Genomic DNA, 57,446 nt, shown 5'->3' with positions numbered 1-57,446 from the left:
TCGGGAGAGAAGTGAGTGCCACTATAGGARAAAACCATATAGTGTCCTTCGCGAGAGAAGTGAGTGCCACTATAAGAGGAAAAACCCATAAAGTGTCCTTCAAGCGAGAAGTGAGTGCCACTATAGGAGGAAAAATCCCCATATAGTGTCCTTCGCGAGAGAAGTGAGTGCCACTATAAGAGGAAAAAACCCATAAAGTGTTTTTCAAGCGAGAAGTGAGTGCCACTATAGGAGGAAAAAACCGATATAGTGTCCTTCGCGAGAGAAGTGAGTGCCACTAAAGGAGGAAAAATATCATATAGTGTCCTTCGAGAGAGTCGTGAGTGCCACTTTAGGAGAAAAAAGCCATATAGTGTCCTTCGAGAGAGTCGTGAGTGCCACTATAGGAGGAAAAAAGCCATATAGTGTCCTTCGTGGAAGTTGTGATTTAGCAGCCTTGAATAGATTTATTCATTACTTTTAAAGTGTGAGTTGAACCGATAACTTGCACGATAAAAGACTCTATAATACTTATAAACGTTCTTAAGAAGAGGTGCGAATCAGTATGCTAATTCGCACCACCTTATGCCTATATGTTTTCTCCCGCTCAGCCGAACGGGTTAGTCTTAGAGGAATGGCTGTTTTAGATCTTGCATAAAGTTCAGCCATAGCAGCCAAATGATATAGCTGGCTTACCTCAAATAGATTGCTGCCCTTGAGATGTTTTTAATACATCGTGCACCAGTGGGCAGAACAATTGCCGCAGAACGGCTGCCATAACATCCGTCTGAGGCAGGCGCGCGGCTCTTAAATGGAGATTATTTTTTGTATTGATTGTTCTGGCTGTTCACCTTGCCGCCGTCATGTTCCACTGTCGGGGCCGCATCACCTTTTACACTGGCAGCGCTGACGCCCGCCTTGGATGGGTTTTTCTTTCTTTTTGCCATGATTATCACCTCCACTATTAGAATTACCAGAAGATGAGAAATAATTATTTTTTGAAAATTTATCATTTTTTAAACTTTAAGATATTGCAGTTTGCTGTAAAATCTTATATATTAGAGGTAACAGATCTCATTCGTGATTTTTTTTGGCAAGAAAATGAATGAGTGTTCATTCAAGTAGTAAAAGGGGGAAAAAACATTGGCTCGTAAAATTCAAAAAGCAGCTGTATTAGGATCTGGAGTGATGGGATCGGGTATCGCAGCCCACCTGGCGAATATCGGGATACCTGCCTTGCTGCTGGATATAGTACCGCGTGAGTTAACTGAGGAAGAAAAAGCAAAGGGACTGACTTTGGAAGATAAAGCTGTCCGCAACCGCATGAGCGAAGGGGCACTGAAAAAGCTTCTTAAACAAAAACCGGCACCACTTACATCAAAGAAAAATCTTGCGCTGATTGAAGCAGGGAACTTTGAAGATGATATGGAGAAGTTAAGTGATTGTGACTGGATCATTGAAGTGGTTGTTGAAAACCTGGATATTAAGAAGAAGGTTTTTGAAAACGTTGAAAAACATAGAAAGCAAGGGAGTATCATCAGTTCCAATACTTCCGGAATTTCAATAGAATCGATGTCAGAGGGAAGATCGGAGGATTTCCAGAAAAACTTCCTGGGAACCCACTTCTTTAACCCGCCGCGTTACCTGAAATTGCTTGAAGTCATTCCTACTGAAAAAACAGACCCGGAAGTACTTTCTTTCATTAAAACATTTGGTGAAGATGTACTTGGCAAAGGGGTAGTTCTTGCGAAGGATACACCAAACTTCATCGCCAACCGCATCGGAACATACGGCCTGCTGATCACACTTCAAGAGATGTTGAAAAGCGGTATAAGTGTCGGGGAAGTGGATTCCATCACCGGACCTGCAATCGGCCGCCCGAAAAGTGCAACCTTCCGCACGCTGGATGTTGTAGGACTGGATACCTTCGCTCATGTGGCGAAAAATGTTTATGACCAGGTTGACGGAGAAGAAAAGAAAGTGTTTGAGATTCCAGGCTTCATGCAGAAGATGCTGGATAACGGATGGCTTGGATCCAAGAGCGGCCAGGGCTTCTACTTGAAACAAGGGAAAGAAATCCTTGAACTCGATACCGAAACATTGGAATACGGACCACGGAAAAAGTTAAAAACAACTTCAACTGAATTAAGCAAGCAGGAAAAAGGACTTTCGAATAAAATGAAAGCGCTTGTTTATGCCGATGACAAAGCCGGGAGCTTCCTATGGAACATCCTTTCACCGGTGCTTCTGTATTCAGGAGAACTGCTTGAGACCATTGCCGATGATATCGTTGCAATCGATCAGGCAATGAAATGGGGCTTCGGCTGGCAGCAAGGACCATTTGAAACGTGGGACAGCATCGGTCTTGAAAAATCAGTGAGCAAGATGAAAGAAGAAGGCAGAGAAATTCCGGTATGGATTACAGGAATGCTTGAAGCAGGACATAATTCTTTCTATAAGGAAGATGATGGTGAAAAGTACTTCTACCATAACGGCGAATATAAAAAGATTGAGAGAAATCCCAAAGTAATAGATTTGAAGCTTTTGAAGAAGCAAGGTAAATTGATCAAGAAAAACTCCGGTGCCAGCTTGATTGATATAGGAGATGGGGTCGCATTGCTTGAATTCCATTCACCAAACAACTCAATCGGCCTGGATATCGTTCAAATGATCAACTTCTCTATTGAAGAAGTGGAGAAGAACTTTAAAGGGCTGGTCATTGGGAATCAGGGCAAAAACTTCTGTGTTGGAGCCAACATTGCAATGATTCTAATGGAAGCGCAGGACGACAACATATTTGAAATCGATATGGTTGTCCGTAACTTCCAGCAGGCGATGATGAATATCAAATACAGCAAGAAGCCGGTAGTCGCAGCGCCATTTGGCATGACACTTGGAGGAGGCTCGGAGGTATGCCTTCCAGCTGCACATATCCAGGCATCCATGGAAACCTACATGGGACTTGTGGAAGCAGGTGTCGGACTGATTCCAGGCGGAGGCGGAAACAAAGAACTCTATATCAAGCATCTTGATATGATGCCGGAGGGAATCGATTTCGATTTACAAAAGGTTGCCAATAAAGTGTTTGAAACGATTGCAATGGCAAAAGTCTCTACTTCTGGTGACGAAGCGAGGGATAATAACTTCCTTAACAACTCTGATGGTGTAAGTGCCAATGGTGATCACCTTTTGTATGACGCGAAGCAGGCTGCTCTAGCTTTAAGTGAAAGCGGCTACACTCCTCCAGTCCGCAGAAAGATTCCGGTTGTCGGTGAATCAGGATATGCCGCGTTGATTCTGGGAGCTCAAGCAATGCTTCACTCAGGCTATATCTCTGAACATGATTTGGCAATCGCGAAGAAATTAGCATTTGTACTGGCAGGCGGGAAGCTGCCGTTCGGTACCGAAGTAGATGAGCAATATCTACTGGACTTGGAGAGGGAAGCATTCCTGAGTCTTGTGGCTCAACCGAAATCACAACAGCGTATGCAGCACATGCTGGTAAAAGGAAAACCGCTGCGTAACTAAACATACATTTATTTTACTAGAAATGGGGGAAGAACATGCGAGAAGCGGTATTAGTAGCCGGCGCCCGTACACCTGTGGGGAGAGCCCACAAAGGGACTCTGGCAACAGTCAGACCCGATGATCTTGGTGCGCTGGTTGTAAAAGAAACACTAAAAAGAGCAGGGAATTATGACGGAAATATAGATGATTTGATTATCGGCTGTGCCATGCCGGAAGCAGAACAAGGCTTGAACATGGCAAGAAATATCGGAGGGCTGGCGGGACTTCCACATAACGTCCCGGCCATTACGATCAACCGCTATTGTTCATCAGGGCTGCAGTCCATTGCTTATGCATCTGAGAAAATCATGCTGGGACATTCTGACACTGCGATTGCAGGCGGAGCAGAATCAATGAGCCTGGTGCCGATGATGGGGCATGTAGTACGTCCAAATGCGAAGCTGGCTGAAACCGCACCTCAATACTATATGAGCATGGGCCATACAGCAGAGGAAGTCGCAAAAAAATTCGGTATCTCGAGAGAAGACCAAGATGCTTTCGCAGTAAGAAGCCATGAGAAAGCTGCCAAAGCAATTGCAGAAGGCAGATTCCAGGATGAAATCGTTCCTGTGGACGTGGTCCTGCGTTCAGTCAACAGTCAAAACAAAGTAGTAGAAAAGAATATCACATTTTCAAAAGATGAAGGCGTAAGGCCTGGCACAAACCAGGAAGTCCTTTCTAAGCTGCGCCCTGCCTTTAACGTGAAAGGTTCGGTAACAGCAGGAAACTCTTCCCAGACAAGTGACGGAGCAGCAGCTGTGATGGTAATGGATCGTGAAAAAGCAAATTCACTAGGCCTTGCACCGATGGCTAAGTTCAGATCATTTGCTGTTGCAGGTGTGCCGCCGGAAATCATGGGTGTCGGACCTGTTGAAGCGATTCCGAAAGCATTGAAAATGGCGGGTCTTCAATTAGAAGACATCGGCTTGTTCGAACTTAACGAAGCATTTGCTTCACAATCCATCCAAGTCATCCGCCAGCTTGGCCTAAATGAAGAAATCGTAAACGTAAACGGCGGAGCGATTGCCCTGGGACATCCACTTGGCTGTTCCGGCACGAAATTAACTCTTTCTCTCGTGCATGAAATGAAGAGACGAAATGTACAATTCGGTGTTGTCACTATGTGTATCGGCGGCGGAATGGGTGCAGCCGGAGTGTTTGAACTGATAGGGTAATTATGGATGTTTAAACTTTCACTTAAAGTTGGTTTCTTTAAGGCTGATTACTCTTTAAAGGAATATGGTTGTATCTATGAAAATGATACCCTATCTCTATAACAAGAAGCTTATAACTGACCAGCTAAAGTCGAGCTCCAATATTATTACTAATATGATCAATTCATAAAAAGTGTTGTTAAGACTCTTTATAACCTTACTTTTTATTAAGAGTGATTGAAGCGGAAGGTGTGCGACCTCCTGCGGGACTAGCGGGACAGGTGAGACCCCGCAGGCGAAGCCGAGGAGGCTCACCGCCCGCCCCGCGGAGTCGTACACCTGCAGCGGAAATCAATAATTTGTTAAAGCGAGTCATTTATTAATAACTGTTTTTTAAAACAAGGAGGAAAAACAGATGACAAATCAAACTGATAAGTTGGTAAAAGGCGGAAGCTTCATAATCGAAGATGTCTCTTATGAAAATGTGTTCACACCGGAAGATTTTTCAGATGAACAGCTTATGATCGCCAAAACAACAGAAGATTACGTAGTGAAAGAAGTGGTTCCACAAGTGGAGCACTTGGAAAATCATGAATTTGACCGTTCTGTAAAACTATTGAAAAGTGCGGGAGACCTTGGGCTGCTTGGAGCTGACGTTCCTGAAGAGTACGGCGGACTTGGACTTGATAAAGTAAGCTCTGCACTTATCGCGGAAAAAATGTCCACTGCCGGCGGATTCTCCATTACACACGGAGCACATGTTGGAATCGGATCTCTTCCAATCGTATTGTTCGGTAACGAAGATCAAAAACAAAAATATCTTCCTGCTTTATCCACAGGCGAAAAAATCGCTGCCTATGCCTTGACTGAACCGGGTTCTGGTTCTGATGCCCTTGGTGCCAGAACGACAGCCAAGCTGAACGAAGCAGGCACCCACTATGTATTGAACGGTGAAAAACAGTGGATTACAAATGCAGGTTTTGCTGATGTATTTGTCGTCTATGCAAAAATCGACGGTGAGCAGTTCTCTGCTTTTATCGTTGAGCGTGAGTATCCTGGAGTATCCACTGGGGCTGAAGAAAAGAAAATGGGAATCAAGAGTTCTTCCACTCGTACATTGATTCTTGAAGACGCAGAGATTCCGGTTGAAAACCTTCTTGGTGAAGCAGGAAAAGGACATATCATTGCGTTCAATATCTTGAATATCGGCCGTTACAAGCTTGGAGTAGGTGCTGTAGGCGGAAGCAAGCGTGCGATGGATGTAACAATCAAATATGCAAACCAGCGCCAGCAGTTCAAGACGCCGATCTCTGCTTTTAACTTAACAAAAGAAAAGTTTGCTACAATGGCATCCAAGCTTTATGCAACAGAAAGCTCTGTATATCGTACAGTCGGTTTGTTTGAAGACCGTATGAGCCAATTGACGGACGAAGAAATCAAAAACGGAACAGAAGTTGCTAAATCCATTGCTGAATATGCAATCGAGTGTTCATTGAATAAAGTCTTTGCAACGGAAACCCTTGATTATATCGTTGATGAGGGTGTTCAAATTCATGGTGGTTACGGATTCATGCAGGAGTATGAAATCGAGAGAATGTACCGCGATTCCCGTATCAACCGTATTTTCGAAGGAACGAATGAAATCAACCGCCTGTTAGTGCCAGGCACATATGTCCGTAAAGCGCTTAAAGGTGAACTGCCATTGTTCCAAAAAGCACAAGCACTTCAAGAAGAGTTGATGATGCTTATGCCGGAAGAAGTGGGCGATGCACCGCTTGAACAGGAAAAATATCTTGTTAAGAATGCGAAGAAAATCGGCTTGTTGATCGCCGGTCTGGCTGCACAGAAATACGGAAAAGCTTTGGAAAAAGAGCAGGAGATCCTTGTGAACATTGCAGATATCATTTCCAATGCATACGCTATGGAATCTGCCGTTCTTCGTACTGAAAAAGCCATTAACAAAGATGGCGCTGAAAAAGCCAAGCAAAAGTTATTGTACACACAAATCTTCTGTCAGGAAGCATTCAACGAAATCGAAGCTCATGCAAAAGAAACATTGGTTGCAGCTGAAACAGGCGATTCTTTGAGAATGATGCTGTCAGCACTTCGTAAATTCACGCGCTATACTCCGCTTAACATCATTGCGGTTAAACGTGAAGCATCTGAAAAGCTAATTGAAGCAGAGCGTTATGTTCTGTAAGTAGAGGTTTTGCCGGATTCCCAACTGGGGATCCGGTGTTTCATTTTCTATAAAGATTTCTGCTTCAAAAAGTTACTCCGTTAAATGGTCAATAAAAAGAAGAGCACAACTTAACGCGCGCTCAATCTTGTATTTTCGTTAATTGTAATGTTAAGTCTAAGTTTCAAATCCAGTCTTATCCCCATCGGTGATTTCTCGAATTACTTGACAAGGCACACCAGCGGCCACTACATTTGCTGGAATGCTTTTAGTAATTACACTGCCAGAACCAATAATTGTATTATCTCCTATCGTGACTCCTGGGTTAATATGTACCCCTGCTCCTATCCATACATTGTTACCAATGGTTACAGATTTAGCATAGCAGCCTCCAGCTATTCTTTCTTTGAAGTCAATTGCATGATTAGAAGTGTAAACTCCAACCCTTGGTCCGAATAATACGTTGCTGCCAATTTTAATTTCTGCACCGTCCAGCATAATACAATCAAAATTGGCATAAAAATTATCCCCTACTGTAATATTAAAGCCGAATTCACATCTAAAAGTTGGCTCTAGATGAACACCATTTCCAATACTTTTAAACAGTTTTTGAAGAATCTTTTCTCTTTCCTGCTGAGGCTTGCCAAAACTATTGTTATATTCGTTTGTAAGAAAAACCGAATCTTCTCTTGCTTTAACTAATTCTGGAGTTAAATCGTTATACATTTTACCCGACAAGATATGTTTTTTTGTTCTGCCAAATTCATTTGATTCCTCCTAGTAGTATGTGTCTTTTTATCTGGCTGTTTCGCCGCTTTTTTTCTAAAGAATTGTTGCTTTTGAATGCTGTGTTCCTCCTCTACGTAGAAGGATTGAAAATTCATTACTAATAGTGTCTATTCTTTTACACTCTCTTTACATAGGGTATCATACTAATGCAATTTCATTGAATCCTCAATCAATTCTTGACATTTCTTTAATCCCAGTTTTTTATTGAGTATGCTTTCCTCTTAACCATTCCACCCAGTTGGTAACCAATTCGAACTTAATAAATGAGGAGTTTGAACAGAAAACTACTTGATGAATTTAACAAATACCTTGCAGAACTGTTCTTAATGAATTATTATATGTTTAAACGTTTAAACATATAATAATTGGAGGTCGATAATATGAAAAACAAAACAGCCGTCATTACAGGAGCATCCAGCGGACTTGGAGTGGAGTTTGCAAAACAGCTCGCGACACGGGGGTATAATCTTGTACTTACTGCCAGAAGTGAGCAGAAGTTAAAAGATCTGGCAAAGGATATGGAAGCCAGGTATGGGATAAAAGCCTATGTCCTTGCGCTTGACTTATCACAGCAGGGGGCAGCGAAGCAGTTGTTCAATTATACAGAAACAATTGATGAGCAGGTAGACATCTTAATCAATAATGCAGGGTTCGGATTGTTTGGTGAGTTCGAAGGAACAAACTTGCAGACGGAGCTCGATATGATTCAAGTAAATATTACAGCTTTGACTGAGCTCTCAAAATATTTCGGGAGAGAGATGGTCGTAAGAGGAGAGGGCAAGATACTGAATGTAGCTTCCACTGCAGCGTTTCAGCCCGGGCCTTTGATGGCTGTCTATTATGCGACCAAAGCCTATGTACTGTCCTTATCAGAGGCATTGGCAAACGAGTGGCAGGACAGAGGGGTAGAAGTGGCTGCATTGTGCCCAGGAGCAACTGAAACGGGCTTCAGCACTACAGCTGAACTCGGACAGTCCAAACTGTTTCAAAGCGGTGTCATGAAGGCTGATGTGGTAGTGGAGGAGGCCGTAAAGTCTCTTTTAGAGACTAATAAGACAGTAATCATTCCTGGCCGTAAGAATAAATTACTCGCGGGTTCGATTCGCTTTATGCCAAGAAAGATGGTCACTTCCGTTGTCCGGAAGGTGCAAGAACGTATATAATGTGAGGTAAGATGGTAAAAGAGGGAAGGGAACGCTAAAGTGGGTCAAAAAGCAATGGATACATTCCGTAAATGTATACCCTTATTTCAAGCGTTGAGTGATCCCTATAGGCAGGACATCATCCTCCTGCTGGCGGAGAAAGAGCCTTTGACAGTTAATGAAATAACTGAAAATCTTACTTTGTCCAGGCCGGCGGTTTCTCATCATTTGAAAATCTTAAGAGATCAGCACCTGGTCACAATCGATCAAAAAGGCACTCAAAGATTCTATTCACTTGCGCTTGACCAAGCTGTTGATGAATTAAAAGAATTGATTGATACTGTCGAAAACACGTGCATCTGATTAGGGCTCATCAAAACTTCTTAGTGTCCTGCAGAAAGGCTTGCAGGACATTAAGGGATTTTGTCGAATTAGTTAGTAGTTGAAGTGGTAAACCTCTGGGGAAGGGTGGTGAGAAAATGACAATCCAATTTTATTCATATCCCAAATGCGGCACATGCCGTAAAGCCAAACAATGGCTTGAGGAAAACGGCAAGGAATTTAATGAAATACATATTGTTGAGAATCCTCCCACTAAGGAGGAACTCAAGGAGCTTTACGAAAAAAGCGGGCTGCCTTTAAAAAAGTTCTTTAATACGAGCGGAAAGAAGTACCGCGAACTTGGCTTGAAAGACAAGGTTAATAATTCTTCAGAAGAGGAATTGCTTGAGATTCTTGCTAGTGACGGGATGCTGATAAAGCGCCCGATAGCTGCAGAAGGATCGACTGTTACAGTCGGCTTCAAGGAAGAAGCATACGAGAGTGCGTGGCAATAAAATTTTGGCAAGGTTTTCTTGCTTTTATTGTAGTAAATATGTCAATATTGATGTGAATATAGCAATGGAGGGATAGGACATGAGCACACCAAAAGAACTTCGTTATTCAGAAGAACATGAGTGGGTTAAAGTTGAAGGGGAAAATGCAAGAATTGGAATCACGCATTTCGCGCAATCAGAATTAGGGGATATCGTTTTCGTTGAACTTCCTGAAGTTGGAGACGAAATTACAGCTAACGAGCCATTCGGAAGCGTAGAGTCTGTTAAAACCGTTTCTGAATTATATGCACCTGTAAGCGGAAAGGTTGTTGAGGTTAATGAAGACCTTGATGACAGCCCTGAGTTTGTTAATGAGTCGCCATACGAAAAAGCATGGATGGTCATCATCGAACCTTCAGATGCTTCTCAAGTGGACAACCTTATGACGGCTGAGCAGTATGAAGAAATGATCAAAGAAGACTAATACTATTTACAAAACCCTCCAGCTGTTCCGGAGGGTTTTGTTTTGCTTTTTGGGCAGGCTAATAAACAAACCTTAAAAAGGGGGATTAGTTCATGTTGAAACCCAAAAAGCTCGATGTCACACAGCGTGTTACAGGAAAATTGGTTGAAGGACAGCTGCATTTATTTCTTGATGAACAGCTTGTAGGGAAAATGGATATTTCCAATTCAGCTGAAAATCTACAGTTAGAACCAAACTTTGAAACCTTCGGCAGCAAGATCATCCAGAATTATATGGCGCCGGATGAGTCTGAACCGCGTTATACGGACTGTGATGAAGGCGGATGGTGCTGAAAAAGGGTAGATGCGTCTACTCTTTTTCTTTATATTCTTTTACTAAAAGTGTAAGAAGCGAAGAGTTTTTCTTTGCAATCAATGTTAAAAAGCGGGAAAATAATAGTGAGAATAACATTTGCTTAAACTTACTCATGCCATAAAGGAGTTTTGTATTTCCCTTTAAATAAGCTGTTATAAAAAGGCTCTTTTCTAAGAATTGTTGCCTTAGAATGCGTGTTTATCCTCCTCTCCCTTTACGCTAAAGGATTGGAGCGGAAGGCGTGCGACCTCCTGCGGGACCAGCGGGACAGATGAGACCCCGCAGGCGAAGCCGAGGAGGCTCAACGCCCGCCCCGCAGAGTCGCGCGCCTGGAGCGGAAATCCAATACCTTTAAAACAGCCACTATCTTTGCGAAAGTATCCTTTAAAAAAGAGTTATCCTTTAAGCCATGCTGTTTACAAGATTAATTGAAGTGAGAGACGCCCCTGCTGCGTATTTCATATCTAGAGCAGCAGTGTTTCTTAAAGAAGCTGGTCATAGTTAGTGATGTTGATTTTTGTTATTACAAGAGAAAATAACCAATAGTGACGAAAAGAGATAGGTGATTTCTATGCAGATCTATGATGATAAAGTTATTATCGTTGAGGGGACGTCTGACAGGAAGAAAGTGAAAGAAATCGTAAAAGAGCCTGTCGAGATCATTTGTACGAACGGGACCATCAGCATTACCAAGCTTGATGAACTGGTGGATGAACTTTTTACTCGTGATGTATACATCTTGGTAGACGCTGATGAGAGCGGCGAGAAGCTCCGTAAGCTATTTAAGAGAGAGTTTCCCGAGGCTGAGCACTTATACATTGACCGCATGTATAAAGAGGTTGCAGCTGCTCCGGAATATCATCTTGCTTCCATTTTAATTGGGGCTGACATTGATGTGCATACAGAATACCTGGAGAGAAGGACGTAAGAGGATTTTATGAAGAAAAATATATCTGTAGAACAAATCGAAGAAATTACAAAAGGACAGAAGTTTGCAGCCCTTTACCTATACACTCCGCTATGCGGGACTTGTATGGTGGCCGGAAAAATGGTGGATGTAACAGAAAAGTTGTTTCCGCAAATCTCTTTTATTAAAGCTGATCTAAATTATATACCTGAAGCCGCTGACCAATATTCCGTTGAAAGTGTTCCTTGTATGCTGCTCTTCCGCAGAGGAAGCCTTGTGAATAAGATTTATGCCTTTCAGTCTGTTCCATATTTGCATGAACAATTAAATTATTTAACAAGCGCTGATTCCATTTAAGGAGTCGGTTTTTTTGTTATAGGAAATTTTAAATCAACTTGACACCTAACTATGTTATCGGCGTCCCTCCCCTCGGGTTCAAATAACCCTCAAAGAATAAGGCTCTTTTTCGTAAACTTTGTTGCTATTTAATATGTAATTCGGAAATTTATGCCGTTATTTCCCCGAAATATCCTGGTAAGCAAGAAAGAAAAGAGCTACACCCTCCGTTTTTAGAGGAAACCCTTCGTATCCGGGGGGGAATCCGGCTCTTGGGATTTTTCCGAAAGCAACAATCAATGCTAAAATAGCCAACGCCTTTTTTTCTAATTTGCCTGTCGGGGCTGAACAGGGCGCTTATGCTTTTGGTTTGGACGTAATTTTACATATTTCTCGGGAAATTTTTCAGAAAAACACATATTCAGTGGAAATCGACAGTAATATTCAATACCCCTTCAGAAGTTGTCGAGGGATTACAAGAGGAATCCTGACTAAAAAGTGGAAATAGTATACAAGAAATACATATTAAGGGGATGAGCGATTGGAAAAAGAGGTCTTGAGGATGCTTGAGGAGTGTAAGAGTAGATACCATTTAAAAGCATTGATGCCGGAAAGTCCCTTTATAGTCGCTTTTGATAATGGGAACGAGGTAAAGTTGGCTGCATTTGGCAGGCGAGTGGAGCTTACGATTGTTGCAGCAGAGGATTATGAGCCTGATTTTTTGATTACCGGCAGCCCCGACAGGATCCAAGAGCTGCTAACTGGAAAAGAGAAGCTGTCAGTCCTTTCCCGCAGACAGGAGATAGATGTGAGGGGTACTTATAGAGGGCTTCTGTTTGTAGAGTCTATTCTGACATTATGCAGAGTCCAAGATGCCGAACCGGTGGTCATTTGAACGTTTGGAGCATTTCAAAAACTTACATTTTTTCTTGAAATTTCTTAACAAGCCCCGAACCTTTGCTTGTCAGGGAGGGTTTCACTTTTTAAACAGCGGAGCAGTCTGCCTGAAGAGGAAATCAAGCACTCTTTATAGAGTGACTATAATATAAATGAACTACCTAAAAGATAGAATCCATTATGGGATACAAAAGAATTTCAAATAACTGTTGACAGCTTTCAAAAAGCAATGATAAAATCCATTCATAAGTAAAGAATACTTTTGTCCTCTAAAGGATTAATTGAATAAAGCGATTTTCTTGCTCTTATCGAGAGAGGTGGAGGGATGTGCCCTGCGAAGCCCGGCAACCGTCAACATTGTTGAAATGGTGCCAATTCACACAAAGCTGTTGTGCTTTGGAAGATGAGGGAAAGGTGAATGATGAATTTTCATGCCTTTCTGCTCATTGCGGGAAGGCATTTTGCATTTATTCGATGAAAATGTTTAGGATTATTCCTGAGGTAAATAATATAACAGCATTGTAATTGCAGCGGAGCTAAAACCTACTATACTTATGGGTTTAGTGAGGGAGAGGTGAGGTAAATGATAAGCATTTCAAATGTCAGTAAAATATTCAAAAGCAAAAAAGGAACCATATCAGCTGTAGATAATGTGAATTTGACTATAGATGATGGCGAAATTTTTGGGGTGATAGGCTATAGCGGAGCGGGAAAGAGCACGCTGATCCGCATGCTGAACGGATTGGAAATCCCCAGTGAAGGGACCATCGATGTGAATGGCCATGTCGTTTCCCAGGTGAAGGGTGGAAGATTGAGAAGCGCCCGTCATGAAATTTCAATGATATTCCAGCATTTCAACCTCTTGTGGTCGAGAACTGTAAGAGAAAATATTGCTTTTCCGCTGGAGATTACAAAGGTTCCAAAGGAAGAACGCAACAAGAGAGTAGAGGAGTTAATTGAACTCGTCGGACTGAAAGGAAGGGAAGATTCCTATCCTTCTCAATTGAGCGGTGGACAGAAACAAAGGGTCGGAATTGCACGTGCGCTCGCGAACAACCCCAAGGTTTTGTTGTGTGATGAAGCAACTTCGGCTTTAGACCCGGAGACCACGGACTCTATCCTGGAATTACTGGTGGATATCAATAAACGTTTGGGACTGACCATCGTTTTAATCACTCATGAGATGAAGGTTATACAGAAAATCTGCCATAGAGTAGCGGTTATGGAGGATGGAAAGGTAGTCGAATTAGGCGAGGTTCTTGAGGTCTTCAGAAACCCGCAGCAGAAAATCACTCATCGTTTTGTGAGCGAGATTTCAGAAACAGGAAATACAAAGGGTGCAATTGAGAACCTTGTTTCTCATTATCCTGATGGAAAGATTGTCAAGCTTACTTTCGTCGGTGAACAGACAGAGCAGCCTCTCATTACAAGTTTGATCAAGAATTTTGATATTAACGCCAACATTCTTCAGGGAAGCATTTCCCAAACCCAGGGAGGCTCATATGGAACCCTGTTCATTCAATTGACCGGTACTGAAGAAGAAGAGGCTGTTGAGTATTTGAAGAAGCAAACAGTTGGGATTGAGGTGATGAATCATGGTTGAAACTCTCTTTCCGAACGTTGATTGGGAAAAAATGTGGGAAGCCACGGTTGAAACACTCTATATGACCGGGATGTCTGTGGCTATAACGCTTGTTCTTGGTATCATCCTTGGATTGTTATTATTTTTAACTTCACCAAACAATATCTGGGAAAATCGTGCAGTTTACGCGGTGACCAGCGCGGTGGTCAATATCTTTCGGTCGATCCCGTTCATCATTTTGATTGTGCTGTTGATTCCGGTTACCAAATTACTGTTGGGAACGATCCGTGGAGCAAATGCCGCACTGCCGGCTCTTATAATTGGAGCAGCACCGTTCTATGCAAGAATGGTAGAGATTGCTCTGAGGGAAGTCAACAAAGGGGTCATAGAAGCGGCTAAATCGATGGGAGCTAAGACTTCCACTATTATTTGGAAGGTTTTGCTTCCCGAGTCAATGCCCGCATTAATCTCAGGGATAACAGTAACAGCGATCGCCCTGATTGGTTTTACAGCAATGGCAGGGGTCATTGGGGCTGGCGGTCTTGGGAATCTTGCCTACTTGGATGGATTCCAGCGCGGCAGGGACGATGTGACATTAGCAGCCACGATAGTAATCTTGATCATCGTCTTTATCATTCAGATTATCGGGGATATTTTAACAAAAACAACGGACAAAAGATAAATATTTCATAGAAAAGAGGACTAACAATGAAAAAAACAATTGCAGGTTTATTTACAGCAGCTAGTATCTTCGCATTGGCTGCTTGCGGCACAGCAGATGAAGGAAGCCAAGGAAGCAGCGGGGAAGAATTGAAAGAAATCACTGTGGGAGCTTCTAACATTCCCCATGCAGAAATCCTGGAAAAAGCAAAACCGATTCTTGAAGAAGAAGGTATAGAACTGAACGTTGATACTTACCAGGATTATGTTCTTCCAAATGAAGACCTGGACAGCGGTGATATTGATGCTAACTATTTCCAGCACATTCCTTACCTGGAGTCTCAAATTGCAGATCATGGATTTGATTTTGTTAATGCCGGCGGAATTCATATTGAACCAATCGGAGTATATTCTAAAAAATATGATTCATTAGAAGATCTTCCGGAAGGTGCAACGATCCTCATGAGTAATTCAGTAGCCGACCACGGCCGTATTCTTACTCTATTGGAGGAAAAGGGCCTGATTACTATTAAAGAAGGTGTCGAAAAGACAGCTGCAACACTAGAAGATATTGCGGAAAATCCGAAAAATTTTGAATTCGATTACGAGTATGAAGCTGCGCTGCTTCCACAGTTATATGAAAGTGAAGAAGGGGATGCAGTAGTAATCAACTCGAACTATGCCATTGATTCAGGGTTGAAGCCGCTTGAAGATTCCATTGCGATTGAAGATAAAGAATCACCATATGTTAACGTGATTGCTGTAAACAAGGGTGATGAAGATAATGAAGCAATCCAGGCTCTTGTAGAGGTCCTTCGTTCTGAGGAAATCCAAGATTACATTTTAGAAGAGTGGGACGGGGCAGTCGTTCCAGTCCAAGAATAATAATAAAGAAGCAGTCCTTTCGTTCAGAAGGGATTGCTTTTTTGTTCATAAACCTCCGTCCTTTTGCTCATACTATCTTTGAATTGGATTGGATTCAATAACAGAATGGAGAGTTGAGCAAATGGAAATGGATTTCAGAAATTCTACGGAAGCTGCACTGCATCATTATAAGCAGGGATTAGGTGTATTTACTCAAAAAATGCCGGAGTTGGCTCACCATTATAATGCGTTCACAGAACAATGCTTCAAAGAAGGAGTTCTCTCTAAAAAAGATAAACAGCTGATTGCACTGGGAATAAGCTTGTATTCACAGGATGAGTATTGCATCATCTACCACACCAAAGGCTGCATCGACCAAGGGTGTTCAGAAGAGGAAATTCTTGAAGCTGTCGGGGTAACCGCTGCATTCGGCGGAGGAGCAGCCATGAGCCAGGCAGTCACACTTGTACAGGAATCAATTACAGAACTGAACCAATTAAAACAATAAGACCCACTAGCTTACAGGATTACTTTGTCAGCTAAACATTAACGCGTTAAAGCGCGAAGAGGGACAGTCCCTCTTCGCGCTTTAAAGTATTAAAGTATAAAATTTCAAAATGGAAGTATATCGTGGAAATATTGTGAAAATATAAGGTGGAGGTGTTTCAGGTTTTTTAAAACAGCTGACAACACCGTTAAAAACTGGTAATCGATTCATATGCGTTTTGTTTTTAAATTACGGGGGTAGTAACATTATAAACGTATTTAAAAACTTGAAAGGAATGATTCATTATCAATGACTCTCTGAATATGGAGTATACGAATGAAATGGAAAAGGCGATGCATGGAGCCCACGGAGTTGGCTATGAGACCTATAAGAGGAAGCATAAAGTTCGTATGCAAGTGGAAAAGAGAAGAGAGAATGAATATATCGAAAGCAGAAGAATGATTGCCGATTTGGATCGCAAGGTACACGCTAATATATAATAGGAAGAAACAGGTAGAGAAACCAGTGTTTTAGGACACTGGTTTTTCTGCGTTTGCAGGGGATTATTGGAAGATGCAACTTAACATTTATATGATGAGTTATTATTTTGTTTTCCATTTCCTATTTCAGCGACCAGCCCCTCAAGGTCAACTAATCCACAGAGAATAAAGGAAAGAGCGCCTTTCTTCTCTTTCGGGGCTGGCCCAGGGCGTTTGCGCTTTTGTTCTGTTTACTGATTGGAGAATCTTTGTTAATCTTATTCAAGTAGAGAAATTTATGAAAAGTCGCAAAAACCTTCTATATGTTCATCAAGGTACATGATTACAGTGGCGGAAGCAAACAATAGAAGAGGCAGACAGACAGCAGTTTCATGTCCTTTTACCCTTGGTTTAAACAGTTGCTTATAACTTTTATTTGTTATAAGATTAGAATGAGAATAAATTGAGAATGGTTAAAAATAAACTTTCTTATAAAGTCACGGAGGTATAATAATGGCAGGTTCAACTTTAACAATTACAGATCTTCATGTTGAGATCGAAGGGAAAGAAATCCTAAAAGGTGTAAACCTTGAAATAAAGGGTGGAGAAATCCATGCAGTAATGGGTCCAAATGGTACTGGTAAATCCACTTTGTCTTCAGCAATCATGGGACATCCTAAGTATGAAGTAACAAAGGGCAGCATCACCTTTGATGGTGAAGATGTTCTGGAAATGGAAGTGGATGAGCGCGCGCGTGTAGGCTTATTCCTTGCTATGCAGTATCCAAGTGAAATCAGCGGTGTTACAAATGCCGACTTCCTTCGTTCAGCTATCAACAGCCGCCGCGAAGAAGGACAAGAAATCTCATTAATGAAATTTATCCGTACAATGGATGCAAACATGGAAGAGCTTGAAATGGATCCGGATATGGCGCAGCGCTATTTAAATGAAGGCTTTTCCGGCGGTGAAAAGAAACGCAATGAGATTCTTCAATTGATGATGATTCAGCCTAAGATTGCAATCCTTGATGAAATTGACTCAGGCTTGGATATCGATGCTTTAAGAATCGTTTCAAACGGTATCAATAAGATGCGTGGAGAAGAATTCGGATGCTTAATCATTACCCACTATCAGCGTCTTCTTAACTACATCACACCGGATAAAGTACACGTAATGATGCAGGGACGCGTTGTTAAATCTGGCGGACCTGAGCTTGCGAAACGCCTTGAATCAGAAGGATATGACTGGATTAAAGAAGAGTTAGGCATCAAAGACGAAACTGTCGGCCAAGAAGCGTAAGTGTTAGGGGGATTAAGATGACTGTAGAAACGAAACTACCAGTAGAAAAGGAATATTTGGACTCCTTTTCAAAAGGTCTTGGCGAGCCTGAATGGTTCTCAAGCCTTCGTACCCAAGCTTTAGCTAAAGCAGGGGAATTGGAGCTTCCTAAACCGGATAAAACCAAAATCACTAAGTGGAACTTCACTGAGTTTAAACAGCATACAGTAGAAAGCAACTCTTATCAAGACTTGAGCGAGCTTCCTGAAGCTGCAAAAGCATTGATTGATACAGATAACAGCAGCAATAACTTATACGTTCAGAGAAACAACACTCCTGCTTTCTTGACATTATCTAAAGAACTACAGGAAAAAGGCGTCATCTTCACTGACATTCTGACTGCAATCAAGGAACATGGCGATCTTGTGCAGAAGTATTTCATGAAGGAAGGCGTCAAAGTGGACGAACACAAACTGACAGCCCTTCATGCAGCACTGCTTAACGGCGGAGTGTTCCTCTATGTGCCAAAAAACGTAGAAGTGGAACAGCCTATTCAAGCTGTTTATATCCAAGATGACGCGGATACCACTCTTTTCAACCATGTACTTGTTGTAGCGGATGACAATAGTTCTGTAACTTATGTTGAGAACTATATCTCCACAACAGATGTTGAAGAGGGAGTTTACAATATTGTCTCTGAAGTATTTGCTAACAATAACGCAAAAGTGACATATGGAGCAGTTGATAATCTTGCAAGCGGGATCACAACATATGTAAACCGCAGAGGGACAGCTGCAAGAGACGCCCGCATCGATTGGGCTCTTGGATTGATGAATGACGGAAATACCATTTCAGAAAATGTAACCAACCTTATGGGTGACGGTTCGTATGCTGATACAAAAACCGTGGTAGTCGGACGAGGGAAGCAAAAGCAGAACTTCACGACGAAAGTGGTGCACTTCGGAAAGAACTCTGAAGGATATATCCTTAAACACGGTGTCATGAAGGATGAAGCGTCATCCATTTTCAACGGCATCGGCAAAATTGAGCATGGAGCTTCGAAATCGAATGCAGAACAGGAGTCACGCGTTCTTATGCTCAGTGAAAAAGCACGCGGAGACGCCAATCCGATTCTCTTGATTGACGAAGATGATGTTACAGCAGGACATGCTGCTTCCGTCGGCCGTGTTGACCCGCTTCAGCTATACTACCTGATGAGCCGCGGTATCCCGCGCCAGGAAGCAGAGCGACTTGTCATTCACGGATTCCTGGCCCCGGTTGTTAACCAGCTTCCAATTGAAGGAGTTAAAAAACAGCTGACAGAGGTCATTGAAAGGAAAGTAAATTAATGAATGCAAAAGAGATTCGTAAGTATTTTCCGATTCTCGACCAGGAAGTCAATGGACATCCATTAATTTATCTGGACAGTGCCGCTACTTCGCAGAAACCCGTTCAGGTAATTGAAGCTTTAGATAAGTACTATCGTGAATATAATTCTAATGTCCATCGAGGTGTCCATACTCTTGGGACCCTTGCGACAGACGGTTATGAAGGTGCCAGGGAAAAGGTCCGCAAGTTCATTAATGCGGAATCCACCCAGGAGATCATCTTTACCCGTGGAACTACTACAGCAATCAATACGGTAGCTGCAAGCTACGGCAGAGCAAACGTCAGTGAAGGCGATGAAATTGTCATCTCCCATATGGAGCACCACAGCAATATCATTCCTTGGCAGCAGCTTGCCAAAGAAACGGGCGCTTCATTGAAATATGTACCTCTTCAGGAAGACGGGACAATCTCAGTGGAAGATGTGAAAAATACAGTAACATCCAAAACCAAAATCGTGTCCATCATGAAGGTTTCAAATGTGCTGGGAACGATGAACCCGATCAAGGAAATCACGAAGGTTGCCCATGAGAATGGAGCTGTCATGATGGTTGATGGTGCACAGGCTGCACCTCACATGAAAGTCGATGTACAAGACCTCAATTGTGACTTCTTCGCATTCTCCGGCCATAAAATGGCGGGTCCCACAGGGATTGGTGTGCTGTATGGTAAAAAGCATCTCCTTGAAAAAATGGAACCAGTTGAATTCGGCGGTGAAATGATTGATTTTGTCGGTATGTATGAATCAACTTGGAAAGAGCTTCCTTGGAAGTTTGAAGGAGGCACACCTATCATCGCAGGTGCCATTGGTCTTGGCGCAGCTATTGATTTTCTCGAGGAAATTGGCATGGATCACATTGAAAAGCATGAGCATCATCTAGCAGCTTATGCAATGGAAAAAATGTCTGAAATAGAGGGAATGACCATTTTTGGAACAAAGGATCCTGCCAAGCGTGCTGGTCTTGTCACATTCAATATTGATGATGTCCACCCTCATGATGTTGCAACCGTACTTGATGCTGAAGGGATTGCGGTCCGTGCCGGACATCACTGTGCACAGCCTTTGATGAAATGGCTGAAGGTATCAGCTACTGCACGCGCAAGCTTCTACATTTACAATACGGAAGAAGATATTGATAAACTTGTTTCCGGACTAGTGAAAACAAAGGAGTATTTCAGCGATGTCTTTTAACAATTTAGATCAATTGTACAGACAGGTGATTATGGATCATTATAAAAATCCGCGCAATAAAGGCACACTTGAAGACGGCAGCTTCACAGTAGATATGAACAATCCTACTTGCGGCGACCGTATCCATCTGAACATGAAAGTGGAAGATGGAAAAGTGACAGATGCCAAATTCGACGGAGAGGGCTGTTCGATCTCAATGGCTTCTGCTTCAATGATGACTCAAATCATCATTGGGAAAGATATTGAGACGGCAATGAGGCTTTCGGAAGTTTTCTCGAATATGATGCAAGGAAAAGAGTATGATGAGGATATTGACCTTGGTGATATAGAAGCCCTTCAGGGAGTAGCTAAATTCCCGGCGCGTATCAAATGTGCCACACTTGCCTGGAAGGCGATGGAAAAAGGAGTCAAGGAAGGGGAATAACCCTGAAGGACTCACACTAGAATGGAGGAATCAACATGGCGAAAAAAATGCCTGAGATCGGAGATTATAAGTACGGTTTCTCTGATAAAGACGTATCAATTTTCCGTTCGAAACGCGGCCTTACCCGTGAAATCGTAGAAGAGATTTCACGTATGAAGGATGAGCCTCAATGGATGCTTGATTTTCGTTTGAAGTCTTTGGAGCATTTCTATAACATGCCTATGCCGCAATGGGGCGGGGACATGGCTGGTTTAAACTTTGATGAAATCACATACTATGTAAAGCCTTCTGAGAGATCAGAACGTTCTTGGGATGAGGTTCCGGAAGAGATTAAACAAACATTTGACAAGCTTGGAATTCCTGAAGCTGAGCAAAAATACCTTGCAGGTGTCTCAGCACAATATGAGTCTGAGGTTGTTTACCATAACATGCAGGAAGATCTTGAAGCACAAGGTATTGTTTTTAAGGATACAGATTCTGCGTTAAAAGAAAACGAAGATATTTTCCGTGAGCATTGGGCTAAAGTTATCCCGCCAACGGATAACAAGTTTTCTGCTCTGAACTCAGCCGTATGGTCAGGCGGATCTTTCATCTACGTACCGAAGGGAATCAAAGTGGAAACACCTCTTCAAGCGTATTTCCGCATCAACTCTGAAAATATGGGACAATTTGAGCGTACACTTATCATTGTTGATGAAGGAGCAAGCGTACATTATGTTGAAGGGTGTACAGCACCTGTTTATACAACAAACTCCCTTCACTCTGCGGTTGTTGAAATCATCATCAAAAAAGATGCCTACTGCCGTTATACAACGATCCAAAACTGGGCTAACAACGTATACAACCTAGTTACAAAGCGTGCTGTATGTGAAGCAAACGCTACAATGGAGTGGGTGGATGGAAATATCGGAAGTAAGCTGACGATGAAATACCCAGCGGTCATCCTTAAAGGAGAAGGCGCAAGAGGTATGACACTGTCTATCGCATTGGCAGGTAAAGGCCAGCATCAGGATGCAGGGGCGAAAATGACTCACCTTGCACCTAATACTTCTTCAACAATCGTTTCCAAATCGATTTCCAAACAAGGCGGTAAAGTAACATACCGTGGAATCGTACACTTTGGGCGAAAAGCTGATGGTGCACGCTCAAACATCGAGTGTGATACACTGATCATGGATAATCAATCAACTTCCGATACAATTCCTTACAATGAAATCCTGAACGACAATATTTCATTGGAGCATGAAGCAAAAGTTTCAAAAGTATCTGAAGAGCAATTGTTCTACTTGATGAGCCGAGGCATTTCTGAAGAGGAAGCGACAGAAATGATCGTCATGGGCTTCATCGAGCCATTTACAAAAGAACTTCCAATGGAATACGCAGTCGAAATGAACCGTCTGATTAAGTTCGAGATGGAAGGTTCAATCGGTTAATACTGATATCCCGTATGCATTGTGCATACGGGATTTTTTTTAGACTGTTTTCTAAGAGGTTTTGACTGTTTTAAAAGCAAGGATGTCCGCTCCAGGCGGGTGTACCTGGAGAGGGTAAAATATCGTTTTGCCGATAAAATTGCGATTTCCGCCGATAAACGTAAAGACCGCGCCGATAAAAAGTAATTTTCGCTGATAAATTTGCCTGAACCGCTGATAAACACAGCAAAGACGCCGATAGACCAGCGCATGGTGAGCGGCTGAATAAGTAGTTTCAGGACCTCTTCCATACCGTTCTTGCGGATAAACAGTGATACTCCGCTGATAACCCAGCAAAACCGCAGATGAATACAATTCGCTTCCGACGACTACTCCTCCAGTCAGCCCTGCAATGTCAACTGTTTGCCCAATAAGCGGCAACAGTGGTATGTTAAATAAAAGCTGTTTTTATCAATGTTGGTTCCGGGAGAGTCCTAAAGGTTTTCTCTCTGAACAGAAAGAGTAACTTTTTTCTTTCTTGCTGCCTGGGGTATTTTCCATAAACTGTAGCGATATTTTTTGCGGATCTCATATTCAATAGCAAAGTTTAAGAAAAGAGCCTGAATAAAGCATACTGCGAAACGGGGTGCTGTTTTGATATATATCGGATTAACCGGCTGGGGTGATCATGATTCGCTGTATACCAATACCTCACAAAGGGATAAGCTGAAGGAGTACTCAGCGCATTTCCCGATTGTTGAAGTGGATTCTACTTTTTATGCTGTACAGCCATTAAGAAATGCAGAAAAGTGGGTGAATGAGACGCCTGCTTCTTTTCAGTTCATTGTAAAAGCCTATCAAGGGATGACCGGACATAATAGAGGAGATATTCCGTTCAGCAGCAAAGAAGAAATGTTTGAAGCATTTATAACTTCTCTCAAGCCATACTTGGAAGCAGACAAATTAGGAATGGTGCTCCTTCAATTTCCGCCATGGTTCGATTGTAAAAAGGAGAATGTGGAATACTTAAGATATTGCAAGGACAAGCTGGGAGATCTGCCGCTGGCCTTGGAGTTCAGGCATCAATCATGGTTCTACCCGCAATTTAGGGAAAGAACTCTTTCATTTATGAGAGAGGAAGGCTGGATACACAGCATATGTGACGAACCCCAATCAGGGGAGGGATCGGTGCCGACTGTGCTTCAAGCTGCCAGGGAGGATATGACGCTGGTCAGGTTTCATGGAAGAAATGTCCATGGTTGGCAGAAGCCGAATGGAGATAATTGGCGCGAGGTCCGCTATCTTTATCGGTATAATGAAGAAGAATTGTCAGATTGGAAGAAAAAGCTTGAAACGCTGAAGAAACAAACGAAAGATATTTTTATCGTTTTTAATAATAATTCGGGCGGAGATGCAGCGGACAACGCCAAGCAGTTCCTGGACATGCTCGATATACAATATACGGACCTTGCTCCCAGGCAGCTTGATTTGTTTTAAACCTGCCTGGAGATTTTTCGGTGCCTGGCAAACTAATGAAGTAAGAGATTTGGAGATGACAACATGGAGTGGATACTTTTAGTGCTGATCGGCCTTTTTGCTGGAGCACTCGGCTCATTGGTCGGATTAGGAGGAGGAGTGATTATAGTCCCTGCCCTGGTCTACTTTGGAGGATATACAGACTTGCTTGATGATCTGGGTCCCCAAGTGGCTGTTGGGACTTCACTTATTATCATGATTTTTACAGGCCTTTCTTCAACTTTGGCCTATATTAAGCATAAGACGGTGGATTATAAGAGCGGCCTGTTATTTTTCATTGGGGCCGGTCCTGGTTCCGTTATTGGGGCGGTGGTAAATAAGTCTTTTAGTATGGAATCATTCAATCTATATTTTGGTTTTTTTATGATATTGGTCTCCTTTATTTTAATGATCCGCAGTAAGATTAAGCCTATTGAAACTTTTAAAAAGAGCAGCTACCAGCGCAGTTTCACCGATGCTTCTGGGAGGGAATTTTTCTATGGATTTCCGCCTTTACTTGGGGTGGCAATAGCCTTTTTTGTCGGATTTACATCCGGCTTGTTCGGAATCGGCGGCGGTTCGCTGATGGTGCCTGCCATGATCCTCATATTCCTGTTTCCCCCTCATGTCGCGGTGGCTACTTCTATGTTCATGGTTTTTTTATCAGCCATGGTCAGTTCAGCCACACACATTTATTTGGGGAATATTAATTGGCTTTATGCGCTCGCTATTATCCCTGGTGCCTGGTTTGGAGCAAAAGGGGGAGCTTATCTGAATTCAAAGCTGCAGTCCGCGGCACTGGTCAATATTCTGCGTATTATATTGGTCCTTATTGGCATCCGGCTTGTTTACCAAGGATTTACTGGATAATCAGCAGTGAGCATTTGTTCACGATACAAGGCGCCTGCGTCTCCAGTGGTATGTATGGTAGTAGAGGGAAACAGCAATCGTTTTTACGGAAGTGGGTGAAAGAGTGAATGAAATCATTCATATTTATCATACAAATGATTTACATAGCCATTTTGAAAATTGGCCCAGAATCCGCGATTTTCTGAAACTGAGAAAACAGTGGCATCTTGAGGCTGGAGATGAGGTGTTTCTCTTTGATATAGGGGACCATGTCGACCGGTGGCATCCTCTTTCGGAAGGCACCTTGGGGAAAGGCAATGTGGAGATGCTGAATGAGGTTGGGTATGATGCGGTTACGATTGGAAATAATGAAGGAATTACTTTCTCCTATGAGGAACTGAATGACTTATATAGTAATGCCCGGTTTGAAGTGCTGCTGGCCAACCTCCATACAAAAGAAGGGAAGATTCCTGCTTGGGCAAAGCCTTACACCATTTATGAAACCAAAGCAGGAACCAGGATTGGTGTTCTTGGTTTGACTGCCCATTTTGCTCCTTTCTATAAACCGTTGGGCTGGAATATATATTCTCCGATGGATCAGCTGGATTTTTGGCTTAAGGAGCTGTCTCCTCAGGCAGATTTGATTGTGCTTCTTTCCCATTTAGGAATAAGGGACGATGAGTGGATAGCAGAAAAATATCCTGATATTGATATCATTCTGGGAGCGCATACTCATCATATTTTTCATGAGGGAAAAGAAATCAACGGAACACTTCTTGGGGCTGCGGGAAAACATGGCCATTACGTTGGCCATATTATTTTAGAGTTTGAATCGGGGCAAAAGTCATTCACTTCACGGAAGGCGCAGCTTTATGAACAGGATAATCTGCCGGTCCCGTTAGATGAAGATCAGCAGATAAAGAGTTGGCAGGATGAGGGAAAGAAGCTGTTGAATGAAACGGTTGCGATCTTGAAATCAGATCTTGGTGCTGAGTGGTTCCAGCCTTCTGAACTGCCCCAATTGCTTTCTGATGCCATGCTGCAGTGGTGCGAAGCGGATTGCGCCTTCCTGAACGCAGGTCTGGTATTGGAGGGGCTGCCCAAGGGTGAAGTCAGCAAGTTTGATATACACCGGATCCTGCCTCATCCGATCAACCCCTGCGTGATTAACCTCACAGGGGCGGAACTGAAAGAGGTAATAAAAGCAACAAGAAATGAAGAACTTCACCACCTCCAAGTCAAAGGGCTTGGTTTCCGAGGGAAGGTCATGGGAGTTTTCGCCTATAGTTCCATTTCTATTGGAAACGACATTCAGCATATTTTTATTGATGGAAAGCCCGTCGATCATCAAAAAAAGTATAAGCTGGCAACAACGGATATGTTTACTTTCGGGCACTTCTTCCCTGAGCTGCAGCGTAGTGAAAAACAGTATTTCATGCCGGAGTTTTTACGAGATTTGCTCGCCTGGAAACTAAAAGAGATGGATTCAAATTAACTCGTAACCTCTCCTTGTCCCCTTTCATATATTAACAGTTGAAAGGAGAGGATGACATTGATGAATCTTTCCCCCGTGGAGATAGAGGGTCACACTTTTCTGGCTGTATCTGTGCAGCTTCCAAAAACAAATCTGCTTGTCGTCACAAGCGACAAAGGTTATATAATGTGCGGTGCACTTGATGTCGGCTTGCTGAATGAAAAGCTGAAAGACAGAAAAATCATTGCGGGCAGAGCTGTTGGGGTGAAAACGATCCAGCAGTTGATAGATGCTCCATTGGAATCCGTGACTTATGAGGCAGAAGAGATTGGCATTACTGCCGGGATGTCTGGAAGAGAGGCATTATTGAAAATGATATAATTTTGAAAACCTGAATCAGTGATGGTTCAGGTTTTTTCAATGGTTTTTTTCGTAAAGTTTGTTGCTATTCCTTATAAATTTCGAAAACGAGAAACAGCTTTTTCAATCAGATGAGTTAATACAACTAATCTAGGTGGATAGCTTTTAATCAAGGTATATGAATAATATAGAATATTTGGAAAAATTATGTTTAACCATAAATATTGAGGGTATTAGAATAAGTGGGATGCATTTATTCCTGAATAAAGCGGAAAACTTTTTACTTTCTAAAATTATAGGCTCTTTTCTAAGAGATTGTTGCTTTTAAATTCAATTTTTATCCTCCTTCCCCTTTTACCTAGAAGGATTGGAGCGGAAGGCGTCCGACCTCCTGCGGGAGTAGCGGGACAGGTGAGACCCCGCAGGCGAAGCCGAGGAGGCTCAACGCCCGCCCCGCGGAGTCGCGCGCCTGCAGCGGAAATCCGTTACTATTAAACACACACAATCTTTGCGAAAACAGCCAAATTATAAGAATAAATTATGGTTCTCTTGAAAATACCTTTAAATGCTTTATAATGAAGATATTAGTAAAATTTGTCGAAAAAGATACAGTATACATAGGAGAATTCGATGAGATTTATATCAGCCAAAACTCTAAAACCAGGTATGATCATGGCATCAACCGTTTATAACGATAACGGACAAGCCCTTATCAAGTCGGGTGTCTCCGTTACAAACCGGATGGTCCAAAGATTAATCCAACTGAATATCCAATATGTATACATAGAGGACGGGATATCGTCAGGCATTGAGGCGGCTGATTCCATACCGGCGAAGGTCAGGCAGGATGCGGTCAGCAAGATCGATTCAACGTTCAGCCACTTGGAAAAGAATTCTGTATCCAACAACCTTGTCGCATTGGAACAGAGTGCTGCCAACTTCAAGGAAGTCATTGATACGATCCTCAATGAAATCAAAGGCAGCGGAGATTTACTGACCTTACTGACGGATGTCTTTACCTATGACTCTTATGTATTTCATCATTCATTCAATGTCACTCTTTACACCCTGGCTATAGGAATCGAGCTGGGGATGCCTCCGAAACAGCTGGATATGCTTGGGCTCGGAGCCATCATGCATGATATCGGCAAGATGAAAATACCGGAAGATATTTTGATGAAGCCAGATAAACTTACATATGAAGAATTCAATGAAGTCCAAAAACACTCGGAATACGGTTTTGATATTCTGAGGCAGTTACATAATGTATCACTGCTCGTGGCCCACTGCGCCTTCCAGCATCATGAACGTCTTGATGGTTCTGGATATCCGCGAGGATTAAAGGGAGATGAAATACACCCGTTTGCCAAAATCATAGCCGTGGCGGATGTATTTGATGCGCTGACTTCCAACCGGGTTTACCGGGAGGCGATGCTGCCGCATGAAGCCCTTGAAATTTTATATGCCGGATCAGGAACTCTTTTTGATACAAATGTAATTCAGGCATTCAGAAGATCGGTAGCCATCTATCCAAACGGAATGGTGGTCGTCCTGAGTGATGGCAGAAGAGGAATTGTCGAGAAGCAGAATAAAGGGCTCACTCATAGACCGATCCTGCGAATCATCGCAGAAAATGGGGAAGAGCTCACTAAACCGTATTCTCTCGATTTGGGCAGCAGCCTCGATACTACCATCACGGGATTCGATCCGGAGTTTGAAAGCAGGTTGATGGAGGTTTAAAATAGTGTTGCGTTGTTCCCCTGCTTAGCTTGTAAGCAGGGATTTTTTATTAAGGCCTATCTATGAAAAAGGCATATTTAGGCTTGAAGATGCTTATAATAACCTTTTTATGATAGATGGGGGCGGTGGTGCCGTTATGAGAGTTTTTCTAAAAGATTGCTGCTATTTAATATGAATTTTTAAGTTAACGCCATTATTCATAGGGAGTATTGCTATAAGCAACAAGTAAACAGCTGTTCCCCCGTTTAGAGAGAGAAAATCTTTGTATCCGGGACTAGGGATTTATCCTAGACAACTCTAAATGATAAAACAGTCTATTTTGGCGATAGAATCTGATTGTACCTTCTTCCTCTTTGGTTAGGAGGATTGGAGCGGAGGGCGTACGACCTCCTGCGGGCCTAGCGGGACAGGTGAGACCCCGCAGGCAAATCCAGCTTCAGCGGCCAGCGACTAGCAGATTTCGGTCTCTCTCCTTGCGATAAGTCATCATCGAATCGCTGTCGCTCTTCGTGATTCCTTTATCTCATACGAGAGCCCTAAAATCTGTACGTCGCTGAACGGCCGCTTCCGCTTTTTATGAAGCCGAGGAGGCTCACCGCCCGCCCCGCGGAGTCGTACGCCTGGAGCGGAAATCCATTAATTCTTAAAAGCAATAAACTCTTCGAAAAGACCCTTCATCACTTATGATGGTGACTGTAGACCAGCCCTTATTTTCCTGGCTGTAATCGATCGGATAAGGAGAAAGAGTACCACAGTATTTTACCAACGGCTGTGATGCTGTATAAGATGAGGTATAGAGAACAGTGGAAATTCACGGAAAAGAACAAAAAATTCTTGTCAGAAATCGTAATACTTGATATATTAATCAAGTGAATTTAATATTTACTCAATCATCTAAATCCGATGGGGTAGAGGCTGCACTTATTCATCAGTAAACCAAGTAAGGATGACAACTGTGATCTTGGTTAAAAGGGGATATGTGCCGAAGCAGAAAGGGATTGGTCGGAATTCCTGCTGCTGGGGTTACCTTGAAAAAGGGTAACACTGTCATTATAAGTCTTACAAAGATTATAATGGGGAGCTACAGATCGTGATGGAGAAATGACTATATTACTAAAGGTAATAATAGGATTCTCTATTATTGCCTTTTTTTATTTTCTTCTATCATTCTGCAATTCCCTCCCTGTCATTATAGGAGGAGAAACAATGGAAAACACTATTTATTCTTTATTACCACCACTTTTAGCCATCTTAATGGTTATCCTGACTAGGAGAGTACTTCTCTCACTTGGTGTCGGGATCCTCTCGGCCGGGCTGCTTCTGGCTGAATTTTCTATCACTAAAACATTCTCGATCATTTGGGATGCATTTAAAGGCATCTTCGTTGATGGGGGCGAGCTTAACACATGGAATGTCTATATCATTCTGTTCTTGCTCATCCTTGGGGTCATTACGGCTTTTGTCAATATCTCAGGAGGAAGCAGGGCTTTTGGGGAATGGGCACTAAAACGTGTTAAAACCAGAGCAGGTGCTCAGATTCTGACTGCTGTCTTGGGGATTGTCATCTTCATCGATGATTATTTCAATGCGCTGGCAGTCGGACAGGTTTCAAGACCCATCACGGACCGCCATAAAATTTCAAGGGCCAAATTAGCTTATATCATCGATTCTACATCTGCTCCAATTTGTGTAGTCTCACCAATTTCAAGCTGGGGAGCATTTATCATCGCTCTCATCGGCGGCATACTAGCCGATCATGCGATAACAGGGTATACGGCTTTCTCTGCCTTCCTGCAAATCGCTCCTATGAATTTTTACGTATGGGCTGCCATCGGACTTGTATTCATTACTTCTTACAGAGGAATTGACTTTGGTAAAATGCGTGAACATGAACAGCGCGCAATCAATACAGGTGAAGTTTATGATCCAGAAAAAGATGTACCGGGCGAGTTGAAAAACGATCTGCCTGTCAGTGACAAAGGAAGTGTCGGCGACTTGATCTGGCCGATTGTTGCACTTGTAATCGGTACAGTCGGGGCTATGCTGTGGACAGGATATAATGCTGTGAAGGAAACATCACTTTTAGCTATCTTTGAAAATACTGACGTATCCACTTCACTGCTTTACGGGGGATTATTCGGACTTGTGGTTGCTCTGATTTTCTTCTTCAGACAAATGTCTCTATCGCCAGCGCTTAATGGAAAAGCAGTGGGAATAGGCTTTATTGAAGGAATTAAATCCATGCTTCCTGCTGTTTATATCCTGATCTTTGCGTGGACGATCGTCACATTGATCGGTTCACTGCAAACGGGAGAGTACTTGGCTGGCCTTGTTGAAAGCTCCAATCTGAACATCGGAATGCTGCCGGTCATCCTATTCTTGGTGGCGGGAGTCATGGCTTTCGCAACTGGTACATCTTGGGGCTCATTCGGAATCCTGCTGCCGATAGCCGGAGAAATTGCAGCGGCTACAGACGTAAGTATTCTTCTGCCAGCCATGGCTGCAGTGCTTGCCGGAGCAGTTTTCGGAGACCACTGTTCACCAATCTCAGATACATCGATTCTTTCCTCTACAGGAGCGGGAAGCAATCATATCGACCACGTTATCACCCAGCTTCCGTACGCAATTACCGGAGCTGTCATCGCCTCTGTCGGTTTCCTTGCTTTGGGACTGACAGGAAGCACACTTGCAGGCCTTGGAGTGACTATCATCCTGTTGGTGCTGTTCGCTGTATTTGGCAAGAAAGCTGCCAATGCAGCCGCCGGCAGCTGACCATACTATATTTTTAAAAGAGAGAGGGTTCGCTATTGAGCGGATCCTCTTTTTTAAAATAAAACTAGTCAATAGAATGAAAAATGTGGTTGATAGAAGAGGTGAAATTGTTGATAGAAGAGAAAAGTCGCTGATAGAAGAAGCGAACTCGTTGATAGAAAGTGGAAAGTCGTTGATAGAAAGTGGAAAGTCGTTGATAGAAAGTGGAAAGTCGTTGATAGAAGAGGCGAACTCGTTGATAGAAAGGGAAAAGTCGTTGATAGAAGATATGAGCAAGTCGTAGAGCTGTAACTGGGTCAATATCCAACTGAGACCAGTGAATATTGCAAATGCATGAACTCGAAAAACAGCTGGGATTTTCCACAGGAACATATGTGTGAAACTTTGTTCATATTTGATGAGGAAAGCAAAAGTTATATCGAGATAACTTTTTGACTTGGCTGTAGTTGTTGAAAGGGCTCTGGCTTAAGGAAGAAAAAACAAAAATGAAAATTCAAATAATACTTTGACATTCGTCCTATTACTAGCTATACTGTTTTTAGATTATCCAAATAATCTGAAAATACAAAACATTAAAACGTAATCAGGGGGGAGTTATCATGGAAAATCGTGCACAATGGGGTACGAGGGCCGGATTCATTCTGGCGGCGGTCGGTTCTGCAATCGGCCTCGGCAACATCTGGCGTTTCCCTGCAGTAGCTTATGAGAACGGCGGAGGGGCATTTTTTATTCCTTATTTATTTGCTTTGCTGACTGCAGGAATTCCACTGTTAGTCCTTGAGTTCACTCTCGGTCATAAGTACAGAGGATCAGCACCGCTTTCATTCTTCCGCATGAACAGAAAGTCAGAATGGATCGGCTGGTGGGCTGTTTTTGTTTCATTTGTCATCTCCACCTATTACGCGGTCATCATTGCCTGGGCGATGTCCTATAGTGTGTTCGCGTTCAATCTCAGCTGGGGTGATGATACGGCAAACTTCCTTATTGGGGATTACTTGCAGAGGACAGTAGATCCAGGACAGACGGGAAGCCTGGTTATGGGCGTTTTCCTGCCATTGATCCTTGTATGGGTAGTAACACTTGGAGTCCTGTTTAAAGGAATTAAGAAAGGAATTGAGGTAGCCAACAAAATCTTCATTCCTGCTTTAGTCATCCTTTTCCTGATCATCGTTGTACGCGCCGTTACATTGCCGGGTGCATTGGATGGGCTGAATGCCTTCTTCCAGCCAAACTTCGATGTAATCATGGAACCTAGTGTATGGATGGCGGCATATGGACAGATTTTCTTCAGTTTATCAATTGCATTTGCGATCATGATTACGTATTCCAGTTATCTTCCAAAGAAATCTGACATCACAAATAATGCATTTATCACTGGATTCAGTAACTCCGGCTTCGAATTGCTTGCCGGTATCGGTGTATTCGCTGCTCTGGGCTTCATGGCCAATGCTCAAGGAGTATCTGTCCAAGAAGTTGTAGAAGGAGGCGTAGGGCTGGCGTTTATCGTCTTCCCGCAAATCATCAATGAATTCCCGGCTCTTAATGGACTGTTTGGTTTCTTGTTCTTTGCTTCATTAGTTCTGGCCGGATTGTCTTCATTGATTTCGATTACAGAAACATACGTAGCAGGTTTTTCCGAGAAATTCGGTATCTCCCGTAATAAAGCAATTGCATACGGAGGAGGAGCAGCCGCTCTTATCTCAATTCTTTTTGCTACACAAGGCGGACTGTTCTTCCTTGATGCAGCAGATTATTTCATCAACCAGTTTGGTGTAGCATTCGTCGGGCTTGTCGAAGTTGTGGCCATCGCATGGTTCCTTCGCAAGCTGAACAGCTTCCAGGAGCATGCCAACATTGCATCCGATATCCGCCTTGGCGGCTGGTGGAAAGCTTGTCTCGGCGTCATCACACCAATCGTATTAGGTTATATGATGTTCGGACTGTTCAAGATGAATTTGCTTAAAGAGTTTGATACAGAGACGGGTAACTATGAAGGGTATGCAGATTCATTCATCTTATTCGGAGGCTGGTTCGTTGCAGCATTCGCCCTGCTTGCAGGTTTTGCTCTGACATTCAAACGCTGGCATGCTAAAACAGAAGCTGAAAGCTATAAGGAGGTTAGCTAATATGACAGGCAGTGCTATTTTTATGATGATTCTCGGTATGGTAATCATTTGGGGCGGCTTGGCAGGCAGCATCCTTAATGCAATGAAAAAATCAAAATAATATCAGGTAAGAGCTCCGGGAGTTCCCGGGGCTCTTTTTATGTTGAGAGAGTGAGATGGCTTTGAGCCAGGCTCAAAAAGGTGGAACTGAGCCAGGCTCAAAAGGGTGAATCTGAGCCAGGCTCAAAAGGGTAAATCTGGGCCAGGCTCAAAAGAGGTGATCTGAGCCAGGCTACAAAAGGGTAAATCTGGGCCAGGCTCAAAAGGGGTGATCTGAGCCAGGCTCAAAAGGGTAAATCTGAGCCAGGCTCAAAAGAGGTGATTTGAGCCAGGCTCAAAAAGGTTTAATTGAGCCAGGCTCAAAAGGGTGAATCTGAGCCAGGCTCAAAAGGGTGAATCTGAGCCAGGCTCAAAAGGGTGAATCTGGGCCAGGCTCAAAAAGGTGAATCTGAGCCTGGTTCAAAAAGGGTGAACTGAGCCAGGCTCAAAAAGGTGTAATTGAGCCAGGCTCAAAAGGGGTAATCTGAGCCAGGCTCAAAAAGGTGGAACTGAGCCAGGCTCAAAAGGTAAATCTGAGCCAGGCTCAAAAGAAATAGCTCAAGGTACAGATAAATAAATTAGTAGTTGGAACCATCAGCAAAAGTTACCAACAAACTAAAACCCCGGTCAGCTCTTCTTCTGGCGATCCTGTCTTTCCCATACTCTTAAGTACGGATAAGGGTCAAAGGACCACTCCGTGTATCCATTGTCTTTGTACATTCCATAATGAAGATGCGGAGGGAATTTCCCTGACGTTCCTGGCGGTCCGTAGCCTGAGCTCCCGACGCCGCCTATAAGCATACCCGGCTCGACGGTCTGGCCGACTTCGATATCTTTAGCGAAGCCGCTTAAGTGGGCAAAGTAGTGGTAGGTATTATTGATATCGCGTATTCCGATGCGCCATCCGCCAAAACGGTTCCAGCCTTTCATTTCGATGATTCCGTAGCAGGTGGATCGGACAGGGACACCGTAATCCGCAAAAATATCGGTGCCTTCATGGATTCTTCTGCCGCCCCATCCACGGGCATCTCCCCATGTGTTTTTATAACTATAATTAAATCTTGAGGGGAGGGGAAATGCCTTACTGCCTATGTCCAGGTGTCCATAGGTTTTGTAAAGTTTGGCTTTGCCCATGATCATACTGACTGTCTTATCCCTTTTATAATAGTTCCATAAAGCAATTTTGAAGTTATCTTCATCTATTCCATAGTTGAGTATGAAGTGGGAGAAAGCGGCCAGTACATCCTCATCGTTGTTGGGGTCTGCGATTCCATCACTGTTGCCATCAGCACCGATTCCTTCAAAGAATGTAATGGTTTCAGGGTTTTTGTCTTCGGAGTTTGGGTTGAGCGGCCCGGCCCATTCTGATGCAGGAAAGTATATTGAGATAGGGTTCTCCGGTCTGGGTAAATCTTTTCTGGAAAAGCGCAGGCTCCGTTCATATTGGTCCACGGCTGCAAGGTAGTACCAGGGAATCTGAGTTGCCGCCTCCATTTTTTTAAATAATTCCATTCTTTCCTGCAGGTGCTCTTCTTCTCCCGCTGCCTGAACATTTATGTCAAAAGATGATATGAGAAAGCTGCATAGAATAAGGGCGACTATTTTTCTGTACAATTGATATATCCACCTTTCCTTATGGCTGATTGATTAACAGGGCTGTTCGCCCACCGTGATTTACGAATTGTCAAATGGCTGGGAATCTGGTTGTATTAACGCCGAACCGGCTTGCTACTTCAAGAAATTCGGCCATTTCCATCTTTTTAGTCCTATCATTATTGTGTTACAGTCTGCGGTTTTCATAAATATCAATTAATGGTAATTGGGATAATGAAGGCTTGTCTTACCAATTTTAGTGTGATAAAGTGACAAAGGAACACGTTGTTTTACTTCTATATTTTTTACATAAATACAAGGCATACGCTTTAAAAAGCGTTTCACTCTGTTTGCTTTAGACAGTGACTTCAATGAATGGAGATGAAATTATGAGTAAAAAAGAAGAGCACATCCGCAAACCTGATTGGCTGAAGATCAAGCTGAACACGAACGATAATTATATGGGATTGAAAAAAATGATGCGCGAACAAAACCTTCACACAGTTTGTGAAGAGGCGCGCTGCCCTAATATTCACGAATGCTGGGGAACAAGACGTACAGCAACATTTATGATCCTTGGGGATATTTGTACACGCGCATGCCGTTTCTGTGCTGTTAAGACAGGCCTTCCGAATGAGCTGGATCTGGCTGAACCGGAACGAGTGGCAGATTCAGTTCAGTTAATGAACCTGAAGCATGTCGTTATAACGGCTGTTGCACGTGATGATTTAAAAGACGGGGGTTCCGCTGTGTTTGCTGAAACAGTGAGAGCGATCCGCAGGAAAAACCCATTCACCACCATTGAAGTACTTCCTTCAGATATGGGCGGTGTTTTCGACAATATTAAAACATTGATGGACTCAAAACCGGATATCATGAACTATAATATTGAAACGGTTCGACGCATGACACCGAGAGTCAGAGCCCGTGCAACGTATGATCGTACACTTGAATTCCTTTCCCGCGCGAAGGAACTTCAGCCAGAAATACCGACTAAGTCGAGTATCATGGTCGGACTTGGAGAAACTAAAGAAGAGATCATTGAAACGATGGATGATTTAAGATCGGCAAATGTGGATATCATGGCTATCGGTCAATACCTGCAGCCATCGAAAAAGCATTTGAAGGTTCAAAAGTATTACCATCCTGACGAATTTGCGGAACTTCGCAAGATTGCGATGGAAAAAGGGTTCAGCCATTGTGAAGCCGGCCCGCTTGTGCGTTCTTCTTACCATGCAGATGAACAAGTTAATGCGGCTGCCAAAGCCAGACAGGAAATGGGCGAAGCAGAAGCGCAAAACGCATGATTCATTGAAAAGGACTGATCCTTTAACGGGATTCAGTCCTTTTCATTCTTTAAGCTCTGTGGATATCTCAAGTTATCCACACCAAGCTTAATTGCTTATTGTATTGAATCGTGTCCTGTGTGATCATATCTTTTTTGTCTATCACGGTTGATGCGATGTACATCATCCTCATTCATTTCGTCCATTTCATCATATCTTTCACCATTGGCATTCTCGCCTGCATCAATTTCTCTTCCCTGTGGAGAAGCTTGAAGCATTTGGTTGATTGTATCATCAATGGCTGTGTTGACATTGGCCATATCTGTATCCATGGACGCAAGGTTTTCAACATTTTGCATTAAATTTGGATCGTCTGTGACATAAACGTGGTACCAGCGCGGCACGGCGGATAATCCAGACAGTTTGACCTGGTCCGCGACCTGGAACCGCAGGTCTTTGTCTTTGGCATCCGTTTTATAGGCAATCAATACTTCTTCATCTGTCACAAGGGTTGAGGCGTCTTCCACTTTTGGAAGGCTGACACTCATCCTGCTGATATAGTCCGCAACTTTCTCGCGGTCAATTGTATACATATCTTCTGTGGAAATGGTTCTCCCGGCAATAGGGCTCTTTTGATGCCTGACATAGCCAAATTGCTCTCCACGGGCATGTTCTGAATTTTCAACTTCCCTGTAAATTTCCTCATCTTCGGCAACATTTATGGTGTTGCCGCTGTCATGGAAAATCTCATCGCCATCCGAAGCAAGATCATCCGCACATCCTGCCCCTAATAGTGAAAAGCCGATGACTCCTGCTGCAAGCATTTTTTTCTTCAAATAAAACACCTCCTCATTTGTTATAATGACCAGTAGAATTGTATTTTTCTCTTAGTAATTAATGGACAATCAGTTATAATTTAAAATAGAGGTTATTTAATCCATCGGATAAGGGATAGTTAAGGAAAGCAGGTGATGTTAGATGGTATGCATTAATAATGTGTGTTACGAAGTGATCGAGGAGTTTCGCGAGGGCTTTAATGAAGAAGCCTTTCGTACACGCTACAGCGATATCCTGAATAAATATGATTACATTCTTGGTGACTGGGGTTATGGACAGCTTCGCCTCAAAGGATTCTTTGATGATCAGAACCAAAAAGCAACCTTTGATACCAAAATCACCACTATCAAGGATTATTTATATGAGTACTGCAATTTCGGATGTCCTTACTTTGTTGTAAAAAGAACAAAACAATGACTTTAGTAAGTTAAAGCGCTAAGAGGGACTGTCCCTTTTAGCGCTTTAAAGTGATGAAGCCGGCAAACCATCGTGGGATGCCGGCTTTTGGTTTATTTATTTTCCGTATACGGTGGTTCCTCATTCTGGTCGGGATCGGCATGGACCGGATGGGAACCGGGATCCTGCCTTGGGATGTCCTGATGCAGTGATTTAAACTCATAATTGAAGGCACTGTAATACCGTTGTCCTTCCTTCCATGGAGTTGATTTATTCTCAACAGGAGTATATTTTCCCCTCGGAGCACCGTATGGACCTTCAGGGGTTTGTTCGGGTACCAGGAAGTTCCGCATGGTTTCCACGTTGGAAAAATCCGAGTACACTTCTTCTTCTTTATCAAGGGCGCGTTTTTCCTTATTAAACAGCATATTTGCCACCTCCGATATTTTTTAGTATATGGAGGTGCCGCTATATCATGCTGGTAGTATTATGGAGCAGAATTTTGCAGGAATATGTTACACTATAAGTTGAAAACTAGACAGAGGCTGTCTTCGTAAGAGTTGTGTTTTTGGCCGTGTATTCAATTTATGCAAGAGGTTTACGGTAAAGCAATGGCGATTGCGGAAGGTTCTGTCATTATAGGCGAGGTGCTGTAGAATGTATTTTGTTGATCGTGAAAAAATTGAAGAAATTTTGTTATATATGGAAAAACAAATGGAGTTATTCCAAGCTCAGTCACAACAATGGAAGTCACCACTTGAAAAACTTGCGCTGGAACGCATTTCTCACACGTTAATCGAATCTATCTTAGATACTGGAAATGCGATGATCGATGGATTCATTATGAGGGATCCAGGCAGCTATGAGGACATTATTGATATTCTACTGGACGAAAAAGTCATCACAAAAGAAATGGAAACAGGCCTGAAAGAAGTCATCCTTTACCGCAAAATGATCGTGCAGGAATATACGAGAATCGACCATGAAGCGGTGGAGAAGACATTTTCAAATCATATGGGATCACTGCAATCATTCCCGGGACGTGTAAGGGAATATTTGATAAATGAACTGGGGCCTGTTTCTGCTTTTAGGAACTGAGGTATGAAGACTCTGAAATAAAATCAGCTGAAACTAACATAACAAGACATAAATGAGCTCTTTTTCAGATGGAGCAAGCTGGAGGTAATTATGAAGAATTATCAAGGATACTTAATCGATCTCGACGGAACGATGTATAGAGGGAAAGAAAAAATTGAAGAAGCGGGAGATTTTGTGAACCGCCTGATTCAAAAAGGGCTGCCTTATCTTTTTGTAACCAATAACTCATCGGCAACCCCTGAGAAGGTAGCTGAGAAATTAAGGGACTTCGATATCCCGGCAGAGCCACATCAAGTATTTACAACATCAATGGCCACTGCAAAATTCATTTCAGAAAAAAAGCAGGGAGCCACTGCGTATGTCATTGGGGAAGAAGGCATCCGGTCTGCACTGGAAGAAAACGGCCACCGTATTGTGGAGGATAAACCAGACTTCGTCGTAGTCGGAATCGACCGTTCAATCAATTATGAAAAGCTCGCATTGGCCTGTCTGGGTGTGCGGAACGGCGCGACATTCATCTCCACTAATGGGGATATCGCTATTCCCACAGAAAGAGGACTGCTTCCCGGAAATGGATCATTGACATCAGTCATCACCGTATCTACTCAAACACAACCGATATTCATCGGTAAACCAGAATCCATCATCATGGAACAAGCCCAGGAAGTGCTGGGGGTGCCAAAAGAAAAGACGCTGATGGTCGGCGACAATTATGACACCGACATCCTGGCAGGAATCAATGCGGGACTGGACACGCTTCTCGTTCATACTGGTGTAACCACAAAAGAGATTCTGCAGGATAAGGAAGTACAACCGACCTATACTATCAATTCTTTAGAAGAATGGGAAGTATAAAGTAGTAATGTGAGGGGAGGCGGAGAGCCTTCCTTTTATTTTTGTTTAAAAATTCAGTTTTTTGCCGCACCACAGAATTGTCTCTCGTGAAGGACACCTAAGCTCAGAAATCGGGGTTCAGGTTTCCTTCGTGAATCGAGTGAAGGCCAGCAAAGCTAAGAAATCGGGGTTCAGGTGTCCTTCGTAGAGCATGTGAAGGCCAGCAAAGCTAAGAAATCGGGGTTCAGGTGTCCCTCGAGGATCGCGTGAAGGCCAGTAAAGCTAAGAAATTAGTGTTCAGGTGTCCCTCATAGAGCAAACCAAGGGTACCTCGACCATCCGATAAAATCCCGCCAAACAAAAAAGGAAGGCGGAGAGCCTTCCCAAATAAAATAAGTACTTATTCAGCTTCCTCATACCTGTGCGCAAGCCTTGAAGAGGCTGCAGCAGCGATAGCCCCCACGATGTCATCAAGGAATGTGTGGCATTTGTCTGATGACTTATCATTTAGTTTTTCCAGGATGCCTGGTTTTTGCTTATCAATATAGCCGTAATTCGTGAAGCCGATGGAACCATATACATTCACGATGGAGAAGGCGAGAATTTCATCGACGCCGTACAGGCTTTCGTCGACTTCAATGATGGATTGCAGCGGCTCCTCCAGCATTCCTTTTTCGGCGAGCCGGTCTAATTGGATGCCGGTAAGTATGGCGTTCTGTACTTCCCTTTTGGATAATACCCGTTCAATATTATCACGGCATTCTTCAATCCCTAATTTCGGATGGTACTTCTTTTGCAGGAACAGGACAAGTTCAGCGATATCATCTATTTCGACACCGCGCTCATGCATCCATCTGCGTGCCGTTTCTTCTGATAACTTTTTAGATTCTTTATCCTTCATCGACGTCACCTTTTTCTGAAATTTTTTCGTTGAACCCTATCCATTCAAAATACTGCTCATTCCGTTATTATTGCCCTTATCTCTTCAGGATAGTGATGAATCTGCAAAAATGCAGGAAATTCAGGGTGTATTTATAGTCATATGATACGGAAGGGATTTTTAGAAGTACCCATCACTTATTTGTCCAATCACATTTTCCCATCATGAATGATCCTTTTGGTTACATATATATAGTATAAAAGGAAATTTGGGGGAGAAATCGATGGAGGATCTATTAACAAAGCATTATGGACTTCAGCCGGAACGGTCATTCACGGACGGAAGAGAACAGAGATATATGGCGGACGGATCTATATATACTATTGTAAATGTGACGAATATGGAACAGGATACCCTGTTGGAGCTCTATAAAATATCGGAGCATATGAAAAAATATGGCGACCGCTATGTTTCTTCATTTGTACCGACAACCGAAGGCAGATTCTTAGTTGAGGAAAATCAACAGGATTTTACCGTCCTGAAGAATGAATACCATACTGGCGATCCAAGTGATAGGCTGGGCAGGAAGCTGGCGAAGTTTCACCAGAGGGGGCTTGCGATTGAAGAAAAGGTCAGCCACATCAGCAGGATCGGCCAATGGAAATCTCTATGGGAAAAACGGATAGAACAGATGGAGAAGGCCTTTCAATTAGTCATTGAAAACCATCCCGGAGATGAATTTGAGAGGATGTTCATTGACAGCTGTCCCTATTATCTTGGGCTTGCTGAAAATGCCGTGCAATATTTGGTCGATACTGAAATGGATGATAATCCTGTGTACACTGATTCAGGTACAGTCTGCCATGAGCGGTTTTTAGAAGGGGTATGGGGAAGAGAAATCAGCATACGCAATCCTTTTGACTGGGTATTTGATCATTGCGGAAGGGACATAGCGGAAAGTGTCCGTGAGCGGTATTTTAAACGACAGAATACCCATCAGCCAGACATCCACCAGTTTTTTCGTGAATATCAAACAGTAGCTCCATTGTCTTCATTTTCATGGAGGCTGGTATATGCAAGGCTCTTATTTCCGCTCCACTACTTTGAAACAATTGAGAATTACTACCTTTCTGAATCGGAAGGGCAGCACTTCCAGCTCGGAGACAAGCTGCAGGGTTATCTGAATACAACCCGGCAATATGAAAGGTTCCTTGGCAGTTTTTATCAAGTTGCCGAAGTGCCAGTTAAGTCCTACGGGATTCCTTCAGTGACCTGGCTCGGATGAAACAAGTTGCTTTCCATTTACCCCTGGGTATTGCTAAAATATAGAAAAAAAGAAACAGGGGTTGAAAGTATGAAGCCGTATATATATGTTACACGAAAGCTGCCTGAGCAAGTTCTTAAGCCTCTTCAGAATCTCTATGAAGTTCAAATGTGGGAGGAGGAAAATAGTTCTGTTCCGCGTGAAGTATTACTAGAAAAAGCAAAAAAAGCATCCGGGATTTTATCCATGCTGTCCGACTCCATTGACAAGGAACTTTTCGAACAGGCTCCCAATTTGAAGGTCGTCGCGAACCTGGCAGTCGGGTATGATAACATCGACTTGAAAGCCGCGAATGAAAAAGGCGCAGCGGTCTGCAATACACCGGATGTGCTCACAGATACAACGGCAGATCTTACTTTTGGCCTGATGATGGCGGCCGCGCGTCGTCTGAATGAGGCCGACCGCTATGTCAGGGAAGGCAAATGGAAAAGCTGGTCACCTCTTTTGATGGCAGGAATGGACATCCATCAAAAAACAGTGGGAATCATCGGAATGGGAAGCATTGGTGAGGCATTTGCGAAACGAGCAAAAGGCTTTGACATGAATATCCTTTATCATAACCGCTCCAGAAAACCCGAAGCAGAAGAGACACTTGGAGCAAAATATGCGGATCTTGATGATCTGCTGTCCCAATCGGACTTTGTTGTCTGCCTTGCCCCGTTGACACCTGAAACAAAAGGTCTTCTGCAGAGAGAGCACTTTAACAGGATGAAATCATCCGCGATCTTCGTCAATGCTGCCAGGGGGCCGATCGTGAATGAGGAAGCATTATACGATGCGCTCGTGAACGGAGACATTGCCGCTGCAGGGCTGGATGTTTTTGAAAAAGAACCAATTGATGAGAACCACCCATTGCTGTCGTTAAAAAATGTCGTGGCACTGCCGCATATCGGAAGCTCGTCCGTGGAAACGAGAATGGAAATGATGGAGCTCTGTGTCAGCAATATCAAAGCTGTTCTTGAAGGGGATATACCGAAAACACTGGTTAATAAAGAATGGAAATAAAAAATGCGGAAGCGCCCTGATCAGCCCCGAGGGGTTGGGCGCTGTAGCTGGATTCAGAAACGCTCCCTAATTATCGACCTGAAATTGAATACTTTCTTATCTACAAATAAAAGGATGACCTGCAGATGCAGGTCATCCTTATGTTAATTAGAATACTTGTTCTACTTCAACGATTCCTGGAACTTCTTCCAATAGCGCGCGCTCAATACCGGCTTTCAATGTGATTGTTGAGCTCGGGCAGCTTCCGCAAGCACCAAGAAGACGAAGCTTTACAATGCCATCCTCGACATCGACCAATTCACAGTCCCCGCCATCACGAAGCAAGAAGGGACGCAATTTATCTAACACCTCTTGTACTTGAGGTACTAATTCTTGTTGTGTCATGTAAAATCGACTCCTTTCCTTACTCTCTATTATAATAATATATGCAGAAAAAATCTATCCGTTGAACCGAATTCATGTGTTAAATTTTGGTTTGGGGATATTTTGTGTAAGCGATTATCGCGTTTTCCCTCACTTAAGGATTGAAAGCTGAAATTACTTTGACCATATCTCGCATGCGCTCAATAATAAGCATAAACTTTTGATTTACGATTAAAGGGGAAGTTCTGTAAAATAAGAGGCAGGAAGATAAAGGGGTGTAGTCATGGAAAGAAAAGAAGCGGAAATCATCGTCTACGGAGCAGAGAAAGTCTGTGCGAGCTGTGTCAATTTGCCGACATCAAAGGAAACCTATGAATGGCTGGATGCTGCGGTCACACGAAAATTCCCTGAGCAGCCATTTACAATCAAGTATGTTGATATATTCAATCCTCCTGAAGAAGAGGAGCTAAAGGAGTTTGCCTCCCGAGTCATTGAAGAAGATATGTTTTATCCAGTCGTTTTGGTATCGGGTAAAGTGGTCGGTGAAGGAAACCCGAAACTGAAAACGATATTCGCCGAGCTGGAGAAATTCGGGTATAGAGCTGGGTGATATCGAGCCTCAATAAAAATAATGTTAACCAGAACGCACTGATAAGCTCTCAGTGCGTTTTTATTTTGCAGGATATGGAAGGCAAAATACTTTAATATGTTAAAATAAGGATAATGCTATTTTTAGGAGGGGCATAGTGGGACTTACCTTAACATTATTAGGTATTTTATCTTCTGCAGCGGTTCTTTATTATATGGGTAAGGCCGGGTTTGAATGGGGTAAGAATATCGACGAGGATGAAACGGACAGCAAGTAACATCCGGTTGCTAGCGGCAAATCGAAATACACACTTTTCTACAGGTGAACTAGTTATGAAAGTTCTCCAAAAGCCAAGTGGCTGAAAAATAGTTTAATGAATATTTTACTAAGGGAAACTTAGAAATCCTGTATGGACTAATGTTTTTAGTGAAACTTGAATATCAGTTCAAACAAAAACCCAACGGCGCACAAGCCGTTGGGTTTCCTATTTCAATATCAACCGTTATGGTATTTATACATCCAGAGCACTCCGGATTTCAGAAGTCTGGCTACACGGCCGGTAATGGAGCGTTCGTTCACCAGTCCGAAACCGTGTTTCTTGCCAAGAGAACCGAGGATTCCCTTCAGTTTGATGCGCGGCAGTTCTTCCGGCAGCTCTTCGCCTTTCCAGCGTTTGAGGAGGACCGTGACGATTTGCTCCGCTTGTCCTTCAGCGAGCTGAGCGCTTGGTGCCTGTGAAAGGCTTGCACAGTCTCCGACGACATAGACATGTTCATTTTCAGGGATGTTATGATACTTCGTCAGTATGACTCTGCCTTGCTTATCTTTCTCTACTTCCATTTCGCGGACTATTTTGTTTGGCTGTATGCCTGCAGTCCAAACGATGGCGTCACAGTGGATGCTGTCTTCATGGTTGAAGAGGGTATTCGGTTCAACTTTGGTGATACTGGAATTATTGACGATGTCCACGTTATTTTCCTCGAACCATTTATGGACATAGGAGCTTAACCTTTCAGGGAAGCTGCCCAGGATTCTTGATCCGCGGTCGAAAAGTTTGATGTCCAGGTCCGAACGGCTTTCACGGAGTTCACTGGCCAATTCAATTCCACTCAAGCCTGCGCCCACAATGCCGACGACTGAACCGGCAGGAAGATTGCACAGTGCCTCATATGTTTTACGGGATTTTTCAATAGATTGAATGCTGTAAGTGAATTCATCAGCGCCTGGTACACCATGGTATTTGTCTTCACAGCCTAATCCTATAACAAGATCGTCATATGTGACTGCTTCTTCTCCATTTAAGTGAACCAGTTTATTCGCTGCATCGATTTTCGTTACGTCACCATATTTCACAGTCAGCCGGGAGTGTTCCGGGAAATCCACACGGACATGCTGGTCGGAGATGGTTCCCGCAGCGAGGGCATAGTATTCTGTTTTTAAACAGTGATAAGGCACACGGTCGATAAGGGTGATGGAGACATCATCAGGAAGCTGGTTAGGCAGCAGGCGTAGAAGCACCCGCATATTCCCATATCCGCCTCCAAGCAGGACTAAATTTTTCATAAAGTAATTTCCCCTTTTAGCATTTAATGTTGAAACTCATTATCGTTATCACTATGCAGAAAAGCCCGGCTGTTTCAAAATGCGGGGAGATGCAAAGCTATCGAAATGAGGGACAGGTTAAGTAAGCACTTTCAATAATAGGCATTTATTCTTCTAATTCTCTATATAACTAAACGCAATCACTAAAAAGTATATCGAAATAATAGATATTTCACAACAGAATTATGACAAATTATTCACATATAAGAGCTGTTTTTAACCTATCCACCCATACTGAAATGATAAAAAAAGGCGGCAATGGCCCATGACTATTCATTGACGTTATACCGGAAAAAAGGTAGCATAATCTTTGTAGCAATAGCGAGGTGAAGAAAGTGAAACCAATCATTGAGTTTTGCATTAGCAATCTTGCAAGCGGGGCACAAAAGGCACTTGAGGCTCTTGAAAGGGATCCTAATCTCGACGTGGTCGAATATGGCTGTTTAGGATACTGCGGAAAATGCGCTTCAGCCTTCTTCGCGCTAGTCAACGGTGATGTGGTAACAGGAGACAGCCCGGATGAGCTTGTGGAAAATATCTATCAATTCTTAGAAGAAAACCCGATGTTTTAACGCATAAATCTAGTACTCAACAACGAACAGGCAGAGAGAGAAAGTCTTCTTCTGCCTGTTTTTTATTGTAAGGTATTTCTTGGAAATAATGTGGTTGTTGAAAAGGAATGGATTTCCGCTCCAATCGCACGACTCCGCGGGGCGGGCGCTGGAACTAGACGTCCCGCTAGTTCCGCAGGAGGTCGCACGCTTTCCGCTCCAATCCCCCTACTTAAAAGGGGAGGAATTGAAAAAAACATTTGAAAACAACAAGAAAAATTCTCATTATGGGATTTTCTCTGTCACAATCTATCATCACTATTCATCCCAGTGGTAGGATGATATTAAGGAAATAAGCCAATGTTTTCACTATAAAATACCTAAATATAAATTTCTTATACAAAGAACCTATTGTTAAGACAAAAAAATTAATTAAAGGGGATTATGATCCATGGCTTACTTTACGGGGCTTCTGCAAACAAACTTATATGTGAAAGATATCAATCAGGCAGCAAAATGGTATCAGGATTTTCTGGGATTCACCATTGCGGCGGATTACGGCACAACTGTCATATTGGCATTTTGCGGCTCGCCGTCCTACGATGAGGGGAAGAGCGGCACTCCCGTTTTATGCCTGATTGAAAGCCAGGGTGCCCAAGCTGGAAAGAATACGACTCATCCTGTACTTGGAATCTCAAAGGAACACTGCGAGAATCTCTATAATGAATTGAAGGAGGATAATGTAGAGGTGGAAGAAAATCCTTCACATAGAGGACACTTCAAGTTTTATGACCCTGATGGGAACATGCTGGAGGCATTTTGTCCTGGTATTTATGATTGAGAATGAAGAGCCGGAATTCGGCTCTTCTTGTCTCTAGGTCGCTTTTCTGTAATCCTCTCTCATCTCATGCCAGCGGTCGCGGGCCATTTCAACGATCCTGGGTTCAAGAGAGTTCTTCTGTTTGGAGAGTACTTTAGAAAAATAAGAGGCAGCCTCGCGATATTTCTGCAGCCTTAATTGCAGTTCTGCTATAAGATATAGAATTTTAGTTTCTGACATTCCCATGCCCGTAAAATCTTCATTTAGATAGGCTGAGGTGTAGGTGTTCATGGCAAGTGACATGAACCTGTTTTCTTGTTCTTCATTCCCAATAGACCGGTACAGCCAGGCGGTACGGAGGTAAAGACCTGCCATTGTGATGCTCTTTTCTCTCTTTAGCGTACCTGACAGAATAGCGAGCTTGTAAGTGTTAATCGCCTCCAGGGTTGACCTGCTTCCGCCATAATGCTGTTTCGTCCAATGGTTCGTCAATTTTTCCTGTATTTCGGTTCTTACTGAAGGAACAATATACCTGTTGAAATCATCTGTGAAGGAAAATCCACATTCCGGGCAAACGTTCACATTATATAATAGGGGATTAATTTTCTCATCTTGATATACAGGGCGGAAATCAGTTTCATGGCAGCGCAGTTTAATAAAGCGGCTGCGGATCTTGGTGCTTTTAAAGGAGTTTTTGCAGACAAGGCACTCTATGTTTTTTTGATAAAAAGGTGTAATTTCAGTCATTGTTCACCCTCCGCTCGTATAGTTCATTGTGCTTATATTATAACGTAAATTAAAGGTATAAAGTACTATAAGTTGTTAATTTGCCCATTTTGCAGATTGGTTGAGGATAAGGGTGAAAAAGTATATACTTAAGACATAACAGTCATAAACTATAGTGAGAAGATAGATTTAGTAAATCGTTATACGGAGGTGATTTATATGTCAGAGGTAGTAGTGATCACAGAAGCGGCAGCTTTGCAAATCAAGGATATGATGAAGCAGAATGAAGAGGAAGGTGCATTCATTCGTGTATCGATTAAAGGAGGCGGCTGCAGCGGACTTTCATATGGAATGGGATTTGAACACGAACCAGCAGAAGATGACATCCAACTGGAGCTCGAAGGCATTAAAGTTGTCGTAAATAAACAGGACGCTCCGATTTTGAATGGAACTAAGATCGATTACAAACAATCCATGATGGGCGGCGGTTTTACCATCGATAATCCTAACGCAATCGCAAATTGCGGGTGTGGATCGTCGTTCAGGACTGCGACGAATACAGGTACGCCGGAGAATTGTTAATAACATCATCATATAAAGCCCCTTTCGAGCAGAATGTTTTCTCGGAAGGGGCTTTTTTTATACTCTTTTCAATGCTTCCTGGATAGGTGTATCTCCATTGAGAATTTCGAAGGTTTTATGATAGGTTTCCCTTTCATTCAGGCAGGCTGTCAGCACTTCGGCAACATCTTCTCGGGTAATGCTTCCGCTTTTGTCTTGAATGGAAGGGGACGCGATGATTTTTCCGGTTCCTTCTCCGTCAACAAGAGCTCCTGGCCGGACGATTGTGTAATTCAGTCCGCTCTCAAGCAAGTGCTGGTCGGCACGGCCTTTTGCTTTCAAATAATGCTCCATGCTATCCGGTGCAATTGAAGGGGTATCGGCACCCATTGAGCTCAGCATAATAAAACGGTCAAGTCCTTTTTCCTTCGCAAAATCGATTGCTTTGATCGCTCCCTGTTCGTCTACGGCAGTTGTTTTGTCAGGACCGGTTGAGCTGCCTGACCCTGCAGCAAAAATAACAGCGTTCATTTCGTCGAATACATAGGAAAAGTCTTCTTCCAGATCCCCGATGAGAGGTTTGGCACCAAGTTCTTCCATTGCATCAATTTGCCCAGCTTTACGAATCATGGCTGTGGCGAGATGCTGGCTGCTATTGACCAATGAGGAGATCACCAATTGTCCGGTTTTCCCGTTCGCTCCTATAACTAATACATTCATGAGAATCATCCTCTGTAATTAAATAGTCTTATTAATGGTTCTACCCCGCTCAGCTGTTAATAAACGCTCGACTGTATACCCTATATAGAATCACACTATAAGGCTGTTTTATTCTCAAAGCTATATAAAAAAGCTGATACCGTAGACAAATGCCTTTGGGTACCAGCTATTTGAAGAGCTAATAAAGTATAAAACTTTGAGATTGAAAATTAGGGAGCGTTTCTGAATCGAGTCCCTCGGGGTCAAATAACCCCTGGAGAATAAAGGAAAGACCGTTTTTTTTCTCCAGAGAACATTTGCCTGTTGGGGCTAAACGTGGCGCTTCCGCTTTTTAAATTAGCTGAACAAAGATGTACTGTGCAGCGGCTGAACGCGTGCATCAGGATCCATGTAAGCTTTCGCATTGTTGACAGCAGTCGGTGCTTCACCGAAGCCGCTGGCAATCAGCTTAACTTTTCCATCATAAGTAGAAACATCGCCTGCCGCGTATATTCCAGGGATGTTCGTTTCCATTTTTGAATTCACTACAATGGAGTTCTTTTCGATGTTCAAGCCCCAATCCTTGATCGGTCCAAGAGAAGAGACAAAACCGAAGTTCACGATTAATTCATCAAGGTCCAGTGCTTCTTTAGCATCTCCGCGGACTTCTTCCAACACTAACTGGTTCACTTTTTCATCGTCGCCGATCACTTCTGTTGGAACGAATGGTGTTTTGATTTCAACAGATGATTTGTTTAATTCATCTACACTGTGTTCATGGGCACGGAATTTATCCCGGCGGTGAACAAGCGTGACTTTCTCAGCGATAGGCTCAAGCATCAATGCCCAATCGACTGCAGAATCTCCGCCGCCGCAGATGACGACTTTCTTTCCTGCGAAATATTGCATATCATCTATGAAATAATGAAGATTTTTTCCTTCATATGTAGAAGCGCCTTCTAAATCCAGTCTTCTAGGCTGGAATGCACCATTTCCTGCAGTGATGATGATAGTTCTGGAATAATGGACTTCTTTATCAGTCGTTAACTTGAAGACACCATCGGCCTGTTTTTCGACATTTTCCACAGCTTGCTCAAGGCAGACAGTGGATTCGAACTGCGCCATTTGCTCCTTGAGGTTATTGACAAGGTCCTGGGCTTTTACTTTAGGGAAGCCGGCAACATCATAGATGTACTTTTCAGGATATAGGGTAGACAATTGTCCACCGAGCTGCGGCAGGCTCTCGATGATTTTGACGCTTGCTTTCCTCATGCCGCCATAAAAAGCAGTGAACAGTCCGGTTGGACCTCCACCGATAATGGTAATATCATATACTTTTTGATCCTCTTTCAAATGAATTCCCTCCTGTTTGTTTTGCAATATAGTATCTATTCTACCACATGAGCTCACTTCTTCACAAAATATGTATTAAAATTGCGAATAATCAGTTATATTGAATGCGCTTGCATGCCTATGGCCTTTAAAGCTGAGAAATGCCGTATTTTCTAAATTTTCGCAAGTTTAATTCTTTAGGGTTATATCTTGAAAATAAAAGGTAAAAAGAATAATATGTAGTGTAGGGCATAATGTTAAGATTTTATGACATTTTTCACTCTTTTTCTATTCATTATCGTGAAATGTGTCACATACTTATTTATTATTTTTCTTTATTTACTATTTTTCAAATAAAAATCTTGCCTGCGGTGGATGCTAATCTTATTATTCATCGTAAATTCTAAGAAAAAGGTGGATGTGATTTAGTTGAGAAAGCCAAGAATAGTTGTATTAGGTGCCGGTTATGGCGGTTTGATGACAGTGACTCGACTGCAAAAACAATTCAGTAAGGACCAAGCGGATATCGTTTTGATCAACAAAAACGATTACCATTACGAAACAACATGGCTGCACGAGGCCTCCGCAGGAACATTGCATCATGATAAAGTGCGTTATGATATCAAAGATGTCATTGACAGCCACAAAGTGAATTTCATTCAAACGACAGTGGAAGATATCCAGACGGATGCGAAGAAAGTCATCACAGCAGAAGGCGAAGTGGAGTATGACTATCTGGTAGTCGCTCTAGGCGCTGTATCGGAAACATTCGGAATTACAGGTCTTCATGAGCATGCTTTCATGATTGCCAACATCAATTCTGCACGCCAGCTTCGTGAACACATTGAATATCAATTTGCTACTTATAGAAATGAAGAAGACAAAAAAGACGAGCGCTTGACTATCGTTGTCGGCGGTGCAGGCTTTACAGGAATCGAATTCCTTGGAGAACTAGGAAACCGTATCCCTGAGCTTTGCAAAGAATACGATGTGGACTTCAAGAAAGTGAGAATCGTATGTGTGGAAGCCGCGCCAATGATCCTTCCTGGTTTCGATCCGGAACTTGTGAAGTATGCACGCGCCAAGCTGGAGAAAAAAGGTGTGGAATTCCGCATCGGCACTCCGCTTAAAGAAGCTACTGCAAATTCTGTCATCATCTCTAAAGGTGAAGATGAAGTGGAAGAAATTCAAGCTGGAACAATCGTATGGGCTGCGGGAGTCCGCGGAAACCCTGTCATCGAGAAATCCGGTATTGAAAACATGAGAGCCCGCGTTAAAGTCGGTAAAGATCTGCGAGCTCCGGGTCACGACAACATCTTCGTCATTGGTGACTGTTCATTGATGATCAACGAAGAAGTTGACCGTCCATACCCGCCGACTGCTCAAATCGCGATGCAGCAGGGTGAAACTTGTGCGCGCAATATCGCTGCCCTGATTAAAGGCAATGATGCGCTTGAGCAATTCAAGCCGGACATCAAGGGAACCGTTTGTTCCCTGGGTGAAGACGATGCCATCGGTCTTGTATTCGGCAAGAAATTGATGGGTACCAAAGCTTCATTCATGAAGAAAATGGTTGATAACCGTGCGCTTTACATGGTAGGCGGAGCAGGCCTTGTCATGAAAAAAGGTAAATTCAAGTTCTTTTAAACGATAAACACAAGCAGAGCGATTCATTTCGTTCTGCTTTTTTTGTAGGAAGATTTAATGTGAATTATCCTGTCGGAGTGAAGAGTAGGTGAAGCAGGGTGATTTCTTGAGAAACACCCTGCTAGAACGGGTGAAGAGCAGGTGAAGCATGGTGGTTCGGTGAAAAACACCCTGCTAAAGCGGGTTAAGAGTAGTTGAAGCATGGTGATTCGTTGAAAAACACCCTGCTAGAACGGGTGTTAAGTAGCTGAAGCATGGTGATTATGAGAAAAACACCCTGCTAAAGTGGATGACAAGTAGCTGAAGCATGGTGATTATGAGAAAAACACCCTGCTAAAGCGGGTGAAGAGTAGTTGAAGCAAGGTGATTTCGTGAAAAACACCCTGCTAAAGATGGAAGCAGGATCAAGTAGCAGGGTGATTAGCACCTAAACATCACGATTTTGAGCTGAAAGACATTTTAGTATGAGGATAAGATTAAAAAGCCTTTATGGGGTTGGAGGAGAATAGATTGAAGCGTGGTAACGTCTGGCTTGCTGCTGCAGGCCTGCTCATTGATAAAGACGGCCGCTGGCTGGTGGTCAAGAAAAAGTATGGCGGGTTGAAGGGCATGTGGTCCCTCCCGGCAGGATTTGTGGATGAGGGGGAAACTCTGGAGGAAGCAGCCCAGCGTGAGGTAAGAGAAGAAACCGGGCTGGATACCTCGGTCAATGGAATCATAGGAATACGATCCGGTGTGATTAAGGACAAAATCAGCGACAACATGGTGTTGTTTCTTTTGAACCAAAAGGATCCAGCACAAATGCCGGTTCCATGTGAAGATGAAATTTCCGAAGTGGCATGGAAGACTAAGGATGAGCTTCTGCAATGTGAGGAAACGTCGGTCATGATCCATGAGATGATCAAGTATGATTTCAGTCTGTTAAAATCGGGATTAGACCCTATAAACCCCGGAAAACAGTTCGGCTATACCAGCTATAAACTATTTTTTAATTTTCTGAAATTTAATGAAATATTAAGATAACTTGAGTAAGATTATGATGTATTCGCTTTCATGGCTGTACACGCGTGTTTTTGTCCCTTTTCTAAAAAAACAAACGGTGTTATATTATCAGAAATCACTAAAAACTTTTTGAGAAAAGGGGAGATAAGGACGATGAGATCAGCGATTGAAACAGCATCAAAGAAATGTGATTATTGCTCAGGTAAAGGGTATTTCCAACTCGTTCTTGGCGGCTCTGAAACATGTCCATGCTGCAGCGGCAGCGGTAAAAAATAATAAATAAGTGCACTGATTATCAATAGTATGGGCTGGCCATTGGCTGGCCCTTTTGTTTATTTAGGATGCTCTATAAAATTGGAAGGCTGGCGGCCTGCTGCAGGGCTGGTAGACGTCAGTACCCAGCGATCAGTCCCTGTGCCCTGTAGAAACAACTGATCTTTAAAAATCTTTACTAACACAGACCTTCAAAACCGCCACTAAAATATGTTCATTTTGTGAAGAACCCTCAATTAGTCCCAATGTTTATTGACGATGGATTAAACATTGAGTACACTAAACTTTAGTGTCAATGGAGGTGCTTCAGGAATGCAAATGGGAATTCCGGTTGTAATTATATCAATGTTACTATTTTTTGTTTTGTTCTTTGGCATCGGTTTCTTGCTGAACATGCTGCTGAGAATGACATGGATTATGGCAGTCATCTATCCTCTTATCACCATTTTTATTGTGGACGAGGTAAGATTCATAGAATATTTCAGAAACGCAGGAGAATCATTTTCTGCATTAGGAACAAAATTCGGAGCACTAACTGCGGTTGATGTGCTTATCCTTTCTTGTGGACTCGCCGGTGCGATTGTATCGGGAATCACCATGAAGGTACTTAGAAAAAAAGGCTATCAAATGTTTTGATTTTTAAACTCTTTGCTCATAGGCAAAGGGTTTTTTGTTTTTACAGCCATTTTTGCTGCAATGAATAGTAACCCCCCAATAGCCGAGATGACAGGCGTGCAACCTTGACTTGCGGGCAAATGAAATCCCTCTTTAGCTTAGATAACGGCCCGTAAGCTGGTCTTACGGACCAATAAGAGGCCGCTTCAATCGAGATACCGGCCCGCAACCTGGGGTAACGGACAATAAGACACCCAATCTTTCAAATAAAATGTATGTAGTCTATCCATTCAGACTTAAAAAACCTGACAATCACATGTCTTCAGCACTATCACTTCCTCCCCAAATAAGAGTCTTTCTTCACTTGTTTTTAGTCCCCTTCCTATTCAGAAAGTTGAAACTATTAGACTTTTTAACTAATTCCTGAATATATTCTTTTCTTTTGGGAAAGTAATAGTGATGGGAGGAGTGATTCTTACATGAATATTTTAAAAAAATGGTCTAAGAGGCTGGTCATGGCTCTACTATTCTCAGCAGCTTTGCTAGTCACATTCCAATCGGTTTCTGGAGTCAACGCCGAGTCCTTTTCCGGCTGGCTGTCAGAACAAAAAGGCGCAGAAAAAGCAGAAAGCGTTTTGAATGAGCATTCATATAAAACTTTATCTTTGAGGGAAAAGTTATTTAAAAGGGCAAAAACCCTTACCACACTAATTTCAGCTGCGGAACCGGTAGTAGCAAAGCCAAGGCCGCTTGAAGAAGCCATTGATTGGTCTCAGTATCCTAAATCCACGGTAACAGCCACGGGGTATACAGCGGGAATCGAATCAACAGGGAAGCTTCCGGGGGATCCGGCTTACGGTATTACATATTCAGGTGTGAAGGTAAAAAGAGACTTGTATTCAACAGTAGCTGCCGATCCTGACGTGTTTCCAATCGGGACAATTCTGTTCATTCCAGGATACGGATATGGTGTTGTAGCGGATACGGGAAGTGCCATTAAAGGACATAAGCTTGATTTATATTACGATACGGTTGATGAAGTGTACGAAAAATGGGGCAAGAAGGACCTTGATGTTTATGTTGTCACAAAGGGAACAGGAAAGCTGACGGAAGAAGAGCTGACAGCCCTTAATGAGAATGAGAGCATGCAGGTTTTCAGACAGCAGTACATTCGAAAAATCCAAGAGTAATGAAAAAGAGGAAGGGCCGCGGCTCTTCCTCTTTTTGTATTAGGCTCGATTAGTAAACTTTGCGGTTATTTGATATGAATTCTGTAAGAAACTTTCCTTGGAATCAAGAAAGAAAAGAGCTGCTTCCTCAGTGTAAAGAGAGAAACAGCCTCATCCGGGGATATCTGAAAGCAGCAATCTATGCGAAAACAGCCTTGTACTAAAATTTAATGGTACCGTATTGGCCGGGGTGCAGTATCTTACCGAGCTTCAAAGCACCGTCGAGCAACCGCGGCGAGGGTCTGCAGTACAGTTCCTCTTGGAGTACAAGAATTCGGTCATCGGCCACCGCCTTAAGAGTATTCCATCCTGCACGCTTTTTGACGATAGCCGGATTGACTTTTTCCCGCCTGACGCCTACCCAGGCAAGACATATGTAATCAGGATTTCTTGTGAGGACATCCTCCCAATCCGTTTGGATACTGGCAAGCTCCACATCTCTGTAGATATTCCTGGCACCTGCCAGAACACTCAATTCTGTCAGCCAGTTTATCTTCCCCGGGGTGAAAACAGGTTTTGGCCACCATTCCCAATACAGCTCGGGAGCTGAGTCCGTTTTGGCTGCTGCTTCTTTCAGAAGATTGATTTTGCCCCTGAACTGTTTTTGCTTTTCTATTGCCTCAGCTTCGACCCCGCAGGCTTTTCCGACTGTCAGTAAATCATCGGCAATATCTTCAAAGCTTTGCGGGTCTGTTACGATATAGGGCAGGTTCCGCTTTTGCAGTTCCTTAATATTTTTTTCCATTCCGGGGACACTGAGGGAAGCCAGGATCAAGTCAGGCTGAAGGTCCTCGACCAAATCCATATTAATGCTAAGGTCAGGTCCCAGTCTTGGAAGGGCATTGACTTCTTCGGGATAGTCGGAGAAGTCATCGACCCCCACCAGGGAAGATGACAGGCCCAAATAGTCTGCGACTTCTGTATTGCTGGGACAGATTGAAACAATTCTCATCTTGTTTCCCCCCTTTGTTAGAGCGTGTAGTATATGACTAAGGTCAGCAGGATGCCGGATAGACCGCCGAAGAAGACTTCAATCGGTTTGTGGCCGAGCAGTTCTTTCAGTTCTTTCCGTTTTACTTCTTCCGGTTTCTTCTGCCAGCCTTTTGCTTCTCCTACGAATTTCTGAAAGTCACCAACCAATTGGTTCAGGACAATGGCTTGTTCCCCAGCCTGGCGCCTTACACCGGTTGCATCGAACATCGTAATGATGGCAAAGATGGCGGAAACAGCGAAAATAGGAGAGTCCAGGCCGGTTTCCAAGGCAATGCCAGTCGATAATGCCGTTACGGCTGCGGAATGGGAGCTTGGCATTCCTCCGGTAGAGGTAAGCAGTGACCAGTCGATTTTCTTTGTTGCCATGAATTGAATGGGCACTTTGATGAACTGGGCGAAAAAGATACCGAATAAAGCCGCCCAAAATGGGAAGTTTGTAAGTAATTCCATTGCTGTCAAAAAACATCCTTTCCTGTGGTATTGGTAGTTATATTCCCGTTCTGTCTTATAAAATGTATTCCCAATTATACCATAGAAAATCATGGAAATAGAAATCCTTCACACCTGGTGATTCCTCTCATTCGAAATATACCGAATATTTATATATAATAAAGGCGGAGGTGTTTTTAAATGAAATTTACAGTTGATAATAATGGATTTTTAAACAGTGAACAGGAGTGTATCCTTGTCGGGTTATTCAATGCCCCTGAATTTTCAGGAGAGCTTGCCGAATTGGATGCCAAATTTGATGGGCATTTAACCGAATTAGTCAAATCGGGAGATCTTTCGTCCAAACTGAACACTGTTTCCAAGGTACATACTTTCGGTAAAATCCCTGCAAAGCGTCTGGTGTTTGTAGGACTCGGAAAAGCAAAAGGACTTTCATTTGATGAACTGAGGGAAGCAATTGGTGCGGCCTCAAAGGCGATCCAGGAAATGAAAATTTCTTCTTTCTCGGTTGCTGTGGACACACTGACGACCGAACAGCTTGATGCTTCAGACATTGCCCATGCTGTCAGCGAAGCTTTCACAATGGCGACGTACAGATTCCCAGGATATAAACACAAGGGGAATATTCCTGAGACGTTCATTAAAAACCTGACTGCCTTTTCAAAAGAAGACAGCGCTGAAATTGAGGCTGCCCTTCAAGTGGGGTATGCACATGGAAGAGGAACAAACTCAGCCCGTGCTTTGGTCAATGCGCCTGGAAATATCATCACAGCAACCAAGCTTGCGAACTATGCGGCTGAAATCGGTAAAAAGTATGAGTTCGAAGTGGAAATCCTCGATAAAGAAGAAATGGAAAAACTCGGAATGGGCGCCCTGCTGGCAGTCAATCAAGGTTCCGTAGAGCCTCCTAAAATGATAGTGCTGAAATATCAAGGAAGAGACGAATGGGACGATGTTATCGGTCTTGTAGGAAAAGGAATTACGTTCGATACAGGCGGCTATTCCCTTAAGCCGAAGGACGGCATTGTCGGTATGAAAACGGATATGGGAGGAGCAGCTGCTGTTCTTGGCGCGATGGAAATCATCGGTGAATTGAAGCCTGAACAAAATGTTGTAGCCGTCATTCCTTCCACAGACAACATGGTAAGCGGAAATGCCTTCAAGCCGGACGATGTCATCACGGCAATGAGCGGCAAGACCATTGAAGTACTGAATACAGATGCAGAAGGAAGACTTGCTCTTGCGGACGGCATGACCTACGCCAAGCATCACGGAGCAAACTACCTGATTGATGTCGCTACGTTGACAGGCGGAGTCATCGTCGCTCTTGGAACGGACAAAACAGGTGCGATGACGAATGATGAAGCTCTGTTTGAACAAGTCCTGGAAGCGTCCTCTGAAGCAGGAGAGTTCATCTGGCGCCTTCCCTATACGGAAAATGACAAGAAGAGAGTCAGGGG

At 43.1% G+C, this 57,446-nt stretch carries 59 protein-coding genes, 1 pseudogene and 2 riboswitches (1 of these 62 only partly in view); of the genes and pseudogenes, 46 read left to right on the top strand and 14 right to left on the bottom strand.

Annotated elements, in window-relative coordinates; genetic code table 11:
- Positions 1-797: 797 nt before the first annotated feature.
- The gene (locus B9Z54_RS01615) at positions 798-926 is read right to left on the bottom strand and encodes a YuzL family protein (RefSeq protein WP_113926792.1); all 129 of its coding nucleotides are present in this window, start codon (positions 924-926) and stop codon (positions 798-800) included.
- Positions 927-1,122: 196 nt separating this feature from the next.
- On the opposite strand from B9Z54_RS01615, the gene B9Z54_RS01610 reads away from it, so the two are divergent.
- The 3 genes from B9Z54_RS01610 to B9Z54_RS01600 all read left to right on the top strand — a co-directional run bounded on the left by B9Z54_RS01610 (position 1,123) and on the right by B9Z54_RS01600 (position 6,900).
- Positions 1,123-3,507 carry a 3-hydroxyacyl-CoA dehydrogenase/enoyl-CoA hydratase family protein gene (locus tag B9Z54_RS01610; protein WP_113926791.1) on the top strand — a complete coding sequence of 795 codons (2,385 nt, stop codon included), beginning with the start codon at positions 1,123-1,125 and terminating at the stop codon, positions 3,505-3,507.
- Between the two features lie 35 nt (positions 3,508-3,542).
- Positions 3,543-4,721 carry an acetyl-CoA C-acetyltransferase gene (locus tag B9Z54_RS01605; RefSeq protein ID WP_113926790.1) on the top strand — a complete coding sequence of 393 codons (1,179 nt, stop codon included), beginning with the start codon at positions 3,543-3,545 and terminating at the stop codon, positions 4,719-4,721.
- A 394-nt stretch (positions 4,722-5,115) separates the two neighbouring features.
- Positions 5,116-6,900, top strand: coding sequence for an acyl-CoA dehydrogenase family protein (locus B9Z54_RS01600; RefSeq protein WP_113926789.1), 1,785 nt, complete (start codon positions 5,116-5,118; stop codon positions 6,898-6,900).
- Positions 6,901-7,056: 156 nt separating this feature from the next.
- Here the strand turns inward: B9Z54_RS01600 and B9Z54_RS01595 are convergent, their stop codons facing one another.
- Positions 7,057-7,605, bottom strand: a complete 549-nt coding sequence (locus tag B9Z54_RS01595; protein ID WP_113926798.1) for a maltose acetyltransferase domain-containing protein — start codon at positions 7,603-7,605, stop codon at positions 7,057-7,059.
- Between the two features lie 443 nt (positions 7,606-8,048).
- On the opposite strand from B9Z54_RS01595, the gene B9Z54_RS01590 reads away from it, so the two are divergent.
- From B9Z54_RS01590 to sufB, 18 genes are all read left to right on the top strand, one after another.
- Positions 8,049-8,831, top strand: coding sequence for an SDR family NAD(P)-dependent oxidoreductase (locus B9Z54_RS01590; RefSeq protein WP_113926788.1), 783 nt, complete (start codon positions 8,049-8,051; stop codon positions 8,829-8,831).
- 39 nt (positions 8,832-8,870) lie between these two features.
- Complete coding sequence (locus tag B9Z54_RS01585) at positions 8,871-9,173, top strand: ArsR/SmtB family transcription factor (RefSeq protein WP_113926787.1); 303 nt, start codon at positions 8,871-8,873, stop codon at positions 9,171-9,173.
- 116 nt (positions 9,174-9,289) lie between these two features.
- A complete protein-coding gene (locus B9Z54_RS01580) occupies positions 9,290-9,646 on the top strand; it encodes an arsenate reductase family protein (protein ID WP_113926786.1) in 357 nt (118 codons plus the stop codon).
- 79 nt (positions 9,647-9,725) lie between these two features.
- Complete coding sequence (gene gcvH, locus B9Z54_RS01575) at positions 9,726-10,109, top strand: glycine cleavage system protein GcvH (RefSeq protein ID WP_113926785.1); 384 nt, start codon at positions 9,726-9,728, stop codon at positions 10,107-10,109.
- Positions 10,110-10,201: 92 nt separating this feature from the next.
- Complete coding sequence (locus B9Z54_RS01570; RefSeq protein ID WP_113926784.1) at positions 10,202-10,441, top strand: DUF2553 family protein; 240 nt, start codon at positions 10,202-10,204, stop codon at positions 10,439-10,441.
- A 593-nt stretch (positions 10,442-11,034) separates the two neighbouring features.
- Positions 11,035-11,391, top strand: coding sequence for a toprim domain-containing protein (locus tag B9Z54_RS01565; RefSeq protein ID WP_113926783.1), 357 nt, complete (start codon positions 11,035-11,037; stop codon positions 11,389-11,391).
- A gap of 9 nt (positions 11,392-11,400) precedes the next feature.
- Entirely contained in the window at positions 11,401-11,727 is a 327-nt protein-coding gene (locus B9Z54_RS01560) for a thioredoxin family protein (protein ID WP_113926782.1), read from the top strand.
- 520 nt (positions 11,728-12,247) lie between these two features.
- Positions 12,248-12,601: a hypothetical protein gene (locus tag B9Z54_RS01555; RefSeq protein ID WP_113926781.1), complete on the top strand. Its 354-nt coding sequence runs from the start codon at positions 12,248-12,250 to the stop codon at positions 12,599-12,601.
- 304 nt (positions 12,602-12,905) lie between these two features.
- A riboswitch (SAM riboswitch) is annotated at positions 12,906-13,013 on the top strand.
- Positions 13,014-13,186: 173 nt separating this feature from the next.
- The gene (locus B9Z54_RS01550) at positions 13,187-14,206 is read left to right on the top strand and encodes a methionine ABC transporter ATP-binding protein (protein WP_113926780.1); all 1,020 of its coding nucleotides are present in this window, start codon (positions 13,187-13,189) and stop codon (positions 14,204-14,206) included.
- Complete coding sequence (locus B9Z54_RS01545) at positions 14,199-14,867, top strand: methionine ABC transporter permease (protein WP_113926779.1); 669 nt, start codon at positions 14,199-14,201, stop codon at positions 14,865-14,867. The genes B9Z54_RS01550 and B9Z54_RS01545 overlap by 8 nt, the downstream gene beginning before the upstream one ends.
- A gap of 26 nt (positions 14,868-14,893) precedes the next feature.
- Complete coding sequence (locus B9Z54_RS01540; protein ID WP_113926778.1) at positions 14,894-15,730, top strand: MetQ/NlpA family ABC transporter substrate-binding protein; 837 nt, start codon at positions 14,894-14,896, stop codon at positions 15,728-15,730.
- Positions 15,731-15,851: 121 nt separating this feature from the next.
- Complete coding sequence (locus tag B9Z54_RS01535) at positions 15,852-16,217, top strand: carboxymuconolactone decarboxylase family protein (protein ID WP_113926777.1); 366 nt, start codon at positions 15,852-15,854, stop codon at positions 16,215-16,217.
- Between the two features lie 302 nt (positions 16,218-16,519).
- Complete coding sequence (locus tag B9Z54_RS25120; RefSeq protein WP_205207647.1) at positions 16,520-16,696, top strand: YuzK family famiily protein; 177 nt, start codon at positions 16,520-16,522, stop codon at positions 16,694-16,696.
- 492 nt (positions 16,697-17,188) lie between these two features.
- Positions 17,189-17,974 carry a Fe-S cluster assembly ATPase SufC gene (gene sufC / locus B9Z54_RS01530; protein ID WP_113926776.1) on the top strand — a complete coding sequence of 262 codons (786 nt, stop codon included), beginning with the start codon at positions 17,189-17,191 and terminating at the stop codon, positions 17,972-17,974.
- 17 nt (positions 17,975-17,991) lie between these two features.
- Positions 17,992-19,302 (top strand): Fe-S cluster assembly protein SufD, encoded by a 1,311-nt coding sequence (gene sufD, locus B9Z54_RS01525; protein WP_113926775.1) that lies wholly within the window; start codon positions 17,992-17,994, stop codon positions 19,300-19,302.
- Positions 19,302-20,531 (top strand): cysteine desulfurase, encoded by a 1,230-nt coding sequence (locus tag B9Z54_RS01520; RefSeq protein ID WP_113926774.1) that lies wholly within the window; start codon positions 19,302-19,304, stop codon positions 20,529-20,531. The genes sufD and B9Z54_RS01520 overlap by 1 nt, the downstream gene beginning before the upstream one ends.
- Complete coding sequence (gene sufU, locus B9Z54_RS01515; RefSeq protein ID WP_113926773.1) at positions 20,521-20,955, top strand: Fe-S cluster assembly sulfur transfer protein SufU; 435 nt, start codon at positions 20,521-20,523, stop codon at positions 20,953-20,955. Before B9Z54_RS01520 ends, sufU begins: the two co-directional genes overlap by 11 nt.
- Positions 20,956-20,990: 35 nt before the next feature.
- Positions 20,991-22,388 (top strand): Fe-S cluster assembly protein SufB, encoded by a 1,398-nt coding sequence (gene sufB, locus B9Z54_RS01510; protein ID WP_113926772.1) that lies wholly within the window; start codon positions 20,991-20,993, stop codon positions 22,386-22,388.
- Between the two features lie 51 nt (positions 22,389-22,439).
- Here the strand turns inward: sufB and B9Z54_RS01505 are convergent, their stop codons facing one another.
- Complete coding sequence (locus B9Z54_RS01505) at positions 22,440-22,808, bottom strand: hypothetical protein (RefSeq protein WP_113926771.1); 369 nt, start codon at positions 22,806-22,808, stop codon at positions 22,440-22,442.
- A 213-nt stretch (positions 22,809-23,021) separates the two neighbouring features.
- Here B9Z54_RS01505 and B9Z54_RS01500 point away from each other — a divergent pair, with 213 nt between their 5' ends.
- The 9 genes from B9Z54_RS01500 to B9Z54_RS01460 all read left to right on the top strand — a co-directional run bounded on the left by B9Z54_RS01500 (position 23,022) and on the right by B9Z54_RS01460 (position 33,303).
- Positions 23,022-23,864, top strand: a complete 843-nt coding sequence (locus B9Z54_RS01500; RefSeq protein ID WP_113926770.1) for a DUF72 domain-containing protein — start codon at positions 23,022-23,024, stop codon at positions 23,862-23,864.
- A 63-nt stretch (positions 23,865-23,927) separates the two neighbouring features.
- On the top strand, positions 23,928-24,752 hold the full coding sequence (locus B9Z54_RS01495) for a sulfite exporter TauE/SafE family protein (RefSeq protein WP_113926769.1): 825 nt from the start codon (positions 23,928-23,930) through the stop codon (positions 24,750-24,752).
- A gap of 103 nt (positions 24,753-24,855) precedes the next feature.
- Positions 24,856-26,226, top strand: coding sequence for a bifunctional metallophosphatase/5'-nucleotidase (locus tag B9Z54_RS01490; protein ID WP_113926768.1), 1,371 nt, complete (start codon positions 24,856-24,858; stop codon positions 26,224-26,226).
- 57 nt (positions 26,227-26,283) lie between these two features.
- The gene (locus tag B9Z54_RS01485; protein WP_113926767.1) at positions 26,284-26,586 is read left to right on the top strand and encodes a YunC family protein; all 303 of its coding nucleotides are present in this window, start codon (positions 26,284-26,286) and stop codon (positions 26,584-26,586) included.
- Between the two features lie 609 nt (positions 26,587-27,195).
- Positions 27,196-28,305, top strand: coding sequence for an HD-GYP domain-containing protein (locus B9Z54_RS01480; protein WP_113926766.1), 1,110 nt, complete (start codon positions 27,196-27,198; stop codon positions 28,303-28,305).
- A 901-nt stretch (positions 28,306-29,206) separates the two neighbouring features.
- Positions 29,207-29,397: riboswitch (Lysine riboswitch) on the top strand.
- A gap of 114 nt (positions 29,398-29,511) precedes the next feature.
- On the top strand, positions 29,512-31,077 hold the full coding sequence (locus B9Z54_RS01475) for a Na+/H+ antiporter NhaC family protein (RefSeq protein WP_113926765.1): 1,566 nt from the start codon (positions 29,512-29,514) through the stop codon (positions 31,075-31,077).
- Positions 31,078-31,153: 76 nt separating this feature from the next.
- Positions 31,154-31,360: a hypothetical protein gene (locus B9Z54_RS01470; RefSeq protein ID WP_162785044.1), complete on the top strand. Its 207-nt coding sequence runs from the start codon at positions 31,154-31,156 to the stop codon at positions 31,358-31,360.
- A gap of 316 nt (positions 31,361-31,676) precedes the next feature.
- Positions 31,677-33,203 (top strand): sodium-dependent transporter, encoded by a 1,527-nt coding sequence (locus B9Z54_RS01465; RefSeq protein ID WP_113926763.1) that lies wholly within the window; start codon positions 31,677-31,679, stop codon positions 33,201-33,203.
- Position 33,204: 1 nt separating this feature from the next.
- Positions 33,205-33,303, top strand: coding sequence for a methionine/alanine import family NSS transporter small subunit (locus tag B9Z54_RS01460; protein WP_113926762.1), 99 nt, complete (start codon positions 33,205-33,207; stop codon positions 33,301-33,303).
- Between the two features lie 605 nt (positions 33,304-33,908).
- Here the strand turns inward: B9Z54_RS01460 and B9Z54_RS01455 are convergent.
- A complete protein-coding gene (locus B9Z54_RS01455) occupies positions 33,909-34,853 on the bottom strand; it encodes a M23 family metallopeptidase (RefSeq protein WP_240189758.1) in 945 nt (314 codons plus the stop codon).
- Positions 34,854-35,263: 410 nt separating this feature from the next.
- Here B9Z54_RS01455 and lipA point away from each other — a divergent pair, with 410 nt between their 5' ends.
- The gene (gene lipA / locus B9Z54_RS01450; RefSeq protein ID WP_113926761.1) at positions 35,264-36,181 is read left to right on the top strand and encodes a lipoyl synthase; all 918 of its coding nucleotides are present in this window, start codon (positions 35,264-35,266) and stop codon (positions 36,179-36,181) included.
- A 95-nt stretch (positions 36,182-36,276) separates the two neighbouring features.
- On the opposite strand, the gene B9Z54_RS01445 is transcribed toward lipA, so the two are convergent.
- Positions 36,277-37,005: a YhcN/YlaJ family sporulation lipoprotein gene (locus tag B9Z54_RS01445; RefSeq protein WP_113926760.1), complete on the bottom strand. Its 729-nt coding sequence runs from the start codon at positions 37,003-37,005 to the stop codon at positions 36,277-36,279.
- 133 nt (positions 37,006-37,138) lie between these two features.
- Here B9Z54_RS01445 and B9Z54_RS01440 point away from each other — a divergent pair, with 133 nt between their 5' ends.
- Positions 37,139-37,414: a YutD family protein gene (locus B9Z54_RS01440; protein WP_113926759.1), complete on the top strand. Its 276-nt coding sequence runs from the start codon at positions 37,139-37,141 to the stop codon at positions 37,412-37,414.
- Between the two features lie 92 nt (positions 37,415-37,506).
- Here B9Z54_RS01440 and B9Z54_RS01435 read toward each other — a convergent pair whose 3' ends face one another.
- On the bottom strand, positions 37,507-37,821 hold the full coding sequence (locus tag B9Z54_RS01435) for a cytosolic protein (protein ID WP_113926758.1): 315 nt from the start codon (positions 37,819-37,821) through the stop codon (positions 37,507-37,509).
- 229 nt (positions 37,822-38,050) lie between these two features.
- Here B9Z54_RS01435 and B9Z54_RS01430 point away from each other — a divergent pair, with 229 nt between their 5' ends.
- Entirely contained in the window at positions 38,051-38,491 is a 441-nt protein-coding gene (locus B9Z54_RS01430; protein ID WP_113926757.1) for a DUF86 domain-containing protein, read from the top strand.
- A gap of 90 nt (positions 38,492-38,581) precedes the next feature.
- Entirely contained in the window at positions 38,582-39,346 is a 765-nt protein-coding gene (locus B9Z54_RS01425) for a TIGR01457 family HAD-type hydrolase (RefSeq protein ID WP_113926756.1), read from the top strand.
- Between the two features lie 379 nt (positions 39,347-39,725).
- Here the strand turns inward: B9Z54_RS01425 and B9Z54_RS01420 are convergent, their stop codons facing one another.
- Positions 39,726-40,226: a phosphatidylglycerophosphatase A family protein gene (locus B9Z54_RS01420; RefSeq protein WP_113926755.1), complete on the bottom strand. Its 501-nt coding sequence runs from the start codon at positions 40,224-40,226 to the stop codon at positions 39,726-39,728.
- A 262-nt stretch (positions 40,227-40,488) separates the two neighbouring features.
- Between B9Z54_RS01420 and yutH the strand changes: the two genes are divergently transcribed.
- Both yutH and B9Z54_RS01410 read left to right on the top strand, forming a co-directional pair.
- Entirely contained in the window at positions 40,489-41,490 is a 1,002-nt protein-coding gene (gene yutH / locus B9Z54_RS01415; RefSeq protein ID WP_113926754.1) for a spore coat putative kinase YutH, read from the top strand.
- Between the two features lie 69 nt (positions 41,491-41,559).
- Entirely contained in the window at positions 41,560-42,534 is a 975-nt protein-coding gene (locus B9Z54_RS01410; RefSeq protein ID WP_113926753.1) for a 2-hydroxyacid dehydrogenase, read from the top strand.
- Positions 42,535-42,681: 147 nt separating this feature from the next.
- Here B9Z54_RS01410 and B9Z54_RS01405 read toward each other — a convergent pair.
- Positions 42,682-42,994 (bottom strand): annotated as a pseudogene (locus B9Z54_RS01405) (NifU family protein).
- A gap of 186 nt (positions 42,995-43,180) precedes the next feature.
- Here B9Z54_RS01405 and B9Z54_RS01400 point away from each other — a divergent pair.
- The gene (locus B9Z54_RS01400; RefSeq protein ID WP_113926751.1) at positions 43,181-43,507 is read left to right on the top strand and encodes a YuzD family protein; all 327 of its coding nucleotides are present in this window, start codon (positions 43,181-43,183) and stop codon (positions 43,505-43,507) included.
- Between the two features lie 474 nt (positions 43,508-43,981).
- Here the strand turns inward: B9Z54_RS01400 and B9Z54_RS01395 are convergent, their stop codons facing one another.
- A complete protein-coding gene (locus B9Z54_RS01395; RefSeq protein ID WP_113926750.1) occupies positions 43,982-45,049 on the bottom strand; it encodes an NAD(P)/FAD-dependent oxidoreductase in 1,068 nt (355 codons plus the stop codon).
- 374 nt (positions 45,050-45,423) lie between these two features.
- On the opposite strand from B9Z54_RS01395, the gene B9Z54_RS01390 reads away from it, so the two are divergent.
- Positions 45,424-45,660, top strand: coding sequence for a YuzB family protein (locus B9Z54_RS01390; protein ID WP_113926749.1), 237 nt, complete (start codon positions 45,424-45,426; stop codon positions 45,658-45,660).
- Between the two features lie 430 nt (positions 45,661-46,090).
- On the top strand, positions 46,091-46,480 hold the full coding sequence (locus B9Z54_RS01385) for a VOC family protein (RefSeq protein WP_113926748.1): 390 nt from the start codon (positions 46,091-46,093) through the stop codon (positions 46,478-46,480).
- A gap of 33 nt (positions 46,481-46,513) precedes the next feature.
- Here B9Z54_RS01385 and B9Z54_RS01380 read toward each other — a convergent pair whose 3' ends face one another.
- On the bottom strand, positions 46,514-47,206 hold the full coding sequence (locus B9Z54_RS01380; RefSeq protein ID WP_113926747.1) for a DUF2225 domain-containing protein: 693 nt from the start codon (positions 47,204-47,206) through the stop codon (positions 46,514-46,516).
- A gap of 198 nt (positions 47,207-47,404) precedes the next feature.
- Here B9Z54_RS01380 and B9Z54_RS01375 point away from each other — a divergent pair, with 198 nt between their 5' ends.
- Positions 47,405-47,767 (top strand): HesB/IscA family protein, encoded by a 363-nt coding sequence (locus B9Z54_RS01375; RefSeq protein WP_113926746.1) that lies wholly within the window; start codon positions 47,405-47,407, stop codon positions 47,765-47,767.
- Positions 47,768-47,824: 57 nt separating this feature from the next.
- Here B9Z54_RS01375 and B9Z54_RS01370 read toward each other — a convergent pair whose 3' ends face one another.
- Together B9Z54_RS01370 and B9Z54_RS01365 are read right to left on the bottom strand one after the other, a co-directional pair.
- Positions 47,825-48,466, bottom strand: coding sequence for an SDR family oxidoreductase (locus B9Z54_RS01370; protein WP_205207646.1), 642 nt, complete (start codon positions 48,464-48,466; stop codon positions 47,825-47,827).
- Positions 48,467-48,802: 336 nt separating this feature from the next.
- Positions 48,803-49,798 (bottom strand): NAD(P)/FAD-dependent oxidoreductase, encoded by a 996-nt coding sequence (locus B9Z54_RS01365; RefSeq protein ID WP_113926744.1) that lies wholly within the window; start codon positions 49,796-49,798, stop codon positions 48,803-48,805.
- Between the two features lie 408 nt (positions 49,799-50,206).
- Between B9Z54_RS01365 and B9Z54_RS01360 the strand changes: the two genes are divergently transcribed.
- From B9Z54_RS01360 to B9Z54_RS01345, 5 genes are all read left to right on the top strand, one after another.
- On the top strand, positions 50,207-51,424 hold the full coding sequence (locus B9Z54_RS01360) for an NAD(P)/FAD-dependent oxidoreductase (RefSeq protein WP_113926743.1): 1,218 nt from the start codon (positions 50,207-50,209) through the stop codon (positions 51,422-51,424).
- A gap of 489 nt (positions 51,425-51,913) precedes the next feature.
- A complete protein-coding gene (locus B9Z54_RS01355) occupies positions 51,914-52,447 on the top strand; it encodes an NUDIX hydrolase (protein ID WP_113926742.1) in 534 nt (177 codons plus the stop codon).
- 132 nt (positions 52,448-52,579) lie between these two features.
- Entirely contained in the window at positions 52,580-52,702 is a 123-nt protein-coding gene (locus tag B9Z54_RS26340; RefSeq protein ID WP_162785043.1) for a YuiA family protein, read from the top strand.
- A 309-nt stretch (positions 52,703-53,011) separates the two neighbouring features.
- Positions 53,012-53,335, top strand: a complete 324-nt coding sequence (locus B9Z54_RS01350; RefSeq protein WP_113926741.1) for a YuiB family protein — start codon at positions 53,012-53,014, stop codon at positions 53,333-53,335.
- A gap of 458 nt (positions 53,336-53,793) precedes the next feature.
- Positions 53,794-54,504: a 3D domain-containing protein gene (locus tag B9Z54_RS01345; RefSeq protein ID WP_113926740.1), complete on the top strand. Its 711-nt coding sequence runs from the start codon at positions 53,794-53,796 to the stop codon at positions 54,502-54,504.
- A gap of 199 nt (positions 54,505-54,703) precedes the next feature.
- Here the strand turns inward: B9Z54_RS01345 and B9Z54_RS01340 are convergent, their stop codons facing one another.
- Both B9Z54_RS01340 and B9Z54_RS01335 read right to left on the bottom strand, forming a co-directional pair.
- Positions 54,704-55,495, bottom strand: a complete 792-nt coding sequence (locus B9Z54_RS01340; protein WP_113926739.1) for a cobalamin-binding protein — start codon at positions 55,493-55,495, stop codon at positions 54,704-54,706.
- A gap of 17 nt (positions 55,496-55,512) precedes the next feature.
- A complete protein-coding gene (locus B9Z54_RS01335) occupies positions 55,513-55,986 on the bottom strand; it encodes a divergent PAP2 family protein (RefSeq protein ID WP_113926796.1) in 474 nt (157 codons plus the stop codon).
- A 180-nt stretch (positions 55,987-56,166) separates the two neighbouring features.
- Between B9Z54_RS01335 and B9Z54_RS01330 the strand changes: the two genes are divergently transcribed.
- A protein-coding gene (locus B9Z54_RS01330) for a leucyl aminopeptidase (protein WP_113926738.1) crosses the window boundary here: on the top strand, positions 56,167-57,446 show its 5' portion. The gene runs 226 nt beyond the window's last position; the window shows 1,280 of its 1,506 coding nt (coding positions 1-1,280); the start codon lies at positions 56,167-56,169; its stop codon lies beyond the right edge, outside the window.

Origin of the sequence: Bacillus sp. P14.5 (assembly GCF_003316765.1) — a bacterium.
Taxonomy (GTDB): Bacteria; Bacillota; Bacilli; order Bacillales; family Bacillaceae_B; genus Rossellomorea.
The sequence above is the reverse complement of the archived record's forward strand: the minus strand, read 5'-3'. Positions and strand labels throughout refer to the sequence as shown.

What these genes read in the sequence shown, in the direction of transcription:
- B9Z54_RS01590 (WP_113926788.1), top strand. Translation starts at nt 8,049, where the DNA reads ATGAAAAACAAAACAGCCGTCATTACAGGAGCATCCAGCGGACTTGGA.
- lipA (WP_113926761.1), top strand. Translation starts at nt 35,264, where the DNA reads ATGAGTAAAAAAGAAGAGCACATCCGCAAACCTGATTGGCTGAAGATC.
- B9Z54_RS01380 (WP_113926747.1), bottom strand. Translation starts at nt 47,206, where the DNA reads ATGACTGAAATTACACCTTTTTATCAAAAAAACATAGAGTGCCTTGTC.
- B9Z54_RS01420 (WP_113926755.1), bottom strand. Translation starts at nt 40,226, where the DNA reads ATGAAGGATAAAGAATCTAAAAAGTTATCAGAAGAAACGGCACGCAGA.
- sufB (WP_113926772.1), top strand. Translation starts at nt 20,991, where the DNA reads ATGGCGAAAAAAATGCCTGAGATCGGAGATTATAAGTACGGTTTCTCT.
- B9Z54_RS01520 (WP_113926774.1), top strand. Translation starts at nt 19,302, where the DNA reads ATGAATGCAAAAGAGATTCGTAAGTATTTTCCGATTCTCGACCAGGAA.
- B9Z54_RS01460 (WP_113926762.1), top strand. Translation starts at nt 33,205, where the DNA reads ATGACAGGCAGTGCTATTTTTATGATGATTCTCGGTATGGTAATCATT.
- B9Z54_RS01400 (WP_113926751.1), top strand. Translation starts at nt 43,181, where the DNA reads ATGGAAAGAAAAGAAGCGGAAATCATCGTCTACGGAGCAGAGAAAGTC.
- yutH (WP_113926754.1), top strand. Translation starts at nt 40,489, where the DNA reads ATGGAGGATCTATTAACAAAGCATTATGGACTTCAGCCGGAACGGTCA.
- B9Z54_RS01570 (WP_113926784.1), top strand. Translation starts at nt 10,202, where the DNA reads ATGTTGAAACCCAAAAAGCTCGATGTCACACAGCGTGTTACAGGAAAA.
- B9Z54_RS01605 (WP_113926790.1), top strand. Translation starts at nt 3,543, where the DNA reads ATGCGAGAAGCGGTATTAGTAGCCGGCGCCCGTACACCTGTGGGGAGA.
- sufU (WP_113926773.1), top strand. Translation starts at nt 20,521, where the DNA reads ATGTCTTTTAACAATTTAGATCAATTGTACAGACAGGTGATTATGGAT.
- B9Z54_RS01565 (WP_113926783.1), top strand. Translation starts at nt 11,035, where the DNA reads ATGCAGATCTATGATGATAAAGTTATTATCGTTGAGGGGACGTCTGAC.
- B9Z54_RS01550 (WP_113926780.1), top strand. Translation starts at nt 13,187, where the DNA reads ATGATAAGCATTTCAAATGTCAGTAAAATATTCAAAAGCAAAAAAGGA.
- B9Z54_RS25120 (WP_205207647.1), top strand. Translation starts at nt 16,520, where the DNA reads ATGGAGTATACGAATGAAATGGAAAAGGCGATGCATGGAGCCCACGGA.
- B9Z54_RS01355 (WP_113926742.1), top strand. Translation starts at nt 51,914, where the DNA reads ATGGGGTTGGAGGAGAATAGATTGAAGCGTGGTAACGTCTGGCTTGCT.
- B9Z54_RS01535 (WP_113926777.1), top strand. Translation starts at nt 15,852, where the DNA reads ATGGAAATGGATTTCAGAAATTCTACGGAAGCTGCACTGCATCATTAT.
- B9Z54_RS01435 (WP_113926758.1), bottom strand. Translation starts at nt 37,821, where the DNA reads ATGCTGTTTAATAAGGAAAAACGCGCCCTTGATAAAGAAGAAGAAGTG.
- B9Z54_RS01410 (WP_113926753.1), top strand. Translation starts at nt 41,560, where the DNA reads ATGAAGCCGTATATATATGTTACACGAAAGCTGCCTGAGCAAGTTCTT.
- sufD (WP_113926775.1), top strand. Translation starts at nt 17,992, where the DNA reads ATGACTGTAGAAACGAAACTACCAGTAGAAAAGGAATATTTGGACTCC.
- B9Z54_RS01395 (WP_113926750.1), bottom strand. Translation starts at nt 45,049, where the DNA reads ATGAAAAATTTAGTCCTGCTTGGAGGCGGATATGGGAATATGCGGGTG.
- B9Z54_RS01370 (WP_205207646.1), bottom strand. Translation starts at nt 48,466, where the DNA reads ATGAATGTATTAGTTATAGGAGCGAACGGGAAAACCGGACAATTGGTG.
- B9Z54_RS01545 (WP_113926779.1), top strand. Translation starts at nt 14,199, where the DNA reads ATGGTTGAAACTCTCTTTCCGAACGTTGATTGGGAAAAAATGTGGGAA.
- gcvH (WP_113926785.1), top strand. Translation starts at nt 9,726, where the DNA reads ATGAGCACACCAAAAGAACTTCGTTATTCAGAAGAACATGAGTGGGTT.
- B9Z54_RS01560 (WP_113926782.1), top strand. Translation starts at nt 11,401, where the DNA reads ATGAAGAAAAATATATCTGTAGAACAAATCGAAGAAATTACAAAAGGA.
- B9Z54_RS26340 (WP_162785043.1), top strand. Translation starts at nt 52,580, where the DNA reads ATGAGATCAGCGATTGAAACAGCATCAAAGAAATGTGATTATTGCTCA.
- B9Z54_RS01340 (WP_113926739.1), bottom strand. Translation starts at nt 55,495, where the DNA reads ATGAGAATTGTTTCAATCTGTCCCAGCAATACAGAAGTCGCAGACTAT.
- B9Z54_RS01385 (WP_113926748.1), top strand. Translation starts at nt 46,091, where the DNA reads ATGGCTTACTTTACGGGGCTTCTGCAAACAAACTTATATGTGAAAGAT.
- B9Z54_RS01375 (WP_113926746.1), top strand. Translation starts at nt 47,405, where the DNA reads ATGTCAGAGGTAGTAGTGATCACAGAAGCGGCAGCTTTGCAAATCAAG.
- B9Z54_RS01335 (WP_113926796.1), bottom strand. Translation starts at nt 55,986, where the DNA reads ATGGAATTACTTACAAACTTCCCATTTTGGGCGGCTTTATTCGGTATC.
- B9Z54_RS01470 (WP_162785044.1), top strand. Translation starts at nt 31,154, where the DNA reads ATGAAAAATGTGGTTGATAGAAGAGGTGAAATTGTTGATAGAAGAGAA.
- B9Z54_RS01465 (WP_113926763.1), top strand. Translation starts at nt 31,677, where the DNA reads ATGGAAAATCGTGCACAATGGGGTACGAGGGCCGGATTCATTCTGGCG.
- sufC (WP_113926776.1), top strand. Translation starts at nt 17,189, where the DNA reads ATGGCAGGTTCAACTTTAACAATTACAGATCTTCATGTTGAGATCGAA.
- B9Z54_RS01540 (WP_113926778.1), top strand. Translation starts at nt 14,894, where the DNA reads ATGAAAAAAACAATTGCAGGTTTATTTACAGCAGCTAGTATCTTCGCA.
- B9Z54_RS01600 (WP_113926789.1), top strand. Translation starts at nt 5,116, where the DNA reads ATGACAAATCAAACTGATAAGTTGGTAAAAGGCGGAAGCTTCATAATC.
- B9Z54_RS01350 (WP_113926741.1), top strand. Translation starts at nt 53,012, where the DNA reads ATGCAAATGGGAATTCCGGTTGTAATTATATCAATGTTACTATTTTTT.
- B9Z54_RS01495 (WP_113926769.1), top strand. Translation starts at nt 23,928, where the DNA reads ATGGAGTGGATACTTTTAGTGCTGATCGGCCTTTTTGCTGGAGCACTC.
- B9Z54_RS01430 (WP_113926757.1), top strand. Translation starts at nt 38,051, where the DNA reads ATGTATTTTGTTGATCGTGAAAAAATTGAAGAAATTTTGTTATATATG.
- B9Z54_RS01475 (WP_113926765.1), top strand. Translation starts at nt 29,512, where the DNA reads ATGGAAAACACTATTTATTCTTTATTACCACCACTTTTAGCCATCTTA.
- B9Z54_RS01440 (WP_113926759.1), top strand. Translation starts at nt 37,139, where the DNA reads ATGGTATGCATTAATAATGTGTGTTACGAAGTGATCGAGGAGTTTCGC.
- B9Z54_RS01480 (WP_113926766.1), top strand. Translation starts at nt 27,196, where the DNA reads ATGAGATTTATATCAGCCAAAACTCTAAAACCAGGTATGATCATGGCA.
- B9Z54_RS01425 (WP_113926756.1), top strand. Translation starts at nt 38,582, where the DNA reads ATGAAGAATTATCAAGGATACTTAATCGATCTCGACGGAACGATGTAT.
- B9Z54_RS01615 (WP_113926792.1), bottom strand. Translation starts at nt 926, where the DNA reads ATGGCAAAAAGAAAGAAAAACCCATCCAAGGCGGGCGTCAGCGCTGCC.
- B9Z54_RS01595 (WP_113926798.1), bottom strand. Translation starts at nt 7,605, where the DNA reads ATGTATAACGATTTAACTCCAGAATTAGTTAAAGCAAGAGAAGATTCG.
- B9Z54_RS01580 (WP_113926786.1), top strand. Translation starts at nt 9,290, where the DNA reads ATGACAATCCAATTTTATTCATATCCCAAATGCGGCACATGCCGTAAA.
- B9Z54_RS01345 (WP_113926740.1), top strand. Translation starts at nt 53,794, where the DNA reads ATGAATATTTTAAAAAAATGGTCTAAGAGGCTGGTCATGGCTCTACTA.